Annotated in this window: 64 protein-coding genes and 1 riboswitch (2 of these 65 only partly in view); of the genes, 8 read left to right on the top strand and 56 right to left on the bottom strand. The window is 51.3% G+C overall.

The features are described from left to right. The 19 genes from H581_RS0113640 to ald form a co-directional block, all read right to left on the bottom strand. Nucleotides 1-900, bottom strand: the 5' portion of a protein-coding gene (locus H581_RS0113640) for a bifunctional 3,4-dihydroxy-2-butanone-4-phosphate synthase/GTP cyclohydrolase II (protein ID WP_028610483.1). Its footprint begins 336 nt before the window's first position; 900 of the gene's 1,236 nt are visible here — the first part of the coding sequence; it begins with the start codon at nt 898-900; its stop codon lies off the left edge, out of view. Between the two features lie 356 nt (nt 901-1,256). Further along, a complete protein-coding gene (ribE, locus tag H581_RS0113635; protein ID WP_028610482.1) occupies nt 1,257-1,916 on the bottom strand; it encodes a riboflavin synthase in 660 nt (219 codons plus the stop codon). Between the two features lie 17 nt (nt 1,917-1,933). Beyond that, the gene (gene ribD / locus H581_RS0113630) at nt 1,934-3,040 is read right to left on the bottom strand and encodes a bifunctional diaminohydroxyphosphoribosylaminopyrimidine deaminase/5-amino-6-(5-phosphoribosylamino)uracil reductase RibD (protein WP_028610481.1); all 1,107 of its coding nucleotides are present in this window, start codon (nt 3,038-3,040) and stop codon (nt 1,934-1,936) included. A gap of 313 nt (nt 3,041-3,353) precedes the next feature. Continuing rightward, nucleotides 3,354-3,562, bottom strand: a riboswitch (FMN riboswitch). A 33-nt stretch (nt 3,563-3,595) separates the two neighbouring features. Beyond that, the gene (locus H581_RS0113625) at nt 3,596-4,027 is read right to left on the bottom strand and encodes a peptidylprolyl isomerase (protein WP_028610480.1); all 432 of its coding nucleotides are present in this window, start codon (nt 4,025-4,027) and stop codon (nt 3,596-3,598) included. 52 nt (nt 4,028-4,079) lie between these two features. After that, nucleotides 4,080-5,411: a diaminopimelate decarboxylase gene (gene lysA / locus H581_RS0113620; RefSeq protein WP_028610479.1), complete on the bottom strand. Its 1,332-nt coding sequence runs from the start codon at nt 5,409-5,411 to the stop codon at nt 4,080-4,082. Between the two features lie 164 nt (nt 5,412-5,575). Continuing rightward, nucleotides 5,576-7,207, bottom strand: coding sequence for a spore germination protein (locus H581_RS33980; protein ID WP_084134582.1), 1,632 nt, complete (start codon nt 7,205-7,207; stop codon nt 5,576-5,578). Nucleotides 7,208-7,232: 25 nt separating this feature from the next. Beyond that, entirely contained in the window at nt 7,233-7,661 is a 429-nt protein-coding gene (locus H581_RS0113610; RefSeq protein ID WP_028610478.1) for a stage V sporulation protein AB, read from the bottom strand. After that, the gene (locus tag H581_RS0113605) at nt 7,654-8,304 is read right to left on the bottom strand and encodes a stage V sporulation protein AA (RefSeq protein WP_028610477.1); all 651 of its coding nucleotides are present in this window, start codon (nt 8,302-8,304) and stop codon (nt 7,654-7,656) included. Before H581_RS0113605 ends, H581_RS0113610 begins: the two co-directional genes overlap by 8 nt. A 113-nt stretch (nt 8,305-8,417) precedes the next feature. Next, the gene (sigF, locus tag H581_RS0113600) at nt 8,418-9,173 is read right to left on the bottom strand and encodes an RNA polymerase sporulation sigma factor SigF (protein ID WP_028610476.1); all 756 of its coding nucleotides are present in this window, start codon (nt 9,171-9,173) and stop codon (nt 8,418-8,420) included. 19 nt (nt 9,174-9,192) lie between these two features. Next, on the bottom strand, nt 9,193-9,639 hold the full coding sequence (spoIIAB, locus tag H581_RS0113595; RefSeq protein WP_028610475.1) for an anti-sigma F factor: 447 nt from the start codon (nt 9,637-9,639) through the stop codon (nt 9,193-9,195). Continuing rightward, entirely contained in the window at nt 9,636-9,989 is a 354-nt protein-coding gene (gene spoIIAA, locus H581_RS0113590) for an anti-sigma F factor antagonist (RefSeq protein WP_028610474.1), read from the bottom strand. The genes spoIIAB and spoIIAA overlap by 4 nt, the downstream gene beginning before the upstream one ends. 171 nt (nt 9,990-10,160) lie before the next feature. Further along, a complete protein-coding gene (locus H581_RS0113585) occupies nt 10,161-11,351 on the bottom strand; it encodes a D-alanyl-D-alanine carboxypeptidase family protein (protein ID WP_028610473.1) in 1,191 nt (396 codons plus the stop codon). 166 nt (nt 11,352-11,517) lie between these two features. After that, nucleotides 11,518-12,849, bottom strand: coding sequence for a pyrimidine-nucleoside phosphorylase (locus H581_RS0113580; protein WP_028610472.1), 1,332 nt, complete (start codon nt 12,847-12,849; stop codon nt 11,518-11,520). Nucleotides 12,850-12,874: 25 nt separating this feature from the next. After that, nucleotides 12,875-13,045 carry an aspartyl-phosphate phosphatase Spo0E family protein gene (locus H581_RS37160; protein WP_084134581.1) on the bottom strand — a complete coding sequence of 57 codons (171 nt, stop codon included), beginning with the start codon at nt 13,043-13,045 and terminating at the stop codon, nt 12,875-12,877. A gap of 110 nt (nt 13,046-13,155) precedes the next feature. Further along, entirely contained in the window at nt 13,156-13,998 is an 843-nt protein-coding gene (locus H581_RS0113570; RefSeq protein WP_425414601.1) for a purine-nucleoside phosphorylase, read from the bottom strand. Between the two features lie 64 nt (nt 13,999-14,062). Further along, nucleotides 14,063-15,241 (bottom strand): phosphopentomutase, encoded by a 1,179-nt coding sequence (deoB, locus tag H581_RS0113565; protein ID WP_028610470.1) that lies wholly within the window; start codon nt 15,239-15,241, stop codon nt 14,063-14,065. Nucleotides 15,242-15,286: 45 nt separating this feature from the next. Then, nucleotides 15,287-16,201, bottom strand: coding sequence for a site-specific tyrosine recombinase XerD (gene xerD, locus H581_RS0113560; protein ID WP_342663406.1), 915 nt, complete (start codon nt 16,199-16,201; stop codon nt 15,287-15,289). Nucleotides 16,202-16,291: 90 nt separating this feature from the next. Next, complete coding sequence (locus H581_RS0113555; RefSeq protein WP_028610468.1) at nt 16,292-16,525, bottom strand: DUF4227 family protein; 234 nt, start codon at nt 16,523-16,525, stop codon at nt 16,292-16,294. A 78-nt stretch (nt 16,526-16,603) separates the two neighbouring features. Continuing rightward, nucleotides 16,604-17,746 (bottom strand): alanine dehydrogenase, encoded by a 1,143-nt coding sequence (ald, locus tag H581_RS0113550; protein WP_028610467.1) that lies wholly within the window; start codon nt 17,744-17,746, stop codon nt 16,604-16,606. 543 nt (nt 17,747-18,289) lie between these two features. Between ald and H581_RS33975 the strand changes: the two genes are divergently transcribed. Then, entirely contained in the window at nt 18,290-19,147 is an 858-nt protein-coding gene (locus H581_RS33975; RefSeq protein ID WP_169507501.1) for a S8 family peptidase, read from the top strand. 48 nt (nt 19,148-19,195) lie between these two features. On the opposite strand, the gene fur is transcribed toward H581_RS33975, so the two are convergent. The 3 genes from fur to H581_RS0113530 form a co-directional block, all read right to left on the bottom strand. Beyond that, nucleotides 19,196-19,669 carry a ferric iron uptake transcriptional regulator gene (fur, locus tag H581_RS0113540; RefSeq protein WP_028610466.1) on the bottom strand — a complete coding sequence of 158 codons (474 nt, stop codon included), beginning with the start codon at nt 19,667-19,669 and terminating at the stop codon, nt 19,196-19,198. Nucleotides 19,670-19,761: 92 nt separating this feature from the next. Then, complete coding sequence (gene spoIIM / locus H581_RS0113535) at nt 19,762-20,382, bottom strand: stage II sporulation protein M (protein ID WP_028610465.1); 621 nt, start codon at nt 20,380-20,382, stop codon at nt 19,762-19,764. Between the two features lie 630 nt (nt 20,383-21,012). Continuing rightward, nucleotides 21,013-21,579, bottom strand: a complete 567-nt coding sequence (locus H581_RS0113530) for an NUDIX domain-containing protein (RefSeq protein ID WP_028610464.1) — start codon at nt 21,577-21,579, stop codon at nt 21,013-21,015. Nucleotides 21,580-21,675: 96 nt separating this feature from the next. Here H581_RS0113530 and mciZ point away from each other — a divergent pair, with 96 nt between their 5' ends. Further along, complete coding sequence (gene mciZ, locus H581_RS39465; RefSeq protein WP_084134580.1) at nt 21,676-21,840, top strand: Z-ring formation inhibitor MciZ; 165 nt, start codon at nt 21,676-21,678, stop codon at nt 21,838-21,840. Nucleotides 21,841-21,952: 112 nt separating this feature from the next. On the opposite strand, the gene H581_RS0113520 is transcribed toward mciZ, so the two are convergent. Continuing rightward, a complete protein-coding gene (locus H581_RS0113520; RefSeq protein ID WP_028610463.1) occupies nt 21,953-23,086 on the bottom strand; it encodes a M20/M25/M40 family metallo-hydrolase in 1,134 nt (377 codons plus the stop codon). A gap of 81 nt (nt 23,087-23,167) precedes the next feature. Between H581_RS0113520 and prli42 the strand changes: the two genes are divergently transcribed. Continuing rightward, nucleotides 23,168-23,266: a stressosome-associated protein Prli42 gene (gene prli42, locus H581_RS37910; RefSeq protein WP_156889581.1), complete on the top strand. Its 99-nt coding sequence runs from the start codon at nt 23,168-23,170 to the stop codon at nt 23,264-23,266. Here the strand turns inward: prli42 and lipB are convergent. The 5 genes from lipB to lpdA form a co-directional block, all read right to left on the bottom strand. Further along, the gene (gene lipB / locus H581_RS0113510) at nt 23,255-23,962 is read right to left on the bottom strand and encodes a lipoyl(octanoyl) transferase LipB (protein WP_028610462.1); all 708 of its coding nucleotides are present in this window, start codon (nt 23,960-23,962) and stop codon (nt 23,255-23,257) included. The genes prli42 and lipB overlap by 12 nt on opposite strands. A 17-nt stretch (nt 23,963-23,979) precedes the next feature. Continuing rightward, nucleotides 23,980-25,326 carry a dihydrolipoamide acetyltransferase family protein gene (locus H581_RS0113505; RefSeq protein WP_028610461.1) on the bottom strand — a complete coding sequence of 449 codons (1,347 nt, stop codon included), beginning with the start codon at nt 25,324-25,326 and terminating at the stop codon, nt 23,980-23,982. 153 nt (nt 25,327-25,479) lie between these two features. Further along, nucleotides 25,480-26,463, bottom strand: coding sequence for an alpha-ketoacid dehydrogenase subunit beta (locus H581_RS0113500; protein WP_028610460.1), 984 nt, complete (start codon nt 26,461-26,463; stop codon nt 25,480-25,482). Next, nucleotides 26,463-27,497, bottom strand: a complete 1,035-nt coding sequence (locus tag H581_RS0113495; RefSeq protein ID WP_028610459.1) for a thiamine pyrophosphate-dependent dehydrogenase E1 component subunit alpha — start codon at nt 27,495-27,497, stop codon at nt 26,463-26,465. Before H581_RS0113495 ends, H581_RS0113500 begins: the two co-directional genes overlap by 1 nt. Before the next feature lie 99 nt (nt 27,498-27,596). Beyond that, on the bottom strand, nt 27,597-29,024 hold the full coding sequence (gene lpdA, locus H581_RS0113490; RefSeq protein WP_028610458.1) for a dihydrolipoyl dehydrogenase: 1,428 nt from the start codon (nt 29,022-29,024) through the stop codon (nt 27,597-27,599). A gap of 220 nt (nt 29,025-29,244) precedes the next feature. On the opposite strand from lpdA, the gene H581_RS0113485 reads away from it, so the two are divergent. Then, a complete protein-coding gene (locus tag H581_RS0113485; protein WP_028610457.1) occupies nt 29,245-29,538 on the top strand; it encodes a DUF2627 domain-containing protein in 294 nt (97 codons plus the stop codon). Nucleotides 29,539-29,613: 75 nt separating this feature from the next. Here the strand turns inward: H581_RS0113485 and coaD are convergent, their stop codons facing one another. Further along, nucleotides 29,614-30,090, bottom strand: coding sequence for a pantetheine-phosphate adenylyltransferase (gene coaD / locus H581_RS0113480; protein ID WP_028610456.1), 477 nt, complete (start codon nt 30,088-30,090; stop codon nt 29,614-29,616). Between the two features lie 134 nt (nt 30,091-30,224). Here coaD and H581_RS37905 point away from each other — a divergent pair, with 134 nt between their 5' ends. Further along, nucleotides 30,225-30,392 (top strand): mechanosensitive ion channel protein MscL, encoded by a 168-nt coding sequence (locus H581_RS37905; RefSeq protein WP_156889580.1) that lies wholly within the window; start codon nt 30,225-30,227, stop codon nt 30,390-30,392. Between the two features lie 178 nt (nt 30,393-30,570). Here H581_RS37905 and spo0A read toward each other — a convergent pair whose 3' ends face one another. The 26 genes from spo0A to H581_RS0113340 form a co-directional block, all read right to left on the bottom strand. After that, entirely contained in the window at nt 30,571-31,383 is an 813-nt protein-coding gene (gene spo0A, locus H581_RS0113470) for a sporulation transcription factor Spo0A (protein WP_028610454.1), read from the bottom strand. A 265-nt stretch (nt 31,384-31,648) separates the two neighbouring features. Further along, the gene (gene spoIVB / locus H581_RS0113460; protein ID WP_028610452.1) at nt 31,649-32,971 is read right to left on the bottom strand and encodes a SpoIVB peptidase; all 1,323 of its coding nucleotides are present in this window, start codon (nt 32,969-32,971) and stop codon (nt 31,649-31,651) included. 122 nt (nt 32,972-33,093) lie between these two features. Next, on the bottom strand, nt 33,094-34,800 hold the full coding sequence (gene recN / locus H581_RS0113455; RefSeq protein ID WP_028610451.1) for a DNA repair protein RecN: 1,707 nt from the start codon (nt 34,798-34,800) through the stop codon (nt 33,094-33,096). 15 nt (nt 34,801-34,815) lie between these two features. Then, the gene (gene ahrC, locus H581_RS0113450; RefSeq protein ID WP_028610450.1) at nt 34,816-35,268 is read right to left on the bottom strand and encodes a transcriptional regulator AhrC/ArgR; all 453 of its coding nucleotides are present in this window, start codon (nt 35,266-35,268) and stop codon (nt 34,816-34,818) included. A 20-nt stretch (nt 35,269-35,288) separates the two neighbouring features. Further along, the gene (locus H581_RS0113445; RefSeq protein WP_245600034.1) at nt 35,289-35,771 is read right to left on the bottom strand and encodes a hypothetical protein; all 483 of its coding nucleotides are present in this window, start codon (nt 35,769-35,771) and stop codon (nt 35,289-35,291) included. Between the two features lie 270 nt (nt 35,772-36,041). Beyond that, nucleotides 36,042-36,875 carry a TlyA family RNA methyltransferase gene (locus H581_RS0113440; RefSeq protein ID WP_028610448.1) on the bottom strand — a complete coding sequence of 278 codons (834 nt, stop codon included), beginning with the start codon at nt 36,873-36,875 and terminating at the stop codon, nt 36,042-36,044. Nucleotides 36,876-36,890: 15 nt separating this feature from the next. Continuing rightward, complete coding sequence (dxs, locus tag H581_RS0113435; RefSeq protein ID WP_028610447.1) at nt 36,891-38,789, bottom strand: 1-deoxy-D-xylulose-5-phosphate synthase; 1,899 nt, start codon at nt 38,787-38,789, stop codon at nt 36,891-36,893. A gap of 119 nt (nt 38,790-38,908) precedes the next feature. Beyond that, complete coding sequence (locus tag H581_RS0113430; protein WP_028610446.1) at nt 38,909-39,823, bottom strand: polyprenyl synthetase family protein; 915 nt, start codon at nt 39,821-39,823, stop codon at nt 38,909-38,911. A 2-nt stretch (nt 39,824-39,825) separates the two neighbouring features. Further along, complete coding sequence (gene xseB / locus H581_RS0113425; protein ID WP_028610445.1) at nt 39,826-40,080, bottom strand: exodeoxyribonuclease VII small subunit; 255 nt, start codon at nt 40,078-40,080, stop codon at nt 39,826-39,828. Next, the gene (xseA, locus tag H581_RS0113420) at nt 40,064-41,434 is read right to left on the bottom strand and encodes an exodeoxyribonuclease VII large subunit (RefSeq protein WP_028610444.1); all 1,371 of its coding nucleotides are present in this window, start codon (nt 41,432-41,434) and stop codon (nt 40,064-40,066) included. The genes xseB and xseA overlap by 17 nt, the downstream gene beginning before the upstream one ends. Before the next feature lie 8 nt (nt 41,435-41,442). Continuing rightward, nucleotides 41,443-42,303 carry a bifunctional methylenetetrahydrofolate dehydrogenase/methenyltetrahydrofolate cyclohydrolase FolD gene (gene folD, locus H581_RS0113415; protein ID WP_028610443.1) on the bottom strand — a complete coding sequence of 287 codons (861 nt, stop codon included), beginning with the start codon at nt 42,301-42,303 and terminating at the stop codon, nt 41,443-41,445. Nucleotides 42,304-42,352: 49 nt separating this feature from the next. Beyond that, entirely contained in the window at nt 42,353-42,796 is a 444-nt protein-coding gene (gene nusB / locus H581_RS0113410) for a transcription antitermination factor NusB (protein ID WP_028610442.1), read from the bottom strand. Nucleotides 42,797-42,932: 136 nt separating this feature from the next. Then, entirely contained in the window at nt 42,933-43,163 is a 231-nt protein-coding gene (locus H581_RS0113405; protein ID WP_028610441.1) for a DUF2273 domain-containing protein, read from the bottom strand. Nucleotides 43,164-43,177: 14 nt separating this feature from the next. Then, on the bottom strand, nt 43,178-43,735 hold the full coding sequence (gene amaP / locus H581_RS0113400; RefSeq protein WP_028610440.1) for an alkaline shock response membrane anchor protein AmaP: 558 nt from the start codon (nt 43,733-43,735) through the stop codon (nt 43,178-43,180). A gap of 99 nt (nt 43,736-43,834) precedes the next feature. After that, on the bottom strand, nt 43,835-44,242 hold the full coding sequence (locus tag H581_RS0113395) for an Asp23/Gls24 family envelope stress response protein (protein ID WP_028610439.1): 408 nt from the start codon (nt 44,240-44,242) through the stop codon (nt 43,835-43,837). Nucleotides 44,243-44,379: 137 nt separating this feature from the next. After that, complete coding sequence (gene accC, locus H581_RS0113390; RefSeq protein ID WP_028610438.1) at nt 44,380-45,735, bottom strand: acetyl-CoA carboxylase biotin carboxylase subunit; 1,356 nt, start codon at nt 45,733-45,735, stop codon at nt 44,380-44,382. 53 nt (nt 45,736-45,788) lie between these two features. Beyond that, nucleotides 45,789-46,286 carry an acetyl-CoA carboxylase biotin carboxyl carrier protein gene (gene accB, locus H581_RS0113385; protein ID WP_028610437.1) on the bottom strand — a complete coding sequence of 166 codons (498 nt, stop codon included), beginning with the start codon at nt 46,284-46,286 and terminating at the stop codon, nt 45,789-45,791. Between the two features lie 246 nt (nt 46,287-46,532). Next, the gene (locus H581_RS0113380) at nt 46,533-47,153 is read right to left on the bottom strand and encodes a SpoIIIAH-like family protein (protein ID WP_028610436.1); all 621 of its coding nucleotides are present in this window, start codon (nt 47,151-47,153) and stop codon (nt 46,533-46,535) included. A gap of 30 nt (nt 47,154-47,183) precedes the next feature. Next, entirely contained in the window at nt 47,184-47,810 is a 627-nt protein-coding gene (gene spoIIIAG / locus H581_RS0113375) for a stage III sporulation protein AG (RefSeq protein ID WP_028610435.1), read from the bottom strand. 28 nt (nt 47,811-47,838) lie between these two features. Continuing rightward, nucleotides 47,839-48,600, bottom strand: coding sequence for a stage III sporulation protein AF (gene spoIIIAF / locus H581_RS36440; protein WP_051250775.1), 762 nt, complete (start codon nt 48,598-48,600; stop codon nt 47,839-47,841). Nucleotides 48,601-48,617: 17 nt separating this feature from the next. Next, nucleotides 48,618-49,862, bottom strand: a complete 1,245-nt coding sequence (spoIIIAE, locus tag H581_RS0113365) for a stage III sporulation protein AE (RefSeq protein WP_028610434.1) — start codon at nt 49,860-49,862, stop codon at nt 48,618-48,620. A gap of 8 nt (nt 49,863-49,870) precedes the next feature. Then, nucleotides 49,871-50,266 carry a stage III sporulation protein AD gene (gene spoIIIAD, locus H581_RS0113360; protein ID WP_028610433.1) on the bottom strand — a complete coding sequence of 132 codons (396 nt, stop codon included), beginning with the start codon at nt 50,264-50,266 and terminating at the stop codon, nt 49,871-49,873. A 40-nt stretch (nt 50,267-50,306) separates the two neighbouring features. Then, nucleotides 50,307-50,510, bottom strand: coding sequence for a stage III sporulation protein AC (gene spoIIIAC, locus H581_RS0113355; protein ID WP_028610432.1), 204 nt, complete (start codon nt 50,508-50,510; stop codon nt 50,307-50,309). Nucleotides 50,511-50,525: 15 nt separating this feature from the next. Continuing rightward, entirely contained in the window at nt 50,526-51,044 is a 519-nt protein-coding gene (spoIIIAB, locus tag H581_RS0113350; RefSeq protein ID WP_028610431.1) for a stage III sporulation protein SpoIIIAB, read from the bottom strand. Beyond that, nucleotides 51,041-52,090: a stage III sporulation protein AA gene (gene spoIIIAA, locus H581_RS33965; protein WP_084134577.1), complete on the bottom strand. Its 1,050-nt coding sequence runs from the start codon at nt 52,088-52,090 to the stop codon at nt 51,041-51,043. The genes spoIIIAB and spoIIIAA overlap by 4 nt, the downstream gene beginning before the upstream one ends. Before the next feature lie 98 nt (nt 52,091-52,188). Next, on the bottom strand, nt 52,189-52,455 hold the full coding sequence (locus H581_RS0113340; protein ID WP_028610430.1) for a YqhV family protein: 267 nt from the start codon (nt 52,453-52,455) through the stop codon (nt 52,189-52,191). Between the two features lie 149 nt (nt 52,456-52,604). On the opposite strand from H581_RS0113340, the gene comA reads away from it, so the two are divergent. The 3 genes from comA (at nt 52,605) to H581_RS0113325 (ending at nt 54,744) form a co-directional block, all read left to right on the top strand. Next, the gene (comA, locus tag H581_RS0113335) at nt 52,605-53,432 is read left to right on the top strand and encodes a phosphosulfolactate synthase (protein WP_028610429.1); all 828 of its coding nucleotides are present in this window, start codon (nt 52,605-52,607) and stop codon (nt 53,430-53,432) included. Nucleotides 53,433-53,486: 54 nt separating this feature from the next. Next, complete coding sequence (locus H581_RS0113330) at nt 53,487-54,197, top strand: 2-phosphosulfolactate phosphatase (protein WP_028610428.1); 711 nt, start codon at nt 53,487-53,489, stop codon at nt 54,195-54,197. A gap of 91 nt (nt 54,198-54,288) precedes the next feature. Continuing rightward, nucleotides 54,289-54,744 (top strand): DUF441 domain-containing protein, encoded by a 456-nt coding sequence (locus tag H581_RS0113325; RefSeq protein ID WP_028610427.1) that lies wholly within the window; start codon nt 54,289-54,291, stop codon nt 54,742-54,744. 211 nt (nt 54,745-54,955) lie between these two features. Here H581_RS0113325 and H581_RS0113320 read toward each other — a convergent pair whose 3' ends face one another. Further along, a protein-coding gene (locus H581_RS0113320) for an aspartate kinase (protein ID WP_028610426.1) crosses the window boundary here: on the bottom strand, nt 54,956-56,035 show its 3' portion. The gene runs 174 nt beyond the window's last position; the window shows 1,080 of its 1,254 coding nt (coding positions 175-1,254); its start codon lies beyond the right edge, outside the window — the gene reads right to left on this strand; the stop codon is at nt 54,956-54,958.

The raw sequence follows: 56,035 nt of genomic DNA, 5'->3' as shown, positions 1-56,035 counted from the left end.
TTCTTGACGCATATAGAGAAGCACTCCGCTTCCCGCTTCGTCGATTTGCCTTAAAGCGGCTTCCAGCTGAGGACCGCAATCGCAGCGATGCGAATGGAACACGTCGCCGGTCAAGCACTCCGAATGAACCCGGACCAGGATCGCGCTCTCGGGATCCAGTTCTCCCTTCACCAACGCGACATGCTCTTTGTTGTCTACCATATTCGTGTAGGCAATCGCCCGGAAGGTACCGAAGTCGGTAGGCAGCTTTACGTCTACGGCCCGTTCGACAAGCTTTTCTTTCTGATTTCTGTAGTGAATCAGCTCTTGGATCGTAATGAGCTTCAGGTTATGCTTTTGTTTGAAAACATTCAAATCCGGCAATCTCGCCATCGTGCCGTCTTCCTTAATGATTTCGCAAATAACGGCGGCCGGTTCGGAACCGCACATCACGGCTAAGTCAATCGCAGCCTCTGTATGGCCCGCCCGGCGAAGCACGCCGCCTGGTTTGGCGATTAGCGGAAAGATATGTCCCGGCCTGCGGAAGTCGGCCGCTTTCGTTGTCCGGTCAATTAGCGCCTTCACCGTCTGCGAACGCTCGAACGCGGATATGCCCGTAGTCGTTCCGATATAATCAACGGAAACCGTAAAAGCCGTTCCGTGGTAGTCGGTATTATGCTTCACCATCGGCGGCAAATCGAGCTCCTCGGCGCGCTCCTGCGTAATCGGTACGCATACAAGCCCGCGCGCCTCCGTAATCATGAAATTAATGATCTCGGGCGTTGTTTTATCGGCCAGCGCGATGAGGTCTCCCTCATTCTCCCGGTCTTCGTCATCGACGACGATGATCGGCTTGCCCTGCTTCAGATCGTTTAACGCCTCTTCGATTTTGTCAAAAAGAATATGATCGGTTTGATCCATGATATAACCCTCCTTTGTGAGACTGCACCCAAACCCTTATAGGGCTTCTACCAAACCTTCAAAGGCTTCTAACAAACCTTTAAAGGCTTTTCGAACCCGCCCAAACCCTCCCTTCCAAGGGAGGGCCCCAAGGGTTGCACCCTCTGGACACCGCAATTGGACTAACGCTGGAGTTACTGAAACGGATGTAAGTTACTTTGTTCAATGATCGCTTTCGTCCCTGCGGGACACGCTTACTTTTAGAGCACCCGGGTTACCTGAAAAACAAATATGACGGTTTTGCCACTGAGACGGGTGTTGCGTTTAAGTGTTTAATAATTGTAAATAAAAAAACATGCAAGCCTTAACAAACCTTTTTATAAAAATCCGTTTTCCATCAGGAATGATGTCGTGAGCTTGGATTTCGGCTGAGCCGATTCCGGTTGTCTGAAATGAAGCAGATGGTCAACGTATTTGCCGATGACGTCGCATTCGATATTAACCGTATCGCCTGCATGCTTATGCTGCAGAGCGGTTTCGCTTAACGTGTGCGGGATAATCGAGACGGTGAACGAGCTTGCCGTTGTGTCGGCCACCGTAAGGCTAATGCCGTCAATGGTGATGGAGCCTTTCGGAATAACATAGCGCAGCATGCCGGTATCATTGAGCCGTACGGTGAATACTACTGCGTTAGCATCGTTTTCGCGGGAAACGATTTGCCCGGTTCCGTCGATATGCCCCTGCACAATATGTCCGCCAAAACGCGCTCCCGCCTGCATGGCCCGCTCCAAGTTGACCTTTTCTCCTAGGCGAAGCTGATGAAGGCTGGATTTCCGATACGTCTCAGGCATGACGTCTGCCGAGAAAGTGGCACGGTCGAATGCCGTCACAGTCAGGCAGACTCCGTTTACCGAGATACTATCGCCAAGCTTGACGCCATCCATTACGCGCGCTGCACCAATGACAAGCAGCATCGCTTCTCCCTGCTTCGTGATCCCTTTCATCTGTCCTACTTCCTCAATTAGTCCGGTAAACATCGCTACCTCCTATAAGACTACTTCTTATAAACGGGATACCCGGATACGCAAATATCTACGCCGGCCATTTCGACATGAACCCGATCCAGCGAGACGGCATCCGCCATTTTCTCGATTCCGGCGAACATGAACGTGCCGGGCGCTTCAAGGCCGCCGATGATTTTGGCAGCATAATAAAGCATAATTTTATCAATGAGTCCCGCTTCTAGCATTGCTCCGTTTAATTGACCGCCGCCTTCGAGCAGGATGGAACCGATCTCCAGCTCCCCTAACTTCCTCATGGCATCGGTCAAATCCACTTTCTCCCCGTCGCCGCATACGACAACTTCAACTCCGGCGGCTTCTAAAGCAGCTGATTTGTCTGCTGAAGCGCGGCTGCCCGAAGTGAGGACAATCGTTCGAACGGTTCGATCCGTAACGACTCTCGCGTGAAGCGGAAGCCGAAGCGAAGAGTCTACGATGATCCGGACCGGATCGATCGCCGGCACGGTTGCGCGGGTGTTCAGAAGCGGATCGTCCGCCAATACCGTTCCGATTCCGACCATGATCGCCTCATGCTGATGACGAAGCGTATGAACCTGCTCGCGCGCCGCGGCACCTGTTACCCAGCGGCTGTCGCCTGTCCGTGTCGCAATTTTGCCGTCAAGCGTGCTTGCCGTTTTTAGAGTCACAAACGGAAGCTTGGTTGTAATATATTTGTTAAACTTCTCGTTCATTAACCGGGATTGATGCTCCAGCACGCCAACCGTTACGTCAATTCCCTCTTCGCGAAGCCTTTCAATTCCTCTTCCCGATACTTGAGGGTTCGGGTCCCCGCATGCGACAACCACTCTGGCCGCTTTCGCGGCAATAATGCGTTCGCAGCAAGGCGGCGTCTTGCCGTAATGGCTGCAGGGCTCTAAGGTGACATACACGGTTGCGCCTGCCGCTTCCTCCCCCGCCATTTGCAGGGCATGCACCTCGGCATGGCCGGTTCCCCGTTTCAAATGCGTGCCTACTCCGATGATCCGGCCTTCCTTCACGATCACGCAGCCGACGACAGGATTAATGCCGGTTTGGCCTGCCGCTTTTGCCGCCAATGTCAAAGCTAACTGCATGTAATACTCATCATTCAATATATCCAAATACAAAACACCCCCATCGGCAAACAATCCAATGGGGGTGATGAAAGTTTAAAAGAATACAACGACATAATCGTCCCGTTCAGCGAGCGGACGTTAACGGATATGGCCGCCTGCAGACGGAAATATCCCGCATGATGAAAAATACAAGCAAAAATAAGCATAGCTTAGCTTTCTTATATTTTTCAAAAAAACGCTCCTGAATAAGCCGCATAAAACGGGCGGCAACGGTTCGTTAGATTCGCGGCAAAACAAGCTTCATCCAATTGTGAAATAATGCACAAAAGAATAAGCAAGAATATGCCTGCTGTCGATGCATCTCCTTCTCCCATCCAGACTATACTGTCGGTCCCGGATTTTCACCAGGTCCACCGTTCCAATCGTTTCATTACGGCTTCTGCCTGAACAAAACAACCAGCCCGGGTCACGGACTTACGAGAAACGCATGATCGTCCGGATATCCGGTCCTTCATGCGTTCCCCGATCACCGCCGGTTGGGAATTTCACCCGACCCCGAAGGAAAGCTGCACTTACCTATTTATAGTTAGTATCTTACCATTAAATTTCGACAACTTCAACCTTTTCCATTTTGTCTCCGCCTTTAAGCGCATCAACAAACTCCATCCCCTTGGCAACATGGCCAAAAACGGTGTGTCCGCCGTTCAAATGAGGCTGAGGCTGATAACAGATGTAGAACTGGCTTCCGCCTGTATTACGGCCGGCATGCGCCATCGCGAGCGTTCCCCGCTCATGCTTGTTCGGGTTTATTTCGCAATCGATCGTATAGCCTGGACCGCCTGTACCGGTGCCTTCAGGGCATCCGCCTTGAGCTACAAAGCCCGGAATGACACGGTGAAACGTAAGGCCGTTATAGAAGCCCTCGTTCGCGAGTTTCTCAAAATTAGCCACCGTGTTCGGCGCGTCTTGATCGAACAAATCCAGAACGATCTCCCCGCCGCTTGCTAAAGTAATTTTTGCTTGTTTTGCCATGACTGCATCTACCTTTCTTTATCCGAATAAGACTACGTTACCAATTTCGCCCTTATTTCGCAAGCGATGATTTTTGAAGTCTTGCCGGAATCACGTCGTTGCATACAATATTTTCAAGCGATTCACGTTTTACGGCGAGATCCGCTTGCCCGTCCTTAACGAAAACGACAGCCGGACGGCGAATGCGGTTATAGTTGCTTGCCATTGCATAATTATATGCCCCTGTGCAGAAAACAGCCAGCAGATCGCCATTCTCCGCTTTAGGGAGCTCAAGATCCCAGATGAGCATATCGCCGCTCTCGCAGCATTTGCCGGCTACCGAGACCGTTTCCTCTGCAGAATCGTTGGCGCGATTGGCAAGGACCGCTTCATATTTCGATTGGTACAGCGCTGGGCGGGGGTTGTCCGTCATGCCGCCGTCAACCGCGATATATTTGCGTACGCCCGGAATGTTCTTGCTCGTCCCTACCGTGTACAATGTCGTACCTGCGTCTCCAACCATGCTGCGGCCCGGTTCAACCCAAATTTCCGGCAGCGGGAATTCCGCATCCGTGAATTTAGAAATAATCGCGCCGGTTATAGCTGCCACATACTCGCTGATTGGAAGCGGAGTATCGCCTTCGACATAACGGATACCGAAGCCTCCGCCCAGGTTGATCACCTTAAAGGTCAATCCTAACTCATTACGCACGGATACCGCAAAATCGGCAACCTTGTCCACAGCCATGCGGAAGCCTTCCACTTCGAAAATCTGCGAGCCGATATGGGAATGAACGCCAAGAACGACCAGGTTCGGCTGTGCCATCGCTTCTTTAATCGCTTGCTTCGCTGCGCCGTTCCCTAGGTCAAAACCAAATTTCGAATCCTGCTGGCCGGTCGAAATATAATCATGCGTATGCGCTTCAACCCCTGGCGTAATCCGTAGTAAAATATTCACTTTCTTCCCCTTCTCTGCCGCAAGAGCGTTTAGCATCTGAAGCTCCAGGAAGTTGTCGACCACGAAGCAGCCGATACCGGCGTCTAGCGCCATATTAATCTCATCCGGCGTTTTGTTGTTGCCGTGGAAGTGAATCCGCTCAGCCGGGAAGCCGGCTTGCATCGCCGTGTACAGCTCGCCGTCGGAGACGACATCGAGCGACAAGCCTTCTTGCTCGGCAATCGTGCACATTGCCATAACGCTGAACGCTTTGCTTGCGTAAGCCACCTGGAATTTAAGTCCGGACGCTTTAAACGCCTCCACGTATTCTTTCGCGCGCTGACGAACGAGAGCTTCATCCACAATATATAGCGGCGTGCCGAATTGGCTTGCCAAATCAGCTACATCGCAGCCGCCAATTTCCAAATGTCCGTTCGCGTTAATTTTACTGGTTCCATGTAAGTACATCTATTTCCCCTCAGCTTTCTTCTACCTGTGAGCAGATAGAACGGATAGAATTTGCATCAATAGGATCAGTATATCGCAATCTACCCGCGCGAGAAATGGATAATTTCACATTTCATTTGCATTTTTTTAGAATCATGCGCAGTACGGCCGTTTACACCTGAATTTTAATTTTTCTCCGGCATTTTGTCACGCTGCTGCGGCCGTAATATATTGGGACGGTACCGGTTGTAGAGTACGGGCTGTCTAATGATAATGCCCCATAATGCCCTCGCGTCGAACGGAATAATCGGCCACAGGTAGGGGCGGTTGAAGGAACGCACGCTGACAAGCATCAGCATGATCGCAGTCGATGCGATCACAAACCCCGGAACGCTGAAGACGGCCACCGAAATAATAAGAACAAGCCTTACGATGCGGTTAGCTAACCCAAGCTCATAACTGGGCGTGGAGAACATTCCGATCGCGGCAACGGCCATATACAAAATAACCTCGTTGACAAATACCCCCGTCTGGACGGCGATATCACCGATCAATATCGCTGCGACGAGCGACATGGCAGTAGCAAGCGAGGAAGGCGTATGTACCGAAGCCATTCGCATCAGATCTACCCCTACCTCCGCCATTATGAATTGGACGACTAACGGTAGCTTTCCTGTTTTATTCGGCCCCAGAAATTCAAGCGCGGGCGGTTTCAATTCCGGATGCATAACGAACAACAGCCAGAGCGGCAGCATGAACAAGGACGCGAATATCCCCGCAAACCTCACCCATCTCAAATAGGTTCCGATAAACGGCGTTTGCCGGTTTTCCTCCGCATGCTGCATGAGATCGGTATAGGTCGTGGGCAGCGTCATGACGCTTGGCGACGTATCCACGAATACAGCCACATATCCCTCAAGCAGATGGGTTGCGACCGTATCCGGCCGCTCCGAGTAACGAACGAGCGGGAACGGATTCCAGCCTCGATTAACCGTTGCCTCCTCCAGCTGCTTATCGGCAAGGGGAAGGCCGTCCACCTTGACCTTTCCGATTTTATTCTTGATGGATTTCAGAAGCTCTTTGTCGACCAAATCCGCGATATAAGCGATACAAACATCCGTCTTTGTCCTTTCGCCGATCTGCATGACTTCATAACGGAGCTGAGGATCCCGCACGCGCCTGCGAACCAGCGAGACGTTGACCATCAGCGTTTCGACGAAGCCGTCCCTACTTCCGCGTACGACCTTCTCCAAGGACGGCTCCTCCGGTCCCCTGGCGGGAAAAGCTTTGGCGTCTATCATGATGACGCTGGACTCGCCGTCTATAAAGAGAGCTGTTCCGCCGGACAGGACGCCGGACAGCATTTTATTCCAGTTATCTTCTTTCTCAACCTGCGCGGCAGGCACATACATATCGAGGAAGGCATGCAGCGCATGGCTGGACAAATCGTCCTGATGGAGGAATGTCAGCCGTTTGAGCACTTCCGTAAGAATGATATCCTTGACCAGGCCGTTCATGCAAAGCATTGCCGTGCGCCGCTCGCCGAACGTCATCTCCCGAACGACGACATCGAAGCTGGTTTTGTATCCGATCTCATTCTCTAACCGGGATAAAACGGCATCCAAGTCACAAGGAATGGACTCATCTCCCTCGCCTCGTCCGGACTGTGAGCCGGTCTTCTTCTGTTTCGGGACCGTCGCGAACGGCTCGCTTCCTTCTCTTGACTCCTCTCGCTGCCGGGCATCGATGTCACCTTCATGAGCAGGCAGAAGGTTTCTGCCTTCCTCAAATTCCTGACCTGTAAATGAATCCTTCATGTCCTATCACCTCGTTCATTAAGTGCTACCATTGAAACCAAAGCCAATCAAACAACGAGCCCGCCGTTTTGCCGAGCATCATCGCCATCACAAGCGCCAGCATATAATCCGACAGATTCATCCGTTTGGCCAAAATCGGCAGCACATTCATCACTTCGGTCAAAGCGGCGGCGAGCATTCCGACAAACATCCCGTCAATGAGGCCCGCTCCGCTAAGAAACCAGTTTGACGGAAGCCTTAGTTTCCAGTCCATAAAATCGGCAAAAGTCCAATAAAGCGAACCACAAATGACGGCCGACTCGAACCAGAAGGACAGCCGGTAGCCGTTGGCGATTTGAGCCAGCCTCGGAATGAGGTCCAGCACAATCAGAAGAGCCACCAGTCCGCTGCCTACCGCGAGTCCGCCCGCCAAACCGATAACAGCCACAAACAAATTAGAGGCCCAGCTAATCATCGCGCTTCCCATTCGTCTGGTCGTATTCCGCTTTTTTGCGCATTTCATCGGCAATGACATAGGCGTTCACATTTTCTTGATACATATAGAGCTCCACCTCCAGCGGATTCGGCTCTTCATTGAAACGTTTGCGGAACAAGTGATTGAAGAACAACGCCATGCCCAGCCCAATCCCCAATGAATACGGGATTTGAAACCATAACGGATGATCCGTGCGTTCTCCTGTTATAAGCTCTACGATCCGGATATGAACTTCTTTCATGCTGACATCGGTATGGAAGTTCATAATGGCGAGCCCCGCCCCGAAAAACAGCAGCAGCCAGGCCACTATGAGCACGGGAATTCTCGGTTTGACCGGCTTCTCCGCGACCATTACAAGCACCTGAGGATCGCCGTAGGCTTCAATCACCAGATCCGGGTTTAGCTCTCTGATTTGCTTCACGATCTGCAGCAGGTCAATGACGACCCGGTTTCCGTCAGCCTTATTATGCTTATAAAGCACAAGCTCCCTTAGCCTCTTCTCGAGTATATTGCCGGAAGCAAGCAAGCGGGCGGCCTGTCCCAACGTGACAGGTTGATCCGGCTTGATGTATATCCTTTTCTTAAGGCGCAGATAGAGGACAGATGGTTTGGAGACTTCCATGCGTCACTTCCTTTCTGCTTCAGCTTTGGTGATTGTTTCCCATTTAGTATGAGATAAGGACGTTTCGGATACTCATGCAATACTAGGTAAAAAACGGAAAAGACCAAACCGCCTTAAAGGGCGATTTGGTCTTTGATGGATTGCAATATTTTTTTCTCCAGCCGTGATACCTGAACCTGCGAAATGCCAAGCCTGCTCGCCACTTCAGATTGCGTCTTATCTCGATAATAGCGCAAATACACGATCAGACGTTCTCGTTCGCTGAGACCTTCGATCGCTTCGACAAGCGCCAGCTTATCAAACCACTTTTCCTGCGAATCGTCGGCTATTTGATCCATCAGCGTGATCGGGTCGCCATCGTTCTCAAACACGGTTTCATGAATGGAAGTCGGAGGCTTGTTCGCTTCTTGGGCGAAGACAACATCCTCGGGCGTAATCCCGAGCCGCTCCGCAACCTCGCTGATGGTCGGCAAGCGTCCCAACGTCTTCGATAGCTCATCCTTCATTTTACGAACCTTATTGGCCGTTTCCTTGAGGGATCTGCTAACCTTCAACGTTCCGTCATCGCGCAAAAACCTTTGGATTTCACCAATGATCATCGGTACGGCATATGTCGAAAATTTCACATCATAGGACAAATCGAATTTGTCTACTGATTTGAGCAATCCGATACAACCGATTTGGAACAGATCCTCGGGTTCATAACCGCGATTGATGAATCGCTGAACAACAGACCAAACGAGCCGAATATTGCATTGAACGAGCGTGTCTCTGGCAAGCGTATCACCGGATTGGCTTAACGCGATTAAACGCTTTACTTCCGCATCATCCAGGTACGGCTGGGCCGACTGCTTCAGATTGACATCCATGAGGCTCAACCCCTATGCGCTAATTGTAGAGCGCTTTTTTCGATTCGATTCGTTTCATCATCTCTACGCGGGTTCCCCCGTCTACTCTACTCGACACCTCGAAATGGTCCATAAAGTTTTCCATAATGGTAAAGCCCATCCCTGAACGCTCCAGCTCCGGCTTTGAAGTATACAGCGGCTGACGGGCCAGCTCCAAATCTTCAATCCCGCGGCCGTTATCCAGCACCGCAATGGAGACGCTATCGCCTTCGATCCTCGCCTCGATCGTCACCTGGCAGGAAGAATCGCTTTCGTAGCCGTGTATGATCGCGTTCGTCACCGCTTCGGACACGGCCGTCTTCAAATCGTTCAGCTCCTCCAGCGTCGGATCAAGCTGCGACACAAATGCAGCGACCGCAATACGTGCGAAGGCTTCATTCTCCGAGCGGGCGCTGAAGGAAAGCGTCATCTCGTTCGTTCCATTCATGACACCACCTCCAAACTGGAAATTGCGGTACGTTCATTCTCGTGAATCGTCAAAATTTTGAACAGCCCCGAAAGCTCGAACAAGCGATACACGCTCGGATTCACGTCGCAGACGACCATCTTGCCGCCTTTGCTCTTCACCTGCTTGTATCTGCCCAGTATGACGCCGAGACCGGAGCTGTCCATAAACTGCAATTCCTTCAGGCTGAGAATAACATGATCGCTGCTTCCGCGGAGGAGGGCCTCCTCCATCTTGTAGCGAACGACGTCAGCCGTATGATGATCTAGCTCGCCGCGAAGGCGGACGATCAGCACATTGCGGTAGTGCTCCAATTCTGCTTGCAGACTCATAAGCTGTTCATCTCCTCTAGTTTTTTTCCAAAACCTAAACTTGCCGAGATAGAACTAGCAATTCTCCACATTGGAGAAGGATTCCTGCATGCCGACAAAACTAGAAGCAACCTGCTATCAGCTGACAAATTACGCGCCCGAAGCGGCATGCCGCTTGTGAGCTTTTATCTGTCAAGTAAACAGTCCCGAGAATGAACGCTTGAGCAGCTTCCACCAGCCTGCGCGGTCGATGGAGATCGGCGCATCCACGTCAAATTCCTTGAGCACGGCATCTCCTTGGTATACAACCAGCTTGCCGATCGGCTGGCCGATTTGAATCGGCGCTTTGAGCTCGCCGTCGATCTTCAGCTCGTAGCGGATATCCTTCGTCGAGCTCCCTTTTTTCAGAAGCACGCTGTAGGCATGCTTGGCCACTAACGGAAGCTCGGAAGCTGTTCCTTTTTCAATTTGAAGGGTCCCCATGGACTCCCCCTCTTTGATGATCGGATGATTCATATATTGGGCGAATGTATAGTCGAACATTTGCGATACTTCCGCATTTCTGGTCTTCGTATTCGGCTCGCCCATGACAACGGCTATAACACGCATGTTATCGCGCTTAGCCGTTGCGGATAAGCAGTACTTCGCTTCGCTTGTAAAGCCGGTTTTAAGACCGTCTGCTCCGCTGTAGAAGCGGACCAGCTTATTCGTATTCACCAGCCAGAAAGGCTTCTCGGACGTTTTGCGCAAATAATCCTGATACAAGCCCGTATATTTCGTAACCTCAGAGTGCTTCAGAAGCTCCTTGGACATAATCGCAATATCATAGGCGGAAGAATAATGGTTCGCTACCGGCAACCCGTTCGGGTTAGCGAATTGCGTATCGTTCATCCCCAGCTGCTGTGCGCGCTCGTTCATCATCGCCACGAATTGCTGCTCGGTGCCCGCAAGCTTCTCCGCCATCGCTACGGAAGCGTCATTGCCGGAAGCAAGCGCGATACCTTTCACCATATCCTCGACCGACATTTCCTCGCCAGGCTCCAGGAAGATTTGCGAACCGCCCATTGAAGCCGCATATTCGCTCGTTTGGACCTTATCCGTCCATTTGATCTTCCCGTCGTCGAGCGCCTCCATAATAAGCAGGAGCGTCATAATTTTCGTAATGCTTGCGGGTGGAAGCTTATCATGGCTGTTTTTCTCATAGATGACGGTTCCGGAATCCGCATCCATCAATATCGCTGAGAGAGCCGATGGCGCCAATTGGGCGGCTGGAGCCTGATTTGCCGGCGCAGGCGTCGGCTCGACAGCAGCAAACGCCGTTGCAGGCAGCGCAAGGGCGAATACGAGAGTAAGTATACATAGCTTGATAGAACGATTTTTCAACTGTATCTCCTCCTGAAAGTTACACAATTCGGTTATATTTTCCTTTTCAGTGTTGACCTGTTAGAAGAAATTTATTCCATTCGCCGCACGCAAAAAAATCCGTCCCGAAATTTCGGAACGGATCATGCCCTTCATTATCTTCATTATCTTCATAAAAGCAATCGGGTTAGACGTATCTCGAAATGCCGGAGGCAGTTACGACCGACAGCAATAGAGGACGTTCCTCCGGTTTCTCAGCGCTTAGAGTAAACGCTCCGAGCACGCGATCCGCTACCTCATTCGCGGCATCTTGCGCCTCGCGGACATGCAGAAGCGCGAGCGCGTCACCCGCTTCTACCGGATCACCGACCTTCTTGCGGAGCGTAACCCCAACCGCGTAATCAATAGCCGCATCCTTCGTTGCCCTTCCTGCTCCGAGAAGCATGGCCGCGAGCCCCAGCTGTTCCGCTTCTATCGCGGTAACATATCCGCTGCTCTTCGCTGTCACTTCAACGACGGACGCCGCCTGCGGAAGCTTCGACGTGTCATCGGCTATTGATTCGTCGCCGCCTTGGGCTGCAACGAAGGCTTTGAACTTCGCGAACGCTTCGCCGTTATGGATCTGGCCGCGCAGCAGCTCCTTCGCTTCCTCGACAGAAGCCGATTTGCCGCCGAGCACTACCATATGCGCTCCTAAAGTTAAACAGAGCTCCGTCAAATCCTTAGGCCCGTTTCCTTTAAGCGTCTCAATCGATTCCTGAACTTCAAGCGCATTGCCGATCGCGAAACCTAGCGGTTGGTCCATGTCGCTGATCACGGCCGCCGTCTTGCGTCCAACCTCCGTACCGATGTCCACCATCGCCTTCGCCAGCTGCTCGGATTGCTCCAACGTCTTCATAAAAGCGCCGCTTCCCGTTTTCACATCGAGCACGATTGCATCCGCTCCGGATGCGATCTTCTTGCTCATGACGGAGCTGGCGATCAGCGGGATCGATTCAACCGTGGCCGTTACATCCCTTAGCGCATACAGCTTCTTATCCGCAGGTGCCAGATTGCCGCTTTGGCCGATGACCGATAATCCGATTTCATTCACTTGGTTCATAAATCGCTCGCGGGACAGCTCGGTTCGGAAGCCTTCGATGGACTCCAGCTTATCAATCGTGCCGCCGGTATGCCCCAAGCCTCTGCCGGACATTTTGGCTACCGGAACGCCTACCGACGCAACTAACGGCGCAATAATAAGCGTCGTCTTATCGCCGACGCCGCCAGTACTATGTTTATCGACCTTTATTCCGCTAATCGGGCCGAGATCCACCTGATCTCCTGAATTCGCCATCGCAAGGGTAAGAGCCGCAGTCTCTCCCGGGGTCATCCCGCGAAAAAAAACAGCCATGGCCCAGGCTGAAAGCTGGTAATCCGGAATATCGCCTCGCGAATAACCGTCGATTAAATACGTTAATTCCGAAGCGGTCAGCTCGCCGCCGTCTCTCTTCTTCTGAATAAGATCTACCGACCGCATATGTTCCTCCTTATGTGCCGCGCCTTTAATTGGCCTGCGATAGCAAGCGGCGCTCTTCTTGCACCTGCACGATGATCTTGTCCAGCGATTGGCTTAACGAAATCACGTCGCGATGCAGAAGGCTCTGCTTCAATATGGCAGTTTCCACCATTTTATCGCGCAGATGCTCCATTTGTACGAGTAATTGCTTGTCCATTTTTTCGTCCACTCCATCTTTCTTTGATCATGGACATTATACGACGAATCATAAAAAAAACACTGTCATAATGAGTCGACGAAATTGTTACAATTGTGTTACAGAGAAGCTTACATCGCCGCGATTAATGCGGTAACAAGTCCCAAAAATTGGGACTTGACTCTTTCAGTCGTTTCCATAACTTCCGCATGGGACAAGGGCTGGTCCAAAATACCCGCGGCCATATTGCTTATACAAGATATTCCAACAACTTCGATCCCCGAATGGCGCGCTGCGATGACCTCGGCAACAGTCGACATTCCGACAGCATCAGCGCCAAGTACGCGCAGCATGCGAATTTCGGCAGGGGTTTCGTACGTCGGACCGAGAAGGCCCGCATAGACGCCCTCCCTCAGGGTGATGCCTTGACTAGCGGCAATCCCCTTGGCAACTCCGCGGAGGCGCTTGCTGTAGGCTTCGGACATGTCGGGGAAACGAACGCCCAACTCGTCGTCATTCGGTCCGATCAGCGGGTTTTTACCGGTCATATTAAGATGATCGGATATCAGCATCAGATTCCCGGCCTCAAAATCGGTATTTACGCCTCCCGCCGCATTCGTGACAAGCAGCGACTTGACGCCAAGCGCCTTCATCACCCGAACAGGAAAGGCCGTTAATTCCGGACCGTAGCCTTCGTACATATGAAACCGGCCGCGCATAAGCAGCACCGTCTGGCCGGACAGCGTTCCGATAAGAAGCTCGCCCGCGTGTCCTTCAACCGTTGAAATCGGAAAATGCGGAATGTCATGATATGGAATCGTTACCGCATTTTCCAAATAATCGCCAAGCACGCCGAGTCCGGAGCCCATAATAAGCCCGATTGACGGTTTTTGATCCGTTTGCTTCGCAATGTATTGCGCCGCTTCCTTGATGTTGGCCGAAGTAAGGCCGGCCGCTGTTATTTCGTTCATCATTGTTTCCTCCTCAATGGTTGCAATGGTTTAGGTAAGCAAACCTGTTTTGAAACCTATATATGAATCATTTCAGTTGGTCCAGGAAGCTCGTCCCGTTCGGCGGCGCATCCACGCCAAAGTTATCGGCTATCGTAGCCCCCAAATCGGAGAAGGTAGACCGATCGGATAAAGGCCCAGTTTCCTTGAACGCCGGACTGTACAATAGAATGGGGACATATTCGCGGGTGTGGTCCGTGCCCGGATGAACGGGATCATTGCCGTGGTCAGCCGTCACGACCAGCAAATCTCGTTCGCCAAGCTGGCTCTCAAGCTCAGGCACCGCCCGATCAAACTCCTCCAACGCGGCTGCATAGCCTTCGGGATCCCTGCGATGGCCGTACAACGAGTCGAAATCAACGAGATTCGTAAACAAGAGTCCTTTAAAAGGCTGCTTAAGCTGCTCGATCGTGCGGGAAATCCCGTCCTCGTTGCTCTTTGTCGGCGTTGAAGCCGAGATGCCCTCGCCGTCGAAAATATCATTGATTTTGCCGATGGCTATTGTATCATAACCGGCTACCTTCAACGCATTCAATACCGTAGGCTCAGGGGGCTTCACGGCATAATCATGCCGATTGGGCGTCCTCTTGAAGGAACCGGGATTGCCCGTATACGGACGCGCGATAACCCGGCCTACCGTGAACCGCTCGTCCATCGTCAGTTCCCTCGCGATTTCGCATGCGCGGTAAAGCTCCTCCAGCGGAATCACTTCCTCATGCGCCGCAATTTGGAATACGCTATCTGCGGAAGTATAGACGATCCAGGACCCGCTATTCATTTGCTCTTCGCCGAGTTCATCCAAAATCTCCGTCCCGCTAGCCGGCTTGTTCCCGATCACCTTCCTGCCCGTCCGTTCCTCGAACGGACCGATAAGCTCCGGAGGGAAGCCATCCGGGAAGGTCTGAAACGGAACCGTCATCTTAAGGCCCATCAGCTCCCAATGCCCGGTCATCGTATCCTTGCCGACCGATACCTCGGCCATCTTGCCGTAATACGCCGCAGCCGCTCCTTCCGCCGGAACCCAATCGGAGATGGAGGCGATCCGGTCTAACCCCCATCTTCTTAGATGAGGCAGCTGCAATCCCGGCACCCGGCCGGCAATATGTCCGAGCGTATGCGACCCCAGGTCGCCGAAAGCCTCTGCGTCAGGCAGCTCTCCAATGCCGACGCTGTCCAGTACGATAACTGCAATGCGGTCAAATTTCATATGTATGGCTCCTCTCTCTGTTAAACGCTTTGCAGCCGCAATCCATTAAGCGCGCGGGTGCGCGCTGCTGTATACCTCTCTCATACGCGTCTTCGGCAGCTGCGTATATTTAAGCGTCGTTGAAATATCCGCATGTCCCAGCAGTTCCTGTACTGCACGAACATCCGCTCCGTTTTCCAGCAAATGAGAGGCTACGGAATGCCTGAGCGTGTGCGGTGTAATGTCCGCCACGATTCCGGCTTCTTTCGCATATTTCTTTATCGTCTTCCAAAAGCCTTGCCGTGTCAACCGCGTGCCGAGATGGTTCAGAAAAACCGCGGACTCCGATTCCCTTGAAGTAAGAAGCGCATCTCTGCCGTTTTGTATATAATCCGTCAATGCGAGCTGCGCCAACGAGCCGAACGGCACGATCCTTTCCTTTAAACCGGTTCCGATGCAATGAATAAAACCGAGCTGCAGGTTGATATTCTCCATATTAAGCGCCACGAGCTCAGATACGCGAATTCCCGCCGCATAGATGAGCTCAAGCATCGCTTTGTCCCGTTTGCCGGCTGCGCTGACACTGCTGGGTGTCTCAAGCAGAAGGCTTGTCTCAGCAACCGTTAACACATTCGGAGGTTTCTTCTCCTGCTTAGGGGCTTCCATAAACAACGCCGGATTTTGGATCAGAATGCCATTAAGCGCCAAGTAGTGAAAAAAAGCGCGCAACGAAACGATATGACGGGACAATGTCGCCGCCTTCCTGCCGTCTTCCTTCAGAAGCAGCAAATAAGCCGAAAGATGATGTCTTTGAACATCCGCCGGCTCCGTAAATCCCTTCTGTTCTGCATACGCGATAAATCGAAGCAAATCACGTTCATAGGATGACAGGGAATTCGCTGAGAGTCTGCGCTCCGTTTGTAAATAATAAAGGTACTGCTTCAAATGGGCTTTCATGATTGTTCCTTTCAAATTCGGCACATGCCTGCTCCGTATTTTCTACAAGATTCCACAAGGAAGCATCCAATTCCTGCTTGCTTATCGAATCTGTGCACGATGCACAATGCGGGCTCACTCCCCATACCAATAAAACCATCGCAAGCGGTCGGCCGCCTTGCTGCTGTCAGGCGGACCAGGCTCGGTCAAAAAGACCTTAAGCGCATCGCCCTCCGGCACGCGGTAAGGATGTACGGGTGAGATCGTTTCCGCAAGCCAGCGATAGCCCCCGGTCACAACGAATAACAGGACCGCGAAGATGACTAAAAATACGATGCGGCTCATCCATTTCCGGATAGAAAATACCATTCCTGCCGACCTCCTTGTATGATGATCCCTTTGTCCATCGTTACCACCATATGAGGAAACCGGCAGGAATATGCCGCCTTAAGGCTGCAGCTGGTCGTACGGAATACTTTCCAACCATTTGTCCAATGGCGAATAGGGCAAGCCTACAGCCTCGGCTACCGGCTCGTACGTCACTTTTCCTTGATGGGTATTGACGCCTTTCTGCAAAGGCACGCTCCGGCGGACCGCATCCATTCCGCGGTTAGCCAGCTCCAGCGCATAAGATATCGTCACATTGGTCAATGCGAAAGTTGAGGTGCGCGGCACGGCTCCCGGAATATTTGCGACCGCGTAATGGACAACGCCATGCTTGACATAAATGGGATCCTTGTGCGTAGTGGGATGATCTACCGTGGCGATCGATCCGCCCTGATCCACTGCCACGTCGACAATAACGGAGCCCTTCTTCATCGCCTGAACCATCGGCTCCGTAACGAGATGAGGAGCTCTTGCGCCCGGAATTAGAACCGCACCGATCAGTAAATCCGCCCTGGCCGCGGCTTCGGCAATATGATACGGACTAGACATCAGCGTACGGATTCGGCCTCCGAATACATCATCCAAATATCTCATCCGATCGGCGCTTCGTTCTAAAATGACAACATCCGCGCCCATTCCAAGCGCGATTTTTGCTGCATTCGTCCCTACGACGCCCCCGCCGATGATAATAACCTCCGCCGGAGGCACGCCGGGAACGCCGCCAAGAAGCACGCCTCTTCCCCCGTTGAACGTTTCCAGAAATTGAGCGCCTACTTGAACGGACATCCGTCCCGCAACCTCACTCATTGGCGTCAGCAGAGGCAGACTGCCGTTTGCGAGCTGGATAGTTTCATAAGCGATTGCCGTAACTCCTGTATCGACTAAAGCCCTGGTCAAATCGGGCGCTGCGGCAAGATGCAAATAGGTGAATAAAAGCATCCCTTCCCGGAAGTAAACAAATTCCTCCGTAAGCGGTTCTTTCACTTTCATTATCATATCCGCCTGAGACCATACTTCGGCTGCCGTACCTAATATTTCAGCACCTTCCCGGATGTAGTCGTTATCCTCGAATCCGCTTCCGATTCCGGCACCGGTCTCAACGAGTATGCGATGGCCAGCCGCCGCCAGCATGGTAACGCCAGCCGGGGTTAAAGCGACACGGTATTCACTTTGCTTGATTTCTTTCGGAACTCCGACGATCATGCTCCTTCTCCTCCTCAGACTGCTGGGTGACAAACCATGATGCATGGTTTCCTTTTCTTATTGATTTATGATCAATTTACGCCAAATGTTTGTACTCCGGGAGTCATTCGCCCCAACAAATTTATACTTTGTTATATTTCAAAAAATATGTGCTCCCGCATCAGTTACCTATACACAAATCCGTCCTCCCCCATACACTGATATCGTTTATTGCTGTAGAAGGGAGCTGCCGCGTCATTGCCAAGGGTTGAAACGTTAATTAGCAGATGCGCCGTCTGCAAACCGTCCGTATATACCAATCGCCTCCTCATTACTATGCGCTCCGCCCAAATATACAATCGCTGCCTAAGAAAATTAAGAGCCCTCGGGATCTATCCGTTCAAAGCCGTTTCCGGCAGTAAAATTCTCGGTTTTTATATCGATATACGTAAGAACTGGCGCTTATTGTCCAGGCATCCGCTAATAAAGTTCATGGAAAAGGATTTTAAGATACGCACGCACGGCTTGAAAGCAAACAGGAACCAAACTGTTCGGAGATGCTCCATGCCTTTAATAACCCCCGCAACGGCTCCCGCGCTTATCGCCTGGAATGTCGACCGCATCAAGGCACCTGCAGCATGGAAGACGACTCGCGGAAAATCGATAAAGGTTGCCGTCATTGATACGGGTATTGCCAAACATTCGGATTTATTGATCGCAGGAGGAGTAAATACCATCAATAACGGTTCCTATGCGGATGATAATGGACACGGCACCCATGTTGCCGGCATCTTAGCCTCAATCGGCGCTTCAGGGAAAATAGCCGGAACTGCGCCTGAGGTTGAATTATTCGCGGTAAAAGCGTTGGATCGAGACGGGGAAGGGTATTTATCCGATATCGTGGAAGGCATCGATTGGTGTATTCAAAATAAGATGCAAGTCATAAATATGAGCTTTGGCCTGCTAAGCTCCGAGGGCAGCGGAATTCTGCGCAATGCCGTGAAGCGCGCGTTTAAAAAAGGAATTATTATTGTTGCATCGGCCGGCAACTCAGGCAGCTCAAGCGGAAAAATTGACGAACCGGCATCCTTCCCCGAGACGATCTCCGTTGCCGCGTCGACCCGCTCCGATCAAATCGCGGGCTTCAGCAGCAGAGGAAAGGGAATCAGCATTACGGCGCCAGGAGAAAATATATCATCTACGTGGTTAAACGGAAAATACAGGACGGTGTCCGGAACCAGCATGGCATCCCCGCATATCGCGGGCGGCGCCGCCTTGCTGTTGGCCGGCAAGCCCGGCTTAAGCCCGGCAGCTGTTAAATCAAAGCTGCAGCAGCGTGCAAAGACGCTTAATGGTTACAATATCCGGTCGCAAGGCTCAGGTCTGCTTCAGCTTGACCGTATTTTCGGCAATAAGTCATAATCGAAACGAAACGGCTCTGCCGTCCAGAATGCTGGGCAGCCGAGCCGTTTATGTTTGCTTCGATTCTGAAGCCGATGAATCATTCTTCTCTCTGCAACGCCGGCATACCCCTTGGAAATCAAGCCGATGGTCGACGACGAAAAAACCGTACTCCTGCTCCAGCCGCTCCTCCAAAGGCAGCAGCCAGTCTTCCTTTATTTCATCCATCGTTCCGCATTGCACACATATTAAATGATGATGATGATGCTTGTTGCTGTCCGTACGCAAATCGTACCTTGCAACACCATCGCCAAAGTTCAACTTCTCAACGACATGCATTTCACTGAGCAGTTCCAACGTCCGATATACCGTTGCGAGACCGATCTCAGGAGCTTTATCCTTAACTAACATAAATACATCTTCGGCGCTAAGGTGGTCGTCTTCATTTTCAAGTAAAACACGAACGGTTGCTTCGCGCTGCGGGGTTAATTTGTAGCCTTGCGACTGCAACTGTTGTTTGATCTTATCAATCCGGGCTTCCATGATTCCCCCCCTACCACATGTCTGCGCCTAATTCAGGAAACGTTTCCTTTCATTATAGGCGTTATCCCGTGATAAAGTCAAACGAATTAGTGTCAGATTGTGGCGTTTTCCGGCGAAAGAAGAGGTGAAACCCAGCTGATCAACATTGGCGATACGTATGCTTCTATGAGGGCTGCGCCTGCGAAAATAATGAGCATAAGCACGGCTGTCGACGTAAAGGATCCCAGTTGAGGCGCAAGCTCGCCCTTTTGCCGCAATAGCCTGTTTTTGACGACATACATCGAGAAGGAGATCGCCGCGGCGCTTGTAATGATCATGGCCGGAACCGCTATTATATTTTGCGGGGCAACCGATACTAAGGAAAGCAGAACCCCCTTCCACGCATATTGATTAATGAGCGTTCCGACGGCAAATCCCACCAAAGCTCCTTTTAAAAAATTTAGCACGAGCACGCCGGGGATGCCGACAACAGTAATCCCCAACACCCATAATAAAACGAGCCATTTGCCGTGAAACGAAAACCTTTCCCAGAAGGAAGCCGCTTCTCCCATACCCATCCCGTTATTCATCAGCTGCACGTACTGATCGACATCCAAAGCAAGCTCCTGCTGCTGCTCCAGCGTCAGCGCGTTCACCATTAAACCGCCGAATATGACGCCGACCACAAACAAGACCGAAACGAAAACATATAGCGACAATTGATTTTTTATCATTTTGGTATCCTCCGCTCAGCTTCCCCCAGACCCTTCTAAGGGCTTTCTACCAAACCTTCAAAGGCCTCTGCAAACCTTCAAAGGCTTTCTGCCTAACCTTCAAGGCGTTTCGAACTTTTCTACCAAACCTTCAAAGGCGTTTCGAACCCACCCAAACCCTCCCTTCCAAGGGAGGGCCCCAAGGGTTGCACCCTCTGGACACCCGCAAATGGACTAACGTTGGTGCAAACGAGACGGTTGTGAACTGCTTTTTGCTAATGATCGCTTTCGTCCCTGCGGGACACGCTGGAAGTGTGATCGATTGAGCAACCTGGTACTGTGTACTGTATGGATGGCTGTTTATACATTAAGTTCATTTTGTGAAATTAGTTCGGATAACGGGGTGAGGTAGGTCGTTTAGTTTCATTTTGTTAAATTAATCGTACTTGATTAAATAAAACGCGCAGGTAATCAGCCGATTAATTTCATGGCATGAAATTATTTCTTAATAAGCGTGATGGATATCAGTTTTAATTTTAATAATTGAAATAACATTGGCAGGTACACCGCCTGCTAAATGAAAATTATCGTATGGGTAGGGTTGTCTTCCTTATTGTATGAGGGAATGCGCGGAGGTATGACGAAGGTCGGCTAGAGCCGACCTGTCAGGATGTATAGTTTCCAAGCGTATACCGCAAGGATTGTTTTGGCGTCGCTGATTCGACCTTCTTCCATATAACGCTCTGCTTGGTCCAGGGTGATGGCCTCGACCTTCAGGTCCTCATCTTCATCAGGGCTCTGAACGCCCTGCTCGACTTCGTCGGTGAAGTAGACATAAAGCTTCTCGTCCGCAAAACCCGGCGATGTGTAAAAGACGCTTAGAAGCTTAAGCTTGCTTGAGCGGAAGCCGGTCTCCTCTTCCAGCTCGCGGGCCGCTGCTGCCATCGGATCTTCTCCAGGATCAAGCTTGCCCGCTGGAATTTCAATTTGAAATTTCTCAAGCGGTTTCCTGAACTGCTCGACAACGAGCAGCTTTCCGTCCAATAGCGCCATAACGGCCGCTGCCCCGGGGTGCTTCACGATTTCTCTCGTAGCCGTCCTGCCGTTTTCGAGCGTTACCGTATCGACCTGCAGCGTTATCATCTTCCCGTCGAATATCGGTTCGGTTTTTATCGTTTCCTCGCGCCATAACGCTTTCGCCTGCCGCTTGTCATCCACCTGAGATCGACTCCTTATCTTCCCTTTTATGTATCCGCATAACTTGTCCAGTCCCAGCATATCTATCATTATATCAAATCGACAGGGGCGGGATAGATGAAACAATACGTTGCTTTAAATCATTTGAGATTGGTCGGAAAAGGCTGGGAAATACGGCATCAGCTGCGAAAGCTGTCCGCATCATCGATATCGAAAAGCCCGATGTCCGAATATACGAATGTGATCAGCGTGCGTCGGATCTACCCGGAAAAATCAAATTAGACGCTGTGCTCTATGCAAGCATGAAAGCGCAAGCGTCACAAAAGCCCTTCTCCCTTACCCAGCGTACGCTGGGCAAGGGATTAAAGGGCTTATTGGCATGCTTTGAAGCAGATTACCGGATCGCCGCCGCCTGTTTTATAATCTCCACGACAAGCTCGGTTGTCTTTACCAGATCCTCAACTTTGATCTGCTCTTTGGTCGTATGAATATTCTCGTAGCCGACTGCCAGATTTACGGTAGGGATGCCTAAGCCATTGAAAATATTCGCATCGCTGCCACCGCCCGAATGGAAGGTTCGAGGCGTACAGCCAATGGCCGTAATCGCTTTTTTCGCAAGCTGTACGACAGGATCTTCATCATCATATTGGTAAGCCGGATAGATGACATGACTTTCCAGCTCGCCGCGCGCGCCGAACTCTTCCGCCGCGCTTTGCACCGCCGCCCGCATCGCTTCGATTTGCTTATCCAGCTTATGCTGAACGATACTGCGCGCCTCCGCCTCCAGCTTTACGAAATCGCACACGACATTTGTGGCTCCTCCACCCTCGAACCGGCCGATATTAGCCGTAGTTTCCTTGTCGATCCGGCCCAGCGGCATTCTCGCAATCGCTTTGGCCGCCACCTGGATCGCGCTGATGCCGTCCTCCGGATTTACTCCGGCATGAGCCGACCGACCGTGCATCTTGATTGTAACCTTCGCCTGAGTCGGAGCGGCTACCGCAATATCGCCGATCTTTCCGTTCGAGTCCAGCGCATAGCCGAACTTCGCCTCCAGCTTCGAGCCGTCAAGCGAACGAGCGCCAAGAAGTCCGGACTCCTCTCCAACCGTAATGACAAATTGAATACGGCCGTGCGGAATAGCTCGCTCCTTCACGATGCGGATCGCTTCGAACATCGCGGAGATGCCGGCTTTGTCATCGGCTCCAAGAATGGTCGTCCCGTCGCTGCGGATATATCCGTCTGCATCTAGCTGCGGTTTAATGCCGGCGCCCGGCGTAACGGTATCCATATGACAGGTGAAAAAAATGGTCGGCGCGGTAGGATCGGTCCCCTCCGCTTCCCATAACGCAAACAAGTTGTTTGCGCCGTGCCCGGTTTTGGCAGCCGCGTCATCCTCGCTGATTTGCAAGCCCAGCGCTTCAAATTTCCGCTTCAATACTTGGCTTATTTCCTGCTCATGCTTCGTCTCGCTGTCCACGCGAACCAGCTCCATAAACTCTTCGACCAGTCGTTCCTTTGCAATCATTAACGTTTCCTCCGTCCGTCATTTTGTTATACAATAGATATAGCCAAGCTTACGTTTTGTAGATGAAAGGAGCTAATTGAAATGCAAAGACAGAAAATCATACGCATCGTCGCAATTGTACTTGTATCCGCACTGCTGCTGTCTACCTTATTCGCAGGTCTGGGATCGCTATTTTATTAATTCCCCGCACTCATAATGAAAGATCTCCGCGAAATACGGCAGCAATTGATCGGCAGCCTCTTCGACAGTCATCTCGAGACCGGTTAAATCATTGAACGAGGTTACGCCGTACTGCTCGATCCCGCATGGAATAATTCCGCTGAATCCATCGGCGGCGATGCCGGCTTTGATGTTTAAAGCGAAGCCATGACTTGTAATAAAGCCCCGCCGCTGCCGGGCTTTATTAAATTTTACCCCAATGGCGGCGATTTTCCGATCGCCTACCCATACTCCCGTATATTCCGGCTTTCTGCCCGCTTCTATCCCGTACTCGCCCAGCCAATTGATAATAACCTGCTCCAGACCGCGAAGATAAGCATGCAAATCCAGTCCTGCGGCATCCAAATATAACAGCGGATACCCGACCAGCTGCCCCGGGCCGTGATAGGTAATATCTCCGCCGCGGTCGATTTGGAACAAAGAAATGCCGCGCTGCTTCAGCTCCTCCTCGCCGAGCAGCAGATGCTCCGGGTGACGGTCGGAACCGATCGTGTAGGTCGGCGGATGCTGAAGAAGGAGCAGCGTCTCCTGACGCTCCTCCCGGTCGATTTCCTTCACGTATGCTTTTTGCAGCTCCCAGCCTTCTGCATAGCCGACTTCTCCAAGATAGCGGGCATCCAACCTCTTTAAGCCATTTGCGTTAGCCGCTTCAGCCATGTTGGCGCTCCCCATTTCTAATACAATTTGCTTTCCGTATTGAAGCTTTCCAGATTATCCTTCACCCGCTGCAGAAACCGGCCGCATATGACGCCGTCCAGAATCCGGTGATCGAGCGACAGGCACAGATTGGCCATCGATCGGACGGCCAGCATGTCATTAATGACAACAGGCCTTTTCACGATCGATTCAAAGGTAAGAATCGCCGCCTGCGGGTAATTAATAATCGGGTAAGATAAAATGGACCCGAATGAACCGGTATTGTTAACCGTAAACGTGCCGCCCTGCATATCCGATAGCGTCAGCTTGCCATCGCGCGTTTTGCGGGCCAGCTCCTCGATTTCCTTCGCTAAGCCGGCTACGTTTTTGTGATCGGCATTTTTGATAACCGGCGTCATGACGGAATCCTCCGTACCGACCGCAAGCGATATGTTAATGTCGCGCTTCACGATAATTTTATCGACTGCCCACATCGAGTTCATGATCGGGAAGTCCTTGATCGCATTGACGACCGCCTTCAACAGGAATGCCAAATACGTTAGGTTAATGCCTTCTCTCTTCATGAATTCATCCTTGAGCTTATTGCGCAGCAGCACGAGATTCGTTACATCAACCTCGATCATCGTCCAGGCATGCGGTATTTCGCTAACACTTTGCCGCATATTACGAGCGATCGTATTCCGGATCGGCGTAACATCGATAAAGCTGTCTCCGCGCCCAAGTCCCGCAGCGCCTTCTACCTCGATTTTCGGCAGCCGCGGCGTTTCCGTCAAATGAAGACCGGAAGATCGGACCTGCGCAGCCGCATCAACGGCATGTGATCCCCCGTTGCCGTTCAGTACCGCATTAACCTGTTGGTTTGACTTACCCGCCCCGGAAGCCGCATAAGCAAGCACATCCTTACGCGTAATCCGGCCGCCAAGGCCGGTTCCGGCCACATCCGTCAAGCGAATGGCATGTTCTGCCGCAAGCTGCTGTACGGCCGGCGAGAAGCGTCCGCGCATCGGTGCATCCTCCGAATCCCCGGCAGGGGCGGCTGCGCCAGGCGAGGCTTGAACGGAGCCCGTATAATCTGGCCGGGAATCTGCGGATGCCTCTCCGCTTGCCCCACTTTCCGTTTCAATGACACAGACCGCCGTACCGACAGGTACCGTCTCTCCGTTGCCCACCAATATTTGCACAAGCTTGCCCGATACGGTTGAAGGCAGTTCCGCGTTCACCTTGTCCGTCAACAATTCACAGATCGGCTCGTAAATATCCACCCAATCGCCCGGCTTCTTCAGCCATTTATCAATCGTGGCCGATACGAGCGACTCCGCTAGCTGCGGCACGACGATTTCCGTCAGTGTTTTCATGTTTTTCATCTCCCAACTGGCCAGGGACGTAAACGGCTGACGCCACGCACGAACCGTTTGCTGCTTCTTTGCACAGCTCGGTTCCGTGCCTTCCTCCGGCGGCGCAGTATACGACTCGCGGTCATATAAGCTATATGATCCAGTTCCTAACCTAGATCTCTTTTAATAAAGAGCCAAGTTTCTCATGGCTTCTTTCACTTTTTCTTTGTTGAGCATAAAAAATTTCTCTCCAGGCGGATTGATCGGCATTGCCGGCACGTCAGGTCCGCACAAACGCATGATGGGAGCATCCAGCTCATACAGAAGCTCTTCGGCGATTATCGCCGATACTTCGGCGCCAATGCCGCCTGTTTTATTATCCTCATGGATAATAAGCACCTTGCCGGTTCTGCGCACGGCTTCAAGAATCGCTTCCTTGTCCAGCGGTTGAAGCGTCCGAAGATCAAGAATATGAGCGCTTATTCCTTCGCCTGCAAGGTCTTCAGCCGCTTGCTCTACGAAAAGAAGCGGCAGGCTGTAGCCGATCACGGTGATATCCTCGCCTTCGCGAAGCACATTTGCTTTGCCGATCGGTACGGTGTAATCCTCTTCCGGCACCTCGCCGTTAATGAGCTTGTAACACTTCTTATTCTCGAAGTAGATCACCGGATCCGGATCCCGAACAGCGGCCTTTAGAAGGCCTTTGGCATCGTAAGCCCGGTAAGGAGCTACGATCTTCAAGCCGGGCGTTCCGAAGAACACCGATTCCGGGCATTGCGAATGATATAAACCGCCGAATACGCCGCCGCCGATCGGAGCGCGGACAACGACCGGACAAGTCCAATCATTATTGGAACGGTAGCGGATTTTAGCCGCTTCGCTAATAATTTGATTTGTCGCCGGGAACATGAAATCCGAATACTGCATTTCCGCGATCGGCTTCATGCCATACATCGCTGCCCCGATCGCAACGCCGGCAATAGCCGATTCCGCAAGCGGGGTATCCATCGCGCGCAGCTCGCCGAACTGCTCTTGAAGCCCCTTCGTCGTTGTGAACACGCCGCCTTTTAAGCCGACATCCTCACCCAGCACAAACACGTCCTCGTCGCGTTCCATTTCTTCCTTCATGGCCAACCGAATCGCATCGATATAATCTATAACGGGCATTAGCTTCGTCCTCCTTGCTCCGCGTCATCCGCATATACATGCAGCAGCGTCGACTCCGGCGCCGGAAACGGCGCTTTATCGCCATATTCGGTCGCTTCTTCCAGCTCCTTACGGATCTTCGCATGCAGCTCCGTATCAAGCTCCTCCGACCATATGCCGATATCGATCAAATATTGTTTATATTTAGGTATGCCGTCTTTGGCGCGGTTAAGCTCCACCTCTTCCTTGGTCCGATAAGCCAAATCGTTATCTGACGTGGAGTGCGGGGATAGCCGGTACATCAATGCTTCAATCAGCGTCGGTCCTTCGCCGGCGACGGCGCGCTCGCGGGCTTCCTTTACGATCCGGTACACTTCAAGAGCGTCGTTGCCGTCTACCTGAACGCCGGGGAAGCCGTAGCCCAGCGCACGGTCCGCGACTTTTCCGGCCAACTGCTTGTGGATAGGAACGGAAATCGCATATTGATTATTTTCGCACATGAATATGACAGGTAGCTTATGAACGCCCGCGAAGTTACAGCCCTCGTGGAAATCGCCCTGATTGCTGGAGCCTTCACCGAACGTAACGAAGCTGACAAACGGTTTCTTTTTCATTTTAGCGGCTAAGGCAATGCCTACGGCATGAGGTAATTGCGTCGTTACGGGACTTGAGCCTGTCACGATTCTTAGCTTCTTCGAGCCGAAATGGCCCGGCATCTGACGGCCGCCGCTGTTCGGATCCTCCGCCTTCGCGAACACGGACAGCAATAAGTCCCGCAGCGTCATGCCTACGGACAGAACCAAGCCGTAGTCACGATAATAAGGCAAGAAATAATCAATCTCGCGGTCCAAAGCGAAAGCCGCCGCCACCTGGGCTACCTCCTGGCCGACTCCGGAGACGTGGAAGTTGATTTTGCCCGCGCGCTGCAGCAGCAGCATCCGCTCGTCGAACTTCCTGGCTTTCACCATCGTTGCGTACATATCAATTGCTTGCTCATCGCTAAGCCCTAATTCCAAATGACGAACATTTTGCCCAGTCGTACGGGATTGGGTCATAAGGTGTTCCTCCTTTTTTGCCAACTATTATAACCTGGTACTAAGACTAGATCATATATCCATTATAACCTTATTTAGCCCAAAAAGAAAACAGCCGCTTTAGAACGAGATGGCTTTGCCGTCTACGGCAAGCATGGCTTCTCCAAGCGCCTCCGCAAGCGTAGGATGCGGGTGAATCATTTGGCCAACTTCCCACGGCGTGGCATTAAGCAGACCCGCAAGGCTTGCCTCGGAGATGAGGTCCGTCGCATGCGCCCCGATCATATGAACGCCGACAATATCATTGGTTCTGCGGTCCGCGATAACCTTTACGAAGCCATCCTTCTCGCCGAGAACAATCGCTTTGCCGATTGCTTGGAACGGAATTTTGCCTGTCTTAATATCATGGCCCTTGGCGCGGGCGCCGTCCTCCGTCAAACCGTAGGAAGCAATTTCCGGCCGTGAATAAATACAGCGGGGAATTAAATGATGCTCCACGGCTGAAGGCTTGCCTCCGCTAATATGCTCCGCAGCGATTATCCCTTCATGAGCCGCGGCATGGGCAAGCTGAACACCGCCAATAACGTCGCCGATCGCATAGATATGCGGCTCGGTCGTTTGACCGAAAGCATTCACGAGGATAGCCCCGTTCTCCGTCCGGATATCCGTATTTTCCAGCCCGATTCCTTCAACGTTCGGAAGCCGGCCGACAGATAAGAGCATTTTCTCAGCAGTCAGCAGCACATCGCCGTCAGGCGTGCTTGCCGAGATCGTAACCTCTCCGTTAGCGCCCGCATAGCTGTCAGTCTGCAGCTGTACGCCCGTTAACACGCGCACGCCGCGACGGCGCAGCAGCTTCGTCAGCTCAGCAGAAATTTCGGTATCCTCGCCTGGCAGCAGTCTGGAGCCCGCTTCAACCAACGTTACCTGAACGCCAAAATCCTGCAGAAGCGACGCCCATTCCACCCCGATAACGCCTCCTCCCACTATTATCATAGAGGTGGGCAATGTGCTCATGACCAATGCTTCATCGCTTGTCAGAATATACTCTCCGTCCGGAACCAGTCCCGGGAGCGAACGCGGAATGGAACCCGTCGCAATAATCAAATTCGTTGACACGACCGATTCCATCTCGCCGTCAGGCAGCTCTACGGCAAGAGACCCGCTTCTCGGGGAGAAGATCGAAGGTCCGATCACTCTGCCTTTCCCGTGAATCATTTGAATGCCGTTCTTCTTCATCAGGCTTTGCAAGCCGCGGTACAACTGTTCGACCGTTTGCTCCTTGCGGTTCTGCACGTTATTGAAATCCAATGAAACCGCGCCCTCCGCTACCTGTATTCCATATGTATTTGCTTCCAGAAGCGTGGCGTATACCTCAGCGCTGCGCAGCAGCGATTTGCTCGGAATACATCCTTTATGCAAGCAGGTGCCGCCCAGCTTGTCCATTTCGATAATTGCGACTTTCTTCCCCAGCTGCGCAGCGCGTATCGCTGCCGTATAGCCGCCTGGTCCGCCGCCTAACACAGCTACGTCTACCTGTATAGCCATTATCTCATTCCTTTCACCGTTGACAGCATCATATGCATGTATCATACGATCATCATTTCATCTCTATTGCCCATTCGCATTGTAACATGACATTCCATTCTATTGTACCTGTTTTTACCCGCCACAGCACATAGAACATTTCCGAAATAGACACCCGCATCGTAAAAAGGTATGATGAATATAACTGTTTATGTTGACCGATAAGGAGACGCTAAAAGTAATGAGATTGATTGCATCCCGCTTTATTGCCATTTTATTGCTCGTCATTCCAGGCTTGTTGGCCTGCTTCGGCTTTCTAAAGATGAAAGATTCCATTTTTTATTACTTCTCGGATTTCGGAAACGATGCCGTCACGCCAAACTTTGATTGGCTGAAGTTTGTGCTCGGACTGGTTATGTTTGCTGCCGGCGCGGGTTTTATCGGCGGCTGGACCTTCTTCCGGGACCGTAAGCGTAATTACGTCGCACCGCGTTTTAAGCAGAAACGGCCTCGTCCTCCGAAACCTCAAAACTAACAGGTAAACCGCTTCGGCCGGAATTCGATCATTCCAAGGCCAAGCGGTTTTTTGCAATTATTGATCTCGGGATCCTCATTCCTCGTACTCTAACATCCTCAAATACGCTTTTGGCACCATATACGAGGAGGCATGCTCCGATTTGCCCGACATCAGGAACATCCGGACGAGGGAGCTGCTCGTTTGCATATAATGGGTATACGGCGACAGGTAGATCGTATCCGCCAGTGTCGTGTTTCGAATATACTGCTCCAGCTGCAGCTCATATTCGAAATCCGTCGCGTTACGAATGCCCCGTATGACGGCATCGATCTGATGTTTATTAATATAATCAGCGACGATGCCTTCATAGGGTATGATTTTTATTTTATCATCCTTTAAGATCGACAGGCTGACCAATTCCGTGCGTTGTTCGATCGTAAAGTGATGCTTCTTCGAACGATTATTCGCAACCAGAATATGCACTTCTCTGAACAAGCGGAAAGCCCTCTCGATAACCGATACGTGGCCAAGCGTAATCGGATCGAAGCTCCCTGCATAGACTGCCCTCATCGCCTCACCTCGAAAGCCTATTTTACATTACGATAATGCTTTTAAAAAATGATTACAATGATCTCTATTACAGTTTATTGTTCCATAATATAGATAAACTACGATTAGAGCATCAAATGAAACCGAGGTGCAAAATGAGAATCGTATTCGATGTGTTTGTAGATGGAAAAGTGAAGGAAACGATCCAGCCCAGCAATCAGCGCTTGAAAGAAATTCACGCTTTTATTAAAGAGGAATCCACGGGATTAATTAAAAAATACGGTACGAATGTATATTTGAACCGCAGAGTAGTTTATCATTAAGCCGTGAAACCTCGAAATCTTTCAAGCCAATAGCAACCTTCTCCCCGCATATCCTAACCTTGCCATTTTCAATCCATCTCATTCTACCCGACATCCATCCCGAAATGCAAAAAACCAAAAACCGTTAACTATTGGATTCGTAAAGCAATCCGATAATTAACGGTTTTTTGTTTGATGTTTAGCTCACCTTATGTTCAATCCGCAGTTTATCGGCTACCATCGCGATGAATTCGGAGTTGGTCGGCTTCGACTTCGAAATGTTAATCGTGTAGCCGAACAAGTGACTGATGCTGTCGATATTGCCTCGTGTCCATGCGACTTCAATCGCGTGACGGATAGCGCGTTCGACGCGGGATGGTGTCGTCTTGAACTTTTCGGCGATGGCCGGATACAGCGTCTTTGTAATGGCGCCCAAAATTTCAATATTGTTGTACACCATTGTAATGGCTTCGCGTAAATATTGATAACCTTTAATATGCGCCGGCACTCCAATTTCATGAATGATGCTCGTAATGTTCGCATCCAGATTCTTGCCCTTCGGAATTGGCACGACATTCGATTTGATCGTCGTCGAACTTGATGAGTAGCTGCCCGTAGAAGAGAAAGTCGGATTACCGGCCAGCTGGCGAATGCGGTTTGCCAAAATGTCCATGTCAAACGGCTTTAGGATATAATAAGATGCGCCAAGCTGAACCGCTTTTTGAGTAATGTTTTCTTGACCGAACGCTGTCAGCATGATGATTTTCGGCATTGGGGACAGATTCATTTCTCTTAAACGTTCGAGTACGCCTAAGCCGTCGAGATGAGGCATAATAATATCAAGGATAAGCACATCCGGAACCTTCCTCGATTCTTCCAAATGTCTTAATACTTCTTCTCCGTTATACGCAACACCACTCACACTCATATCACTTTGTTCGGATATGTATTCCGATAACAGGTTAGTAAATTCACGGTTGTCATCTGCCAATAATACTTCAATTTTATGCAAGTTGTGGTCCTCCCTTAAATGATTATTAATGAGTACGATCACTTTGTTGTCTAACTAAAGTTTTCGACATTTGAATCTGAATTCCTTCTGTCGAAAATTATTTTTCTTTATTTTTTTACTCGGTTTCGATATAATTAAAAATTTGTTACATCTATTGCTACGCTTCGCTTTTCTTCGACAAAATTCATTCCGTATCTCTGGCTTTCGGAAAATAAAAAACGTCCGCCGAGGCAAAGCTTCAACCGCGGCAAACGTCTTGAGCTTGTTAAGCTGCTTTGTTTCCATTTGCTGATTTCAATAAAACTCCTGCATCCTGCAGCATCCACTCAATAAAACAACCATACCCGGATGACGGATCATTCACAAAAACATGAGTGACGGCTCCGACAAGCTTTCCGTCTTGGATAATCGGGCTGCCTGACATCCCTTGAACAATGCCTCCGGTTTTGTTTAATAATCGTTTATCCGTTATTTTTATGACCATCCCTTTTGTCGCTGGCCCTGATTGTTTGGATACATGTACGATGTCGATGTTGAATCGTTCGACCTTTTGTCCATTCACAACCGTTAAAATTTGTGCAGGCCCTTCTTTGACATCTTCGGCAAACGCTACCGGCAATGATTTATTACTGTAGCTATGTGTTGGAACTTCATTCATTTTGCCGAAAATGCCAAACGGAGTATTCCGCTCTACATTGCCTAAAATTTTGCTTTCTTTCACAAAATGAGCGCGTTTCTCTCCCGGCTCGCCATCCTGACTTTTGTTGATCGACGTAACGCTTGATTGCAAAATTTGTCCTTCTCCTACCTCAATTGGCGTTTGTGTGTCCATATCTGTAATCACATGTCCTAATGCGCCATAAACACCTTGATCCGGTGCGTAAAAAGTAAGAGTGCCTACGCCTGCCGCTGAATCTCGAATATACAAACCTAATCTCCATGCCTTATCCTCTGCATCAAATACAGGGCTCAGTCGAGTCTCAGCGATTTTTCCATCCCGCTTATAAGTAACGATAAGAGGTTTTTTGCCATTGCCTGCTTTCTCGCATAAATCAGCCATCTTGTGTACTTCATTAATGCGAGTGCCGTTAATTTTTACGATGAGGTCTCCAAGCTTTAATCCCGCTGCTTCACCCGGCGATTTTTTTGTGCCGTCTTGATCCTCTACCTGGTGATGTCCTACGACTAATATTCCTGCCGACTTCACTTTAACGCCAATGGTTTGACCGCCCGGTATGACGCGCAAATCGGGAATCACATTGACTTTTACCGTCTTAAATGGAATTTTACCGAATAATTTCACTTTCATACTCGTCTGGCCGCTGCGATTAGGCTGCAGTGACAGCGGATCATTCAAATTGACCGACAGCGAATTACTGGAAGATCCGTTAATCTGAAGCATATGAGGGTCGACCGTTACTTCTGCATGAACCGGGACTCCATATTGTAGTCGTTTCATCTGCCCGGAGAATAACCGAAGTTCATTCGGGATGGCGGCAAAGTGTTGAAACGGGGCGGAGCTTCCGATCACGCAAATGAAGAAAACGAGAACTAGGCCAAACCATCGCTTCCGTTGATTGGAGTTCAATGATTTCACGCTCCCTGTATTTCCATCGCATGACGTTAAAGGCATATCGCCAATGGCGTACCTTTAAGTTACCCCGAGCCGTTTGTTTTATGTCCGCAAAAACATTCCCTGAATGGCTTCCATTACGCTCCCTTCTGTCTGTGGGCCAAATCAAGCATTTCCTGTGCATGATGTCTTGTTTTTTCCGTCACTTCCACGCCGCCGAGCATGCGCGCAAGCTCTTCGATCCTCATGTTTCCGATTAATTCGGCAACCGAGGTCGATGTCCGCGAACCAGTAACCTGCTTGCGGATTTCATAATGATGATCCGCCATACATGCAACTTGAGGCAAATGAGTGATCGAGAATACTTGGCACTTCGCGGCCAGGTGCGACATTTTCTCTGCAATTGCCTGAGCGGCGCGCCCGCTTACGCCCGTATCCACCTCATCGAATATAAGAACGGGAACCTGATCGATTTCGGCGAAAATGCTTTTGAGCGCGAGCATGATACGCGACATTTCGCCGCCAGATGCAATTTTACTGAGCGGCTTTAGCGGCTCGCCCGGATTGGTTGACAGCATGAACACTGCCTCATCCAATCCATTGGCATGCAGACGAACCTGTTTGTCAACATTCCCCTGCGATTGATCGAGCTGAACCCTAAACAACGCCGATGGCATTTGCAATTGTCCGAGCTCCCTCTCAATGGCTTCAGATAGGCGTGCTGACGCATGATCGCGCAACTGGGACAGCTCCTTTGCCAAAGCAAATGCTTGATCGTAGAGGAGCGATTCATTCGCGCGAAGCTCATCCAGTAACTGGTCCCGGTTTTCAATATTGTCGCGGTCTTCAGTTGTCCGCTCCAAATAAGCTATAATATCCGGAATCGTTTCACCGTATTTGCGTTTCAAGCCATTTATTAAATCCAGTCTGTCATCCACCTGGTTAAGCAAGTCCGGATCTGATTCAATGCCATCCCGGTAATCTCTCAATTGAAATGCAGCGTCCTCTGCCTGGTAAAAGGCGGATTGAAGCTGCTCGAGAAGCGGCCCTATTGTAGGTGCATCATACGTTTGAATGTCGATCAGCTTCGCGATTGCCTTGCTGAAAGCGTCTAAACCTTTACCGCCATACAGCAGCGAATAAGCCTCCGAGACGGCGTCCATCCGTTTACCTGCATACATTAGTTTGCGCCGCTGCTCAGCAAGTAATTCGTCTTCCCCCGGTTTTAGCTGCGCATTGGTTATTTCTTCAATCTGAAAGCGGTATAAATCCAGCATTTGCACATTTTGCCTTGTTGAATTCTCCAGCTCGCGCAGCGAGGCTTTTACCTTCTGAAGCTGGTTGAAAACTTCGCGATAAATTTGCTTGCGTTCGATCAGCAAGTCGCCCGCGAACAAATCGAGCCATTCCAGATGCTGTTCGGTCCGGAGCAAGGATTGATGTTCATGCTGCCCATGAATATTGACAAGACATTCACCGATCTCACGAAGCATCGTCATCGTGACGAGCTGGCCGTTAACGCGGCTGCTGCTCTTCCCGTGCGAAGAAAGCTCGCGCCTTATGACGAGCATTTCTTCGGGCGAGGAGTTTACGCCCAGCTTAGCGAGCACATTCCACACCGGATGATCCGTCGACAGATCGAACATCGCTTCCATCTCCGCTTTGTCGCAGCCGTAACGGACCATATCGGCGGAGCCCCTTCCGCCAACGACCAAGCTTAACGCATCGATCAAGATCGATTTGCCGGCACCGGTCTCACCGGTCAATACATGGAATCCGTTGTGGAAAGTAACGTTTACTTCTTCGATAACCGCTAAATTTCGAATCGATAACTCACGCAGCATGATCGAAAACCCTCCCTAATTCAATAGCTCCAGCAATCGTTCTACAACTTCCCCGCTATGCGTCTTCGTGCGGCAGATCATAAGAATCGTATCGTCGCCGCAAATCGTACCCATTAATTCCGGCCACTCCATATTATCGAGAAGAGCGCCAATAGCGTTCGCCGTTCCGGGAAGACATTTCAGGACGACTAGATTGTCGGTATAATCAATATGTACAAAATGATCGAGCAGCGCTCTCTTGAGCTTATGAATCGGATTCTGACGCTGCGTTTCATGAGGAATGGAATACTTGTACTTCCCCTCGCCTGCCGGAACCTTGATCAGCATCAATTCCTTCATATCCCGCGATACGGTAGCCTGTGTCACCTGCATGCCGGTAGCCCGCAGCGCTTCGACAAGCTCCTCCTGCGTCTCGATATCATGGTTGGATATAATTTCCTTTATTCGATATTGACGAATCCCTTTCATAAGAAACCTCCATTGACGAATTAGTCGGTGATGTGAAAAGTGATTTTACGAATAACTTTATCTTTCGCATCCACGAACAGCACGCCGGCGCATTCAGGCAGCAATAACGAATAGACGAGAAGCCTGTCCCTTACCCCGCTTGCCGTCCAATCCATCGGCATCCGGTCGCGCGCGGTCTTCACAACATATATACTGTTATCCATTTCCGCAATATAGTCAATATATAATCGACTGCCCTTCCCGAGAGGCATGCCGTCAAGCTCAATAAAAATCGGCACTAAATGCTTGCCTGAGCTTACTTCATAACCTGCTTCTTCGAGCAACAAAATATTTTCATCATTTGGCTTCAGCTCGCCGCCCTTGCCCAGCTTCAACCGATTGACGCTTGCAGGCGCATGCAGCCACCGATAAAACGCCCTGAAGATCCAGGCAGCAAGAATAATGCCTGCAACCAGCATAATCAGCCAATCGCCATAGGAATTCATAAGCAGCCCCCATTCCAAACGGTTTCTTCTCCTTATTCGTTTCGATAAGTTGGGGGGATATTCCTTTTTTTGACGAAGCGAACGTTTGTTTGCTTTTTCACAGTTTATCAAATGATTGCCGCTGTTGCAAGCGTAAACAGCCGTTGCTTCGCACGAATCGTTAGCTGCATCTCAACGGAGACGGTATCACAGTGAATTCCAAGTACTGGTTAAGTGTGAAACTTAAACGACAGAAAAAAAAGACGCCTTGCAGCTGCTAAACTGTTCGGCATCCTTCTTGGATCCAGCTTATGATTTTCCTGTTGTAAATGTTTGACTCGCAAGCTTAACCAATTGTTCCAGCTCCGGAGCGGCAGGCACATATTGGTTAGGCTCTGCCGACCAAATCCAATAAGCTAAAAATTCAATATTGCCTTCGCCCCCGGTAATGGGCGAGAACGTAACGTCCTGCAGTCTATAGCCGAGTTCGGCAGCCATCGTCAAAACAGCTGTCAGAACAGCTTGGTGAACAGAAGGATCTCTGACAACGCCTGACTTCCCGACCTTCTCTCTGCCGGCTTCAAATTGCGGCTTGATAAGCGCGACAATACCGGAGCCCGTTGAGAGCAAATTCGATAAGGCCGGTAAAATAAGCTTCAATGAAATAAAGGAAACGTCGATCGTGGCGAAAGTCGGTGCAGGTCCGACTAAGTCCGACGGTTGCGTATACCGAAAGTTCGTGCGCTCCATCACGTTCACACGAGAATCCTGACGGAGCGACCAGTCCAGTTGGTTATATCCGACATCGATCGCATAGACGTAGGAAGCGCCATTCTGCAAAGCGCAATCCGTAAATCCGCCTGTGGATGCCCCAATATCAAGCATGACCCGGCCCGTCAGATCAATCCCGAAAGTCCGAATCGCCTTGTCGAGCTTTAATCCGCCTCGGCTGACGTAAGGATGAAGCGCTCCCTTTACCTTAATATCAGCCGTACGGGGCACCTTCATTCCGCTTTTATCCACGGGTTCGTCATCAACCAGCACCAGTCCCGCCATTAATGCGGCCTTTGCCTTTTCCCTGCTCTCAAAAAATCCTCGTTCCACAAGTAGCACATCTATCCGTTCTTTTGCTGTCGTTGTCATCTTTCTCCTTCAAGCTTACTGCTGGCCCGTAACCCGCTTGATGCGGCGAGGCAGCATGGATTTCAGCTCATTTGCGACTCTTTCGGCCGTTAAGCCAACTTCTTGTCTCTGCTCTTTAATGGATCCATGCTCGACAAAAATATCCGGTATCCCTATTATCCGAACAGGCTGCCCGTAAATGCCTTTTAGCGAATAAAACTCCAGCACGGAACTTCCCAGCCCGCCCAGCTCCGCACCCTCCTCGAGCACGATCATATTTTTACCTTCCGCCGCCAGCGACAGGAGCATCTGCTCATCCAGCGGCTTTATGAACCGGGCATTAACGATTTGTATATTTAACCCTTCGCGCTTCAGCAATTCAGCGGCTTCCTCCGCAACCTGAAGCATCGGCCCGATAGCCAAAATAGCGCCCGAATCTCCTTCGCGAACCGATTCCCATTTCCCGATCGGGAGCGGTTGCGGATTTTCCTCCAGCTTCACGCCAAGGCCGGCAATGCGCGGGTAGCGGACCGCAATCGGTCCCTCGTTGTAATCGACGGCCGTTCTCAGCATTTGTCTCAGCTCGTTCTCATCCTTCGGCATCATCACGACAATATTCGGGATATGCCTCAGAAAGGAAATATCATATACCCCGTGATGAGTTTCTCCATCCGGTCCGACAAAGCCGGCGCGGTCGATTGCGAAGATAACGTTCAAGTTTTGCCGGCAAATATCGTGAACGACTTGATCGTAAGCCCTCTGCAAGAACGTCGAGTACACGGCAAACACCGGCTTTAAGCCTTCGATAGCAAGCGCGGCGGACATCGTAGCGGCATGCTGCTCGGCAATGCCGACGTCAATCATCCGATTCGGAAACCTGGCCGCGAATTTAAGCAAACCGGAGCCTCCGGGCATCGCCGGCGTAACCGCAACGATCCTCTCGTCCTTCTCGGCCATCTCAATCAGCATGTCGCCGAATACGTCCGTGTACACGGGAGGGCCGACTGCCTTTACGACTTGACCGGACTCAATTTTGTACGGCGTTATGCCGTGCCATTTGAAAGAATCCGCTTCGGCCGGCGAATATCCCTTGCCTTTGACGGTTAACACGTGTACGAGGACGGGACCCGCAACCTGATCCGCTTGCTTCATAATATCAAGCACCTGCTCCAGGTCATTGCCGTCTACCGGTCCTAAATAGGTGAATCCGAATTGCTCGAACAAAATACCGCTGACGAGCAGATACTTCAAGCTGTCTTTAAAGCGCTCGGCCGTCTTAGCCAGCTTGCCACCGATAGCCGGAATCTTGTTGAGCAGCTGCTGAAGATCGTCTTTTGCTTTTTGATAATGGCGATCCGTACGGATTTTCCCTAAATAATGATGCAGCGCACCGACGTTAGGGGCGATCGACATCTCATTATCGTTTAAGATGACCATTAAATTTTTCTTCTCGTGTCCGATATGGTTCAGCGCTTCCAAAGCCATGCCGCCCGTCAGCGCCCCGTCGCCGATCACGGCGATGACGCGATTGCCGGCGCCTTGCAGGTCACGGGCCAGCGCCATCCCCATGGCGGCTGACAATGAGGTGCTGCTGTGCCCTGCTTCCCAGACATCATGCTCGCTTTCGGAACGTTTGACAAAGCCGCATAAGCCCTTATATTGGCGCAGCGTATCAAACCGGTCCTTGCGTCCGGTTAGTATTTTGTGCACATAAGATTGATGTCCAACGTCAAATATAAACTTATCATCAGGACTATTAAATAAATAATGCATAGCTATGGTCAATTCCACGACTCCCAAATTAGGAGCGAGATGACCGCCGGTAACGGAAAGCTTCTCAATAAGAAACTGGCGGATTTCTCCGGCCAGCTGCCCTAGCTGAGCGGCATTCAAAGCTTTCAAATCTTGAGGTCCGTTAATCTGGTCTAGCAGCACGTTACTTTCCTCGCTTTCGCGGACAGCGCCGTTCCGTGCCGTCCAATTGCATCTACATTTTTCCTAGTATAACATAATGCTTTTTGTTTCCCAACAACTGCGACTGTGCGCGCCGCACCCTAATGATCTCTCCGGACCAGATAATCCGCAATTTCGAGAAGGCGGTCCGGCATTTGAAAGCCCGCTTCCAGCACGGCGGATTTCGCTTCCTGCGTGAGCCTCTCCACTTGGGCAATGCTTTCATCCATGCCGATCAGGTACGGATACGTTACCTTGTTTTGCTGGACGTCGCTATTCGTTTTCTTGCCGAGCTTCTGCTCGTCGCCGACCAGATCCAGAATATCGTCCTGAATTTGAAAGGCCAAGCCAATGCTTCGCCCGTAACGCGCTAGAAGCTCCAGCTGCTTCGAATCAGCTCCGCCGATCCGCCCGCCGGCCGTTACCGAAAATACGATTAAATCGCTCGTTTTATGAAGATGAATATATTCAAGCTCGTTTATGGACGTTACTCCCTGCTCGCCAAGCATATCGGCCGCTTGACCGCCTACCATCCCGGGAGCACCCGCGAATCTTGCTAAATCATCCACAATGGCAAGCGCGGCTTCGGCACTGATCGATCCTTGACGCGCTGCTTGCGGAATAAGATGAAAAGCATGCGTTAACAGCGCGTCTCCTGCAAGAATAGCCATTGCATCGCCGAACACTTTGTGGTTTGTCGGTTTGCCTCTGCGGAAATCGTCATTATCCATCGCCGGCAAATCATCGTGAATCAAGGAATACGTATGAACGAACTCTACAGCGCACGCAACCGGCAGCGCCGCTTCAAAGGAGGCCGGCTTTCCGAGCACAGCCTCGGCGGCTGTTAAGACGAGCGCCGGACGAAGCCTTTTGCCGCCCGCTTCAAGCGAATAGCGCATGGCTTCCCGCAGACGGCCGGGAATGTCCCATTCTGCCGGGAGCGCCTGCTTGAGCGCAGCCTCCGTCAGCTCTGCGCAACGAGATAAATATGCGGTAATATCCGACCTGTCGTTCAAGCTTATTCCCCTTTATCCTCGTTTACAGACGCAAACGGTTTTTTCTGGAAGCCCTGCTCCGACTCGATAAGCAGTTCGATTTTCCGTTCTACCTGCTCCAGCTTGCCCCCGCATAGCTGCGACAGCTTCATCCCCTCCTGAAACAATTCAATAGCTGTTTCCAGAGGAACGTCGCCATTCTCCAGCTTGGATACGATCAGATCCAATCGCTCCATCGCCTGCTCAAAAGAGAGCTCGCCGTTATTCGTTGCTTCCATTGCTTTGATCTCCCCTCAATGACCTGACATGGCAGTCAAGTTGGCCGTCGGATACTTTTACTTTAACGACGTCTCCAGGCTGCACATCGGCAACTGATTTAATTAACTTTCTTTCTTCCTCGTCATATACCAGACCATAACCGCGCGCCATTACCTTTAATGGACTTAAAGCGTCTAATTGCCTAATCGTGCTATGCAGCTGCAGCTTCTTTTCTTTCACAGCCGATGCCATCGCTTGCTCCAGTCTCCTGCTCGCGCTTTCCCAGCGCTTGGCTGCGAAAGCGGCGCGATCGCCCGGATGATGGGCGGCTAATGCCGTCTGCATCCGTGATAAACGGGAATAACTCCGGTCCACGATCGTTCTCATTCGCTGCTCCAGCTGTTCATTTAAACGGTCATGCCGCTGAGCCTGCTCTAATAAATATTTGCGCGGATGCATGAAAAAGGGAGAACGCCTTATGCGATTCAGCCTTTCCTTCTCGTCCTGCAAGGCATACCGAATCCCTTGAACGAGCCTCTGCTTCTGCCGCTGGAGCTGCTGCTGCAATTCGGCGATATTCGGAACGGCCAGCTCGGCGGCTGCTGTAGGCGTAGCCGCGCGTAAATCAGCTGCAAAATCCGCAATAGTGAAATCCGTCTCATGACCGACCGCACTGATTACCGGAATGGCTGATGCGGCGATGGTGCGGGCAACCGCTTCCTCGTTAAAAGCCCAAAGCTCTTCAAGCGAGCCCCCGCCCCTTCCTACAATCAATACGTCGGCTTCGCCGAAACGGTTCATGGATTCAATGGCTTTCACAATAGACGGCGCAGCTTGGGCGCCCTGCACAAGAACCGGGTAAATAAGTACAGGTATGGACGGATAACGGCGCTGAAGAGTAATAATAATATCTCTTACTGCCGCCCCGGTCGGTGACGTTATAACGCCGATTGCGCGAGGAAAACGCGGTATAGGGCGTTTGCGCGAGGCAGCGAACAATCCTTCGGAGTCCAGCTTCGCTTTTAATTGCTCATAAGCCAGGTACAGGCTTCCGATCCCGTCCGGCTGCATGGAAGTGACATAGAACTGATAATTGCCGTCCCGCTCATAGACGGAAATATTTCCTCTCGCAATCACTTTTGCGCCTTCCTTCGGAATAAAAGGCAAACGCTGATTATGTGAGGCGAACATAATGCTCTTCAATTTGCTGTCGCTGTCTTTCATCGTAAAATACATGTGCCCGCTAGAATGATGGGTGAAATTGGAAATTTCGCCCCTAAGCCATATATCACCTAACAGCGTGTCTGATTCCAGCTTCATTCGTATGTATCGGTTAAGCTCTTTTATGGAATAAATACGCGGCTGATTCGTCATGCCAAACGTCACTCCTTGATTCCGTTTGCCCTTTTTGCAGCTGTAATCGTATTTTTCATCAGCATCGTAATCGTCATTGGTCCGACGCCGCCCGGGACAGGCGTAATAAAGCCGGCCGTCTCCAAGCAGTCCTCGTAATCGACGTCTCCCGCAAGCTTTCCGTCCGGCATGCGGTTAATGCCCACATCAATGACTACGGCACCCGGCTTCACATATTGGCTGTTAATCGCTTTGGCTTTGCCGATCGCCACAACGAGAATATCCGCTTGCTTCGCCAGCTCCGCCATATTCGCCGTACGCGAATGGCATACGGTAACCGTCGCGTTCTCGCGAAGCAGCAGCATCGCCACCGGCTTGCCGACGATATTGCTTCTGCCGATTACGACGGCATGCTTGCCGTCGATATCCACGCAGCTGCGTTTGATAAGCTCGATAACGCCTGCGGGCGTGCATGGCAGCAAGCTGTCATCGCCGATAACCAGATTGCCGACGCTTTCCGGATGGAAGCCGTCGACATCCTTATCTACGCTAATCGCATCGATAACGGCCTTTTCGTTAATATGTTTTGGGAGTGGCAGCTGAACGAGTATTCCGTTAATGGTTGATTGATTATTTAACCGGTCAATAAGAGCCAATAACGCTTCTTCCGTCGTCTCGGCAGGCAATCGATGAACCTCCGAATACAATCCGAGCTGCTGACAGGCCTTCTCCTTCGAGCCTACGTAAACCTTCGAGGCAGGGTCCTCGCCTACAAGCACGACCGCGAGACCGGGAACGACTCCCTTGGCCTTTAGCGCCGCCGTCTCTGCAATCATCTCTTCACGGATCAGATCGGATATTTTTTTACCTTCTATGATTTGTGCACACATAGCTCAGTCTCCTTTGGATCACAAAATGTTCCGGCTGCCGCCACTCAAGTTACGATTTTAACTCGTTAATGCCGAGCAGCAATTTGCCGAGTACGCCGTTTACGAATTTTCCTGATTCTTCCGTGCCAAAATGCTTGGCCAATTCGATCGCTTCGTTAATCGCCGCCTTCGGCGGGATATCATCCCGAAACACCATCTCGTAACAAGCAAGCCTAAGCACCTGACGGTCCACGCGAGACAGCCTGTCCACCTGCCAGCCCGTTAAAAATTGCTGCAGCATACCGTCGATTACTTGCTTCCGTTCAAGCACGCCAAATACGAGCTCGCGCACAAACTCATCCGTGCTGCCCACCTCTCCGGGATCAGCTCCGATTTCGTTGTCCTGACGCAGCTCGTCCATCAGCATATCGACGGCATCCGCGGCCGATACCTCATTCATTTCCATTTGATACAAGCTTGCAACTGCAATTTCCCGTGCTAATCTACGTTTCATATAACCTCCGCGGCAGCATGATTGCCATTGAATTAAATTATTCTCAAAATCTTGTATTTTCAAAAAATCCTATGATCTCCTCCCTGCCCCATATAAGCGGCTATCCGAATTACGGAGTACGGAGGAGACCACAGGATCATTTAAATGGCCGAAATCTTTCTAACAAGGAATACCACAGCCGCTGCCATGGTATGATCGGACCGCTATTTGTTTCCTTGTGCAAGCCGACCCAATATCCGATAGAAACCAGCAGCCCTACAAAAAGCATATCCCAAAAACCGACAATCAAGTATAGCAATCCGAAAAACAGCCCAATTGCAGCCCCGGCTGCGCGCTTTCCGTAAACCGTCAAGAACTCCCTCCACATCAGCAAACCCACCTCTATTCCACGCGGCTCTTAAACGTACCCGTTTGGATGATGTTCGCCACATATACCGACACGTGGGTGACCGGTATACCAGCAATGTCTTCAATATGTTCTTTGACCGCGCGTTGAATTTCTTCCGTCAGTACCGGTATGGAGGTTTCGCCGTCGACAACCGCACGGATGACAATTTCCAATCCTGCGTCAGTGGCACGAATACGCGCGCGAAGATCCTTGACGCCGCGTTGGCGTGAAGCAGCTTTGAGCGCCAAATTTTCAATCGTTTCAAGAGAAATTCGGATATCTCCAAAATCGGTTCGTTGATCAATCGAAGGAGCGGAGGCGGAACCGCGTTGAAGCGATACGATGAAAAATCGCAAACTTAAGACAAACAGCACGATACCCAATACCGCTATCGTAATTTGCAAGGAATCGAGACGATATAAATCGCCGACCAGATCGTTCATCATACCCCTTGATATCCCCCCGAATCCCAGAAACAGCAGGAAAATGGAAAGGCATCCGATGATGATGCTGAACAAAAACAAAAGCAGCTTGTCCACGACTTTAACCAAGCGTATTGGCCTCCTCCTGTGATGCCGAATGAAAACCCCCTTGCGCCGAGCGGCATGCCCATTCACGAGGGGGTTGTACGGAATTTAATTAATCAATTTTTATTTAACTCGGTTCGGATGCTCTTCTTCTTCCGGTTTATCTTGCGTTTTGAAATGCACATCGTGAATATGTACGTTCACTTCAACAACGTGGAGACCTGTCATCATCTCAATCGAACGTTTCACATTCTGTTGAATTTCCGAAGCGATTTCCGGTATTCGGTTGCCGTATTCAACGATGATGGAAACATCCACCGCAGCTTCGCGCTGGCCCACTTCAACTTTGACACCTTTGGATAAATTTTTCCGACCCAGAAGCTCTACAATGCCTCCGGCGAATCCGCCGCTCATTCCAGCAACGCCATCCACTTCAATCGTAGCCAATCCGGCGATTACCTCGATCACTTCAGGTGCAATTTGAATCGTGCCAATGTCCGTTTTCTCATAGTCCGCAGCGATTATGCTCATGATGGTTGTACACCTCCTTAAAGTTGCGCGTACCCGGCCTCTGGAGCCAAGCAATAAACCGCATCTTGTTAATATACTATAACATTCGGCATGAAATATGACAAACTATACGTCTTGTTCACATTTTTGTCGCTTGTCTATTCCGGTGCATTAATATCATGCTCTTCAAGGAACTTAATATCGAAGTTTCCTTGGATGAATTTAGGGTGATTAAGGAGCTTCATATGAAAAGGAATCGTAGTCCGAATGCCTTCAATCGCGAATTCAGATAACGCGCGTTTCATCCGGGCGATCGCTTCCTCCCGGGTAGCTCCCCATACAATCAGCTTCGCAATCATGGAATCATAATGCGGCGAAATCGTATAGCCCGGATAAACGGCGCTGTCCACCCGCACGCCTGCGCCGCCCGGCGGCAAGTAGAACGGGATGTGGCCCGGCGACGGCATGAAATTCCGCTCGGAATCCTCCGCATTGATCCGACATTCGATGGACCAGCCGTTAATTTTTAAATCGCTTTGCGCAAAGGATAACGGATTGCCCTCCGCAACTGAAATCATCTCTTTTATTAAATCGACATTCGTGATCATCTCCGTTACCGGATGCTCGACCTGAATCCTCGTGTTCATTTCCATGAAGTAGAAATTCCCGTCCGGACCCAGCAAGAACTCCAGCGTACCCGCACCTGAATAATTGACGGCAAGCGCGGCCCGAACGGCAGCCTGCCCCATCTTCTCACGCAGCTTTGGAGACAGTACGGCGCAAGGAGCCTCCTCTACCAGCTTCTGCCGTCTGCGCTGAACGGAACAATCGCGTTCGAACAAGTGCACGGCATTGCCGTGCTTATCGGCCATGATCTGAATCTCGACATGCTTCATGCCGGTCAAGTACTTCTCCAAGTAGACGCCTGCATTGCCGAATGCCTTCTGCGCTTCCTGCTGCGCGGTCGAAATCTGCTGCACGAGCGACGATTCGTCTTCGGCAATCCGAATCCCTTTGCCGCCTCCGCCCGCCGTTGCTTTGATGATGACCGGATATCCGATCTCCCGCGCAATCGCAACCGCATCTTCCATACTCTCGATGAGGCCGTCCGAGCCCGGAATAATCGGAACGTCAGCCGATTTCATCGTAAGCTTGGCGACTGCCTTATCCCCCATTCGGTTAATGGCATCCGGCGACGGGCCGATAAAAGTGATGTTGCACGACTCGCAAATTTCAGCGAAATCGGCATTCTCGGCCAGAAATCCGTAACCGGGATGGATGGCGTCGCATTCGGTTATCGTAGCTACGCTCATAATATTCGTTAAATTCAAATAGCTGTCCTTGGATGCGGTCGGCCCGATGCAATAAGCTTCATCCGCTAACCGGACATGCAGGGAGTCGCGGTCCGCTTCCGAATAAACCGCAACCGTGCTTATGCCAAGCTCGCGGCAGGCGCGAATAATTCGAACCGCAATTTCACCGCGATTTGCAATTAATATTTTGTGAAATTTCACGTAGGAACCCCTTTCAAACGTCAGTTTCCCTGTTCGGATGTCAGCTCACCCGATTATTCCGGCTTAACCAGGAACAATGGCTGTCCATACTCGACGAGTTGGCCGTTGGAAACCAGAATCTCGACGATCTCGCCGCGAACCTCCGCTTCGAGCTCGTTCATCAGCTTCATGGCTTCGAGAATACAGACAACGCTCTTCTCGTTGACGCGGTCGCCAACCTTAATGAATGCCGGGGAGTCCGGGGACGGTGAGCTGTAGAACGTGCCGACCATCGGCGAGACGATTTGATGCAGGTCGTCTGCGACCGGACGCGCCTGCGCCGTCTCGGCGGCTGGCTGCGGAGCAGCTCCGGCAGCTGGATGCACAGGCTGGTTTTGGACAGGTGCAGGCGAATATGTATGCGTAATTGGAGCCGCTTGCACATTCACCACTTCTGTTCTGCCAGGCTTGCGGATGAGCAGGCGAGTCCCTTCGTTTTCAATTTCCAGCTCATGAACGGAGGTTTGATCAACCAATTTGATCAACTCTTTAATCTCGCTCAGTTTGAACATGAATTATTTTCACTCCTTAAATTTGCGATAGCACAAATACTCAAGCAGCACTATTGAATAGGCTGTTTGAATGCCAATCTATCCAATTCTTTCACATAACGTTTAATATTATATCATAAACAAGCCCGAACACGAATCATTTTTTGCGCAGCCTGGCGGCAGCGGCAAAAAAGAGCCCTGTTCTTACCAGCCTACCGCTGGATAAAACAGGACTCCCTGACAAGTATTTTCATATTCGGGCGGCTCTTATGGCACGTACTGCACCGATACTTGATTTGCGCTCACTTCCATCGTGCTCATCACCAGCTTGATAATATCGGCCGCTTGTTTTTTCTCAAGCTTTTCGCTCGATACGACGACTTTGTAGCGGTCGCCTTCCTCGTCAACAAGCGCCATTTCATATTGCTCCGTAAGCTTCGATTCCAAGGTCGCGATTTTCGAATTTTTGTCCTCGAACTTCTCGAGCTCGGCCGCCGCGGCAACGGCTTCCTCTTCGTCGCTCTGCGTCTGTGCGATAGCCGCCAGGATCCGGTTCTCCGCTTCCGTATTTTTCATCTCGCGCTTGCTCATCAGCTCGCTGAATATGCCGCCTGACGCAAGTCCTTGCTCCTCGATCTGGTTCAGCACATCCTGGTCCGCTTCGCTGAGAACCGAGTCGTCAACAGGCTGCTCCACTTCGTTTACAACCAGCCCGTCCTGTCCGCCCGCTCCCGCTTCGGTCGCATTTTGCGCGCCTTCCTCAGTCTGCGAACCGTCCGTCAGCACATCCGGATTGTCGATGTCCTGCGTAAATAGATAGTACGCCGACAGCACAACCATTAAGCTTAGCATCGAAACAAGCCATACCGTTTGTCTTTTCGTGTTCATGTGAACACCCTCCCCGATTCATAAAGTGAATTATTGCTTGCTTGGCACAACGGATATCCGGTTAACCGGTACGCTGACACCCTTCTCCACCGCATTAACGATAATACGCCTGACCGTTGCGTTTTCCGCGCCTTTGGCTACGATAAGAATGCCGCGGATGCGAGGATTGATCGTTTTCGTAATAATCGGTTTCTGATCGCCCGCCACTTCATACAGAACAACCTGTCCATCTTTGTTGATCGATGTGATGTGCCGTCTGCCTCCGTTACGGTCGTTCTCGTCCGTAATTTGCTGCGACTCCTGCTCATTCTTCTCAACAACGATCTCCTCAGTCGAGTCTATGGTGACAAGCACGTCGACAGAACCGACTCCGACGATTTTCTCCAAAATTTCTTTCAGCCTCATCTCGAGCGGGTGCTCAATCGCAGCGAAAGGAGAAGAGGCTGCGTCATTGCCGTTCAAAAATGCAGGCGCGGTTTGAGGCGGCGGATTCGGATCCTGCGCCGAAGGCTCCACATCCGTTAGAAAAGCATTCACAATCATCAGCGCCGCGCCAATCCCCCCTATGATGAGCAAAATTCGCAGCGTCCGCACCCGCTTCGGGCCGCTCGGACCGCCGCCAACCGCCGTTTCCAAACCATTTAGCCACTTGGACACCGCGCTGTCCCTCCTCTCCGTTCAAGCATTATCGGGAAGCCCCCTCGTCAGCCGGCCGCCGTACAACGATCCGGTCAGCGTTTACTCCCCAGCCCTGCTCAATGACTCCTCTGACAGCCGACGCCGTTGAAGGATCAGCTTCCGTCCACTGTCCCTCCTCCATGCTCCGAGCCATCGTTTCTTCCGTTTCGCCGCTTGGTTCGTTATGCTTCTTACCCGGCAGCGGTTCGTCTCCGTCAGCCTCTTCAATGTTGATTGCTACACTAACGGGCTGCACCTCCTCGACAGGGGAAGCATCCGTTCGCGAGCCGCCGCCGCTGTCTGCAGCCGTTAAGGTCACGATAACTTGATGGATAGAAGGCGTCCGGCTTCCGGACTGCTCCACCCATTTCAGCACCGCGTCGACCTTATCCACAGGCGCCTTAGCCCGTTCAACCAGCTCCGACTTGATCGACGCCTCCAATGTTCTTTCCGCGAGCTTGGCCGCTTCCTGAGTTCGCTTCCCGCTTAGCTGCTCCGCATCGCGCTGGATCTGGCTGAGATCGGCCATCGGCACCTTGCGCGTCATTGCGGCTTCACTCCAAAGCCCCATCCCTTCATCCAGCTTTGCGCTGATATCGGTTTGCAGCAGCTTCAGAATCGGAGATAAAATAGTCAGTAAAATAAACAGACCGACGACCAGCCTGGCATACCGCTGCATCGCCTTGTTCGGAAGCAGCAGTTCGACGAACACCGCCAGCAGAATCACCGCGATGATGTCTCTTAGCCAGTCGCTTAACCAAGCAACCACAGCCTTCGTCTCCTTCCTTACCTCACCATCAGTGCCGCATTTCCCGCCGTCAAAATAATCGTCACCGCAAGAAAAAACATCAGGCTGACCGCCGCGAGCGATGCAAACACATATATCATCGTTTTCCCGATTGTCGAAAGGCAGTTGACGATCGGCGAATCTCCCAGAGGCTGCATGACCGCTGCCGATAAATTGTAGATAAGCGCAAGCGTCAATATTTTGATGGCAGGGAATGCGCTGATGAATAATAAAATGACGACGCCGGCAATTCCGACTGCGTTTTTGGCTAACATCGAAGCGGAAATGACCGTGTCGGCAGCATCCGAGAACATTCTTCCGACGACCGGGACGAAATTGCCGGTTACGAATTTGGCTGTCCTCAGCGTCACGCCGTCCGTTACCGCGCCGGTCGCCCCTTGTACGGAGACGACGCCCAGAAAGATGGTGATCAGCCCGCCCATGACTCCGACCGCAATCGTGCGAAGCAAATTCGCGAGCTGCGTAACCTTAAACCTTTCCGATAGCGCGCTCGCGATATGGAGCACGGCCGAGAAAAACAGCAGAGGGAAAACGACCGTATAAATCAGCGTTCCGACCGCATGGATCATAAATATGATCAGCGGGTGCAGGACGGATACCGTTACGACATTTCCCATCGAAGCCAGCAGCGTCAGCAGCAGCGGCACCATGGCAAGCATGAATTGGATCATGCTCTCAATCGCTCCCTTGGCGTAACCGATTGCCACGTGGAAGCTATTCACCGCAATAATGATCAGCACCATATACGTTATGGAGTAAGCGACCTTGCTGACGGCATTTCTCTCGAACGCATTTTGCAGCGTTTCGAGCACCATGCTGAACACCGTCAGCATGACGATCGTGACAAGCAGTTTCCCGTTATACAGCACCTCGTGCCAGAAATACTTCAACAGTCCTTTCACCATGTCCGACAGCTTGAGGCCATCGCCGCCTGGAAGAACCATTTCCATAAAGCTCGGCACGCGCTGCTCCGGAAAAAATCCGCCGTATTCATCGCTCAGCTTCTCCCAATAATCTTCGACGGCTTCCGTATCGAGACCGTTTAACTGCTCGGTCGTGAGCTCCTTAGTCAGCTCTTTCTCATGGCTTTGCTCCTCTGCGGCAGGCGCCGCAATATTCGATGCGAAGACAGAACCGACATTCGGCACGAATGACAGCAGCAAGGCCGCAATGACAAGAAAGAGCATCAGCTTGGCCCTCTCGCGGGCGGAAGCGGACTTCATCATGCGCTTCAGCTCCCGGCCGGCAGCAAGCCGATAACCGTCTCGACGATTACGCTAATAATCGGAACGGCCATGACAAGTATGAACACTTTGCCGGCGAATTCAATTTTTGAAGCAATACTTTCCTGGCCTGCGTCCCGTACGATTTGCGCTCCGAACTCTGCAATGTACGCAATCCCGATAATTTTCAAAATCGTCTTCAAGTATATGGAGGGGATGCCCGACCGGTTGGCCAAATCCTCCAGGACCGTAATGACCATTTCGATTTTCCCGATCACATACAGGAAGATGAACAATCCTGTAAATGCGGCGAGCAAAAAAGCGAACATCGGCTTTTGCTCCCGGACAACGAGTATGAGTACGGTTGCCATCAGGCCGAGACCGACGATTTGAACGATTTCCATCTTTGCTCACCCGCTTGCATGCGCGTCCGACTGAAGACGCCTACTGAAACAGAAAGATCGTTTTAATTTCCGTAAACAAATCATTGAGGAGCCGGACCACCATAAACAATACGACAACAAAACCGATAACCGTTACCCAATGCGCCATATCTTCCTTCCCCATTTGCTTGAGGACCGAATGGATCATCGCGATGATGATTCCGATCCCGGCGATTTGGAAAATGGCGCTTACATCCATGTTCATCTGTGCGGCACCCCATTACACCATCAAAATGACGATCAGCACAGCGATCAAAATGCCGAGACTTTTCCACATCTTCTCGTAACGCGCTTGATCGTCTCTCGCTGCGTCCTCCTCTGCCTTCAGCTGCAGTAACGCGAGTCGTATATGCTTCATTTGATCTTCCTTATCGCTTATTCCAAGAATCGAGCCTAATCGGATCAACACGGCCTGCTCGTTGCCCCGCATCGATGTGGCCGCCCATTGCGTCCGGACCGCCTGCTCCCAGCTGTCGCGGAAGGTGAAGCTTTCCGTCTCCCACACTCCGCTTGCGGCTTTGCGGAAAATAGCGGCAAGCGGTTCCGGCGACGCCGATGCCGTCCGTTCCAGCGCTTCAGGCAATGGGGTGTGCCCGTACCCGATTTCCGTCTCCAGCCGCTGCAGCGCATGCGCCAGCTGCCGTAGCTGACGCGGCCGCTCGACAAATCGTGCCGCCTGCTGGAAACCGATCATCGTGCCGGCGAATAAAATCAGGACGGCGCCGAGCAGCTTTATCATGGATCATCAGCTCGCTGTCGCCCGGTTAGTCCATGTACCCCGTCGGCTGCCGGTCGGCGCAGCGGTACGGCGCGCGCGCTCGACGCTTGCCTCCCCTGCGTTTCCGCCGAAACGACGCGGTGCATGACGCCCTGCTCCGTCCGCTTCAGCTCGACGACATAAGTAAACGCACCTTCGTCCAGCAGCTTTCGCAGTACGGGTCTTCCTCTCGCATCCTGTAAATCATAGGCATGCGCGGTAGCGACTATGCTGATGCCGGCATGGCTCGCTTCCCGTATCGCCTCTCCATCCTCCGGCCGGCCGATTTCATCGGCGATCAGCACTTCTGGCGACATGGACCTGAGCAGCATCATCATGCCTTCCGCTTTCGGACAAGCGTCCATCACATCGGTTCTCGGACCGACATCGAAGGTCGGTATTCCTCGTACGCAGGCTGCGATTTCCGAACGTTCGTCCACGATCCCCACTTTTCTGCCCTGCCAGCCGCTCACTTCATACGCAGGCCATAAGCCGTAGCTGACCGTTCTGGCTATATCTCTGACAAGCGTCGTCTTTCCTTGCTGCGGAGGGGCAAGGATAAGCGTCGAATGCAGGGTCTTCCGGGTACGATCAATCAGCTTCGGCAGCAGATGAGCGCTCGCGCCTATGACTTCCCTTGCCACCCGGATATTGAATGCTCCGATATCGCGGATGCCTCTTACCGAACCGCCGTCTAGAATCGTTCTTCCGGCAAGCCCGATCCGGTGTCCGCCGGATACGGTAATAAAGCCTCTGCGCAGCTCCTCTTCCATGGCGTAGAGCGAATAATTCGTAATTCGCTCGAGAAGCTTGCGGCATGTATCCGCCGAAGGCTTGTACGCTCCGTCTGCCGTTTGCCTTAAATTTCCGTCAATCATCATAAATCTGGATTGTCCGCGAAATCCGATTTCGAGCGGTCTTCCCTCTCGAATCCGGATTTCCTCAAGCTGCTCCTGCATTTGTTCTGGAAGGCGCTCCAGCAGAGTTTTAAGTTCCGTGGGCAGCAAGTGTACAACGCGTGCGAGCATGCCATCATCACTCCCGGATGTTTGTCCTTCGTAGTACCTATTTGTATGCTTGTACCCGCGAAAATATGTCTCACACCATTTGCTAGATTATAAGTCTATTATTTTTTTAAAATGCCGATCATCAGACAAATGACTCCCGCCGCTACCCATATAAATTTCGAGGGCGACAGCTTATCTGATAATCCGACTAACCCGACCGTAGTGGTCGCGATCAGGATGAGCGGTCCTACTAACGCCAGAGACGAATTAACGACTAACGCTTTATCGATTTGATTAAGACGCAGCATCAGAAGCGCAGCGCAAATCTCGATCGTGCCAGAGGTTAGACGAAGCGATGCCATGGTCAGTACGATTTTATTGAGCATGAGCACATCTCCTCCCTTCTAAATATTCGTTTTATAAATATATGCACGCTTGTCTCCTTTTCATGCCGGACACCTGCCTAACGGTTGATGCATATAGTGAATAATTGATTCAAGCTTCAACATTATTACAAACAGAGGAGACAATGAGGATGAGAATCGCAACTTCAGAAGAGTGGCAAACTCTGCTGCAAGACCCAAGCGGGCAGCGGGCATCAAACCGTAAGAGCCGGATCGGTCAAACGATGGTCATCGACAAAGGAATGGGGCCGAATGCGTTTTACGATTTCATTAAAGTTGCCGGACCGTATGTCGATATAGTAAAGCTTGCCTTCGGAACTTCCGTCCTTTATTCGCCTGAGGTGCTGCAGAGCAAGCTGAAGCTCGCCAAGGAGCAAGGCCTCATTATCATGCCTGGTGGCACATTATTGGAAGCCGCCGTACAACAGCAGGCCATCGGCCCTTTTTTGGATAAGGTCTGCGCTCTGGGCTTTAACGGATTGGAGGTTTCTGACGGAACCATCGAGCTGGACCGCAAACGGAGAACCTCGCTGATCAAAGAAGGTATCGAACGCGGACTTTACGTCGTTACGGAATATGGCAAAAAAGCAGCCGGCTCTATAATTGATCCGGATGAGCTCGCTTTTACCGCAGACTGCGATCTGGAAGCCGGCTCCGCCCTTATTACGGTCGAAGCGAGGGAATCGGGCATAAATGTCGGATTATTCGATGAGGAGGGCAATTGCCTGGAGGCTGCCCTGGAGGAAGTTCTGAACAAGGTGACCGATTGCGGCAAGCTGATGTGGGAAGCTCCCTTAAAGCAGCAGCAGGTTTATTTGCTCCAGCAGTTTGGCTCCAATGTTCACCTGGGCAACATCGCGCAGACGGACGCCCTGTCGCTTGAGGCAATGCGCCGCGGGCTGCGATCCGATACATTTCATTTCAGCCGTGTGAGCGAGCCGTACATCTATATGATCTAAACCTGCGTCTCCTCAACGTTAGCAGCTGCTTCACAAAGAAAGGGGGGACCTAACATGCAGGTTCAAGTAGTATCCAGCGTTAATGAAGCAAGCTCAGCCAGATTCCATCATAAAACGGCCATCATCATCGATGCGCTTCGAGCAACCAGCACCATTGTTACGGCTATCGCGGCAGGGGCGTTATGCGTCATTCCGGCTGAGACGGTCATGGAAGCCAGAACGCTGCAGCGGCCGGGGGATTTGCTTGGTGGAGAGCGGTTTTGCCGGAAAATCGCCGGCTTTGACTTGGGAAATTCACCAGTGGAGTATGCGGAGCACGTCGTCGCCGGCAAACGGATCGTGCTGACGACAACGAACGGGACCCGCGCCATTCACAAATCGATGCGCGCGGATTATGTATTGACCGCCTCCTTCCTTAATGCGGAGGCTTGCGCCCGCGCCGCTGTCGAACTGCGTAGGGATGTCATTATTTTATGCGCGGGCAGCCATGATGAATTTGCGATTGAGGACGGCTTATGCGCAGGGCTCTTGCTCGATCGGCTGCATGCCCTGAGCGGCGTTACGGTCGAAACGGACGATTTCGGAACGGCAATGTTGGCCATGTACCGAAATCAAGCCTCGAGCTTGAAGGAAACGGTAACGAACGGGAGCTCGGGAAAGCGCTTGTTGAAGCTTGGAATGAAACGGGATATCGAGGTTTGCACGGCGATCGACATCTATCAGGTTGTCCCGAGATTGAACGGCGACCAGCTTACCCGTGCTTAACAGACATATATGAGACGGTTTGTCCATATAATGAACAATCGCCGCTAACAACGGTGCCGCTTTCATTATGATGGATGAGGAGTCATACGCAATGGCTGGAGAAATCGTTTTAGTCGCTCTCATCATTATAGGATTAATTGGACGGTCGCCGATTATTGCGACGGCTGCCTGTCTTTTGCTTGCCGTAAAGCTTATCCATCTGGAACGGTTTCTGCCGACGATTGAACGCCGCGGGCTGGAGCTTGGCTTGCTGTTTCTCACCTTGAGCGTTCTGGTTCCGTTCGCCGCAGGCAAAATACAAACGAAGGACATTACAACCATCCTGACCACATGGCCCGGATGGTTGGCCTTGATGGGCGGAGCTGCGGCAACATATATAAACGGGAAAGGCCTCGACCTGCTTCGGATCGATCCTCAGATCATTGTCGGGCTTGTTATCGGCTCCATTATCGGAATCGTGTTTATGCGCGGAGTGCCCGTTGGACCGCTAATGGCGGCCGGCATTACAGCTATCTTGTACAAACTTTTTAAGCTGATGGGCGGATAAACGGGTAGATATGAAAAAGGGGATGCTCTAAGGTTTATCATTCCAACCTTCGGAGCATCCCCTATTTTAAATTCTAAGATTTATAAGCTTAACGGCTTAATATGCGCTTAGAATTCATCACAAAACGGTTTGCGTCCTCTGACAAGGACGAGAGGCAGGCGTTTCTGCTTGTGAGAAAAATAATAAGGACCCTTTGCTGCAGCAGTTTAATTTAGCGGCGGTCCTGCGGTCCGCCAACGAACGCTTGCTCGGCCGTATCCAGCCCGTACGCCGTATGAAGCGCGCGAACGACATCATTCAGCGGCTCTGCGGAAATGACGCATGATACTTTAATTTCCGATGTGCTTACCATCTTGATGCTTACGCCGAGCGACGAGATCGACTCGAACATTTTCGCAGCCACGCCCGGATTGCTGACCATGCCGGCTCCCACGATCGAAATCTTCACTAAATTCGATTCGGATGTCGCTTCGCGGAATGGCACGGTACTGCGGATTCCTTCAATAACCGAAATGGCTTTATCCTCGTCATCTCCGGACACGGTGAAGGAGAAATCGGCTTTGCCGTCCAGAACACCGCTCTGTACGATAATGTCTACATCAATCCCGTTATTCGCCAACGCGCCAAATACGTTAGCAAGCACGCCTGGAACGTCTTCTACGCCCATTATGCTGATTCTGGCTACATTTTTATCAAACGCGATGCCTCGAACGACCACGCCCTGCTCCATGACCGCTTCCTCCTTTACGCTTGTACCTTCGTTCTGGGTAAAGCTTGATCTGACGACAAGCTTTACATGATTATGCTTTGCGTATTCCACGGCGCGCGGATGAAGAACCGCTGCGCCCAAATTCGCGAGCTCAAGCATCTCATCATATGAAATCTCGCCCAGCTTACGGGCATTTTTCACGACACGCGGATCCGTTGAATACACGCCGTCTACATCAGTGTAAATTTCGCAGACATCGGCATTCATCGCCGCCGCCATCGCCACCGCTGTGGTGTCGGAGCCGCCGCGGCCGAGCGTCGTGATTTCCCCTTCTTCCGTCATTCCTTGAAAACCTGCAATGATAGCAACATTGCCCTGATCCAGCGCTTTGAATACGCGCTCCGGATTAATACGGGTCATCTTTGCTTTCCCATGAACCGCTTCCGTACGGATCCCGGCTTGCCATCCCGTAAACGAGACAGCCCCCGTACCCAGCTGATGGATGGTCATCGAAAGCAAAGCAATCGAAATTTGCTCGCCAACCGTAAGCAGCATATCCATTTCCCGCGAAGGCGGGTTCGG

This window comes from Paenibacillus harenae DSM 16969 (assembly GCF_000422465.1).
In the GTDB taxonomy this organism is placed as follows: Bacteria; Bacillota; Bacilli; order Paenibacillales; family Paenibacillaceae; genus Pristimantibacillus; species Pristimantibacillus harenae.
The sequence above is the reverse complement of the archived record's forward strand: the minus strand, read 5'-3'. Positions and strand labels throughout refer to the sequence as shown.

What these genes read in the sequence shown, in the direction of transcription:
- H581_RS0113440 (WP_028610448.1), bottom strand. Translation starts at nt 36,875, where the DNA reads ATGACAACGACAGCAAAAGAACGGATAGATGTGCTACTTGTGGAACGA.
- H581_RS0113325 (WP_028610427.1), top strand. Translation starts at nt 54,289, where the DNA reads ATGGCTGGAGAAATCGTTTTAGTCGCTCTCATCATTATAGGATTAATT.
- ribE (WP_028610482.1), bottom strand. Translation starts at nt 1,916, where the DNA reads ATGTTTACCGGACTAATTGAGGAAGTAGGACAGATGAAAGGGATCACG.
- lipB (WP_028610462.1), bottom strand. Translation starts at nt 23,962, where the DNA reads ATGGCTGAAGCGGCTAACGCAAATGGCTTAAAGAGGTTGGATGCCCGC.
- xseA (WP_028610444.1), bottom strand. Translation starts at nt 41,434, where the DNA reads ATGACGAATCAGCCGCGTATTTATTCCATAAAAGAGCTTAACCGATAC.
- H581_RS0113625 (WP_028610480.1), bottom strand. Translation starts at nt 4,027, where the DNA reads ATGGCAAAACAAGCAAAAATTACTTTAGCAAGCGGCGGGGAGATCGTT.
- H581_RS37160 (WP_084134581.1), bottom strand. Translation starts at nt 13,045, where the DNA reads ATGGACAAGCAATTACTCGTACAAATGGAGCATCTGCGCGATAAAATG.
- nusB (WP_028610442.1), bottom strand. Translation starts at nt 42,796, where the DNA reads ATGAAACGTAGATTAGCACGGGAAATTGCAGTTGCAAGCTTGTATCAA.
- folD (WP_028610443.1), bottom strand. Translation starts at nt 42,303, where the DNA reads ATGTGTGCACAAATCATAGAAGGTAAAAAAATATCCGATCTGATCCGT.
- H581_RS0113580 (WP_028610472.1), bottom strand. Translation starts at nt 12,849, where the DNA reads ATGCGGTCGGTAGATCTTATTCAGAAGAAGAGAGACGGCGGCGAGCTG.
- spoIIM (WP_028610465.1), bottom strand. Translation starts at nt 20,382, where the DNA reads ATGATAAAAAATCAATTGTCGCTATATGTTTTCGTTTCGGTCTTGTTT.
- H581_RS0113380 (WP_028610436.1), bottom strand. Translation starts at nt 47,153, where the DNA reads ATGAACACGAAAAGACAAACGGTATGGCTTGTTTCGATGCTAAGCTTA.
- spoIIAB (WP_028610475.1), bottom strand. Translation starts at nt 9,639, where the DNA reads ATGAATGGAACGAACGAGATGACGCTTTCCTTCAGCGCCCGCTCGGAG.
- lpdA (WP_028610458.1), bottom strand. Translation starts at nt 29,024, where the DNA reads ATGGCTATACAGGTAGACGTAGCTGTGTTAGGCGGCGGACCAGGCGGC.
- ahrC (WP_028610450.1), bottom strand. Translation starts at nt 35,268, where the DNA reads ATGAAAGGGATTCGTCAATATCGAATAAAGGAAATTATATCCAACCAT.
- spoIIIAB (WP_028610431.1), bottom strand. Translation starts at nt 51,044, where the DNA reads ATGATAAAGCTGCTCGGCGCCGTCCTGATTTTATTCGCCGGCACGATG.
- coaD (WP_028610456.1), bottom strand. Translation starts at nt 30,090, where the DNA reads ATGAGGGCAGTCTATGCAGGGAGCTTCGATCCGATTACGCTTGGCCAC.
- H581_RS37905 (WP_156889580.1), top strand. Translation starts at nt 30,225, where the DNA reads ATGAGAATCGTATTCGATGTGTTTGTAGATGGAAAAGTGAAGGAAACG.
- H581_RS0113610 (WP_028610478.1), bottom strand. Translation starts at nt 7,661, where the DNA reads ATGATTAGCTGGGCCTCTAATTTGTTTGTGGCTGTTATCGGTTTGGCG.
- lysA (WP_028610479.1), bottom strand. Translation starts at nt 5,411, where the DNA reads ATGTACTTACATGGAACCAGTAAAATTAACGCGAACGGACATTTGGAA.
- H581_RS0113340 (WP_028610430.1), bottom strand. Translation starts at nt 52,455, where the DNA reads ATGCTCAATAAAATCGTACTGACCATGGCATCGCTTCGTCTAACCTCT.
- comA (WP_028610429.1), top strand. Translation starts at nt 52,605, where the DNA reads ATGAGAATCGCAACTTCAGAAGAGTGGCAAACTCTGCTGCAAGACCCA.
- spoIIAA (WP_028610474.1), bottom strand. Translation starts at nt 9,989, where the DNA reads ATGAGTCTGCAAGCAGAATTGGAGCACTACCGCAATGTGCTGATCGTC.
- fur (WP_028610466.1), bottom strand. Translation starts at nt 19,669, where the DNA reads ATGGAAGCCCGGATTGATAAGATCAAACAACAGTTGCAGTCGCAAGGC.
- sigF (WP_028610476.1), bottom strand. Translation starts at nt 9,173, where the DNA reads ATGGATGTCAATCTGAAGCAGTCGGCCCAGCCGTACCTGGATGATGCG.
- H581_RS0113395 (WP_028610439.1), bottom strand. Translation starts at nt 44,242, where the DNA reads ATGAGCATAATCGCTGCGGACTATGAGAAAACGGACATTGGCACGATT.
- spoIIIAE (WP_028610434.1), bottom strand. Translation starts at nt 49,862, where the DNA reads ATGAAGTCCGCTTCCGCCCGCGAGAGGGCCAAGCTGATGCTCTTTCTT.
- H581_RS0113500 (WP_028610460.1), bottom strand. Translation starts at nt 26,463, where the DNA reads ATGCCCGTTATAGATTATATCGATGCGATTCGGTTGGCCATGAAGGAA.
- H581_RS0113495 (WP_028610459.1), bottom strand. Translation starts at nt 27,497, where the DNA reads ATGACCCAATCCCGTACGACTGGGCAAAATGTTCGTCATTTGGAATTA.
- deoB (WP_028610470.1), bottom strand. Translation starts at nt 15,241, where the DNA reads ATGAAATTTGACCGCATTGCAGTTATCGTACTGGACAGCGTCGGCATT.
- spoIIIAD (WP_028610433.1), bottom strand. Translation starts at nt 50,266, where the DNA reads ATGGAAATCGTTCAAATCGTCGGTCTCGGCCTGATGGCAACCGTACTC.
- H581_RS0113520 (WP_028610463.1), bottom strand. Translation starts at nt 23,086, where the DNA reads ATGATTGCAAAGGAACGACTGGTCGAAGAGTTTATGGAGCTGGTTCGC.
- H581_RS33980 (WP_084134582.1), bottom strand. Translation starts at nt 7,207, where the DNA reads ATGAAGGATTCATTTACAGGTCAGGAATTTGAGGAAGGCAGAAACCTT.
- spoIIIAC (WP_028610432.1), bottom strand. Translation starts at nt 50,510, where the DNA reads ATGAACATGGATGTAAGCGCCATTTTCCAAATCGCCGGGATCGGAATC.
- H581_RS0113555 (WP_028610468.1), bottom strand. Translation starts at nt 16,525, where the DNA reads ATGGTATTTTCTATCCGGAAATGGATGAGCCGCATCGTATTTTTAGTC.
- ald (WP_028610467.1), bottom strand. Translation starts at nt 17,746, where the DNA reads ATGATCGTCGGAGTTCCGAAAGAAATCAAGCAAAGTGAATACCGTGTC.
- H581_RS0113605 (WP_028610477.1), bottom strand. Translation starts at nt 8,304, where the DNA reads ATGGAAGTCTCCAAACCATCTGTCCTCTATCTGCGCCTTAAGAAAAGG.
- H581_RS0113570 (WP_425414601.1), bottom strand. Translation starts at nt 13,998, where the DNA reads ATGATGAACGAAATAACAGCGGCCGGCCTTACTTCGGCCAACATCAAG.
- prli42 (WP_156889581.1), top strand. Translation starts at nt 23,168, where the DNA reads ATGCAAAGACAGAAAATCATACGCATCGTCGCAATTGTACTTGTATCC.
- H581_RS0113505 (WP_028610461.1), bottom strand. Translation starts at nt 25,326, where the DNA reads ATGAAAAACATGAAAACACTGACGGAAATCGTCGTGCCGCAGCTAGCG.
- xseB (WP_028610445.1), bottom strand. Translation starts at nt 40,080, where the DNA reads ATGGAAGCAACGAATAACGGCGAGCTCTCTTTTGAGCAGGCGATGGAG.
- H581_RS0113485 (WP_028610457.1), top strand. Translation starts at nt 29,245, where the DNA reads ATGAGATTGATTGCATCCCGCTTTATTGCCATTTTATTGCTCGTCATT.
- mciZ (WP_084134580.1), top strand. Translation starts at nt 21,676, where the DNA reads ATGAAACAATACGTTGCTTTAAATCATTTGAGATTGGTCGGAAAAGGC.
- accB (WP_028610437.1), bottom strand. Translation starts at nt 46,286, where the DNA reads ATGTTCAAACTGAGCGAGATTAAAGAGTTGATCAAATTGGTTGATCAA.
- spoIIIAA (WP_084134577.1), bottom strand. Translation starts at nt 52,090, where the DNA reads ATGCTCGCACGCGTTGTACACTTGCTGCCCACGGAACTTAAAACTCTG.
- H581_RS33975 (WP_169507501.1), top strand. Translation starts at nt 18,290, where the DNA reads ATGCCTTTAATAACCCCCGCAACGGCTCCCGCGCTTATCGCCTGGAAT.
- H581_RS0113405 (WP_028610441.1), bottom strand. Translation starts at nt 43,163, where the DNA reads ATGTGGAGGGAGTTCTTGACGGTTTACGGAAAGCGCGCAGCCGGGGCT.
- H581_RS0113330 (WP_028610428.1), top strand. Translation starts at nt 53,487, where the DNA reads ATGCAGGTTCAAGTAGTATCCAGCGTTAATGAAGCAAGCTCAGCCAGA.
- recN (WP_028610451.1), bottom strand. Translation starts at nt 34,800, where the DNA reads ATGCTGCGTGAGTTATCGATTCGAAATTTAGCGGTTATCGAAGAAGTA.